Annotated in this window: 40 protein-coding genes, 1 tRNA gene, 1 other RNA gene and 1 pseudogene; 27 read left to right on the top strand and 16 right to left on the bottom strand. The window is 44.5% G+C overall.

Features of this window, described 5'->3' with window-relative positions:
• Positions 1 to 182: 182 nt before the first annotated feature.
• Both rpsU and galE read left to right on the top strand, forming a co-directional pair.
• A complete protein-coding gene (gene rpsU / locus ACHBIF_RS10140; protein ID WP_000048054.1) occupies positions 183 to 359 on the top strand; it encodes a 30S ribosomal protein S21 in 177 nt (58 codons plus the stop codon).
• A 97-nt stretch (positions 360 to 456) separates the two neighbouring features.
• Positions 457 to 1,470 carry a UDP-glucose 4-epimerase GalE gene (galE, locus tag ACHBIF_RS10135; protein WP_394720307.1) on the top strand — a complete coding sequence of 338 codons (1,014 nt, stop codon included), beginning with the start codon at positions 457 to 459 and terminating at the stop codon, positions 1,468 to 1,470.
• Between the two features lie 84 nt (positions 1,471 to 1,554).
• Here the strand turns inward: galE and mscL are convergent, their stop codons facing one another.
• On the bottom strand, positions 1,555 to 1,914 hold the full coding sequence (mscL, locus tag ACHBIF_RS10130; protein WP_105111874.1) for a large conductance mechanosensitive channel protein MscL: 360 nt from the start codon (positions 1,912 to 1,914) through the stop codon (positions 1,555 to 1,557).
• Positions 1,915 to 2,076: 162 nt separating this feature from the next.
• On the opposite strand from mscL, the gene dnaG reads away from it, so the two are divergent.
• The 10 genes from dnaG (at position 2,077) to ACHBIF_RS10080 (ending at position 13,817) form a co-directional block, all read left to right on the top strand.
• Positions 2,077 to 3,867 (top strand): DNA primase, encoded by a 1,791-nt coding sequence (dnaG, locus tag ACHBIF_RS10125; RefSeq protein ID WP_394720304.1) that lies wholly within the window; start codon positions 2,077 to 2,079, stop codon positions 3,865 to 3,867.
• A 2-nt stretch (positions 3,868 to 3,869) separates the two neighbouring features.
• Entirely contained in the window at positions 3,870 to 4,988 is a 1,119-nt protein-coding gene (gene rpoD, locus ACHBIF_RS10120) for an RNA polymerase sigma factor RpoD (RefSeq protein ID WP_105111872.1), read from the top strand.
• 600 nt (positions 4,989 to 5,588) lie between these two features.
• Positions 5,589 to 5,912, top strand: a complete 324-nt coding sequence (locus ACHBIF_RS10115; RefSeq protein ID WP_172059461.1) for an iron-sulfur cluster assembly protein — start codon at positions 5,589 to 5,591, stop codon at positions 5,910 to 5,912.
• A gap of 520 nt (positions 5,913 to 6,432) precedes the next feature.
• Complete coding sequence (locus ACHBIF_RS10110; protein ID WP_394720301.1) at positions 6,433 to 7,881, top strand: aminotransferase class I/II-fold pyridoxal phosphate-dependent enzyme; 1,449 nt, start codon at positions 6,433 to 6,435, stop codon at positions 7,879 to 7,881.
• Positions 7,882 to 7,883: 2 nt separating this feature from the next.
• On the top strand, positions 7,884 to 8,741 hold the full coding sequence (gene speE / locus ACHBIF_RS10105) for a polyamine aminopropyltransferase (RefSeq protein WP_105122315.1): 858 nt from the start codon (positions 7,884 to 7,886) through the stop codon (positions 8,739 to 8,741).
• On the top strand, positions 8,741 to 10,000 hold the full coding sequence (locus tag ACHBIF_RS10100) for a saccharopine dehydrogenase family protein (RefSeq protein WP_394720299.1): 1,260 nt from the start codon (positions 8,741 to 8,743) through the stop codon (positions 9,998 to 10,000). Before speE ends, ACHBIF_RS10100 begins: the two co-directional genes overlap by 1 nt.
• Positions 10,001 to 11,128 carry a carboxynorspermidine decarboxylase gene (gene nspC, locus ACHBIF_RS10095; RefSeq protein WP_172059459.1) on the top strand — a complete coding sequence of 376 codons (1,128 nt, stop codon included), beginning with the start codon at positions 10,001 to 10,003 and terminating at the stop codon, positions 11,126 to 11,128. It begins immediately after the preceding gene.
• Positions 11,125 to 12,228 (top strand): agmatine deiminase, encoded by a 1,104-nt coding sequence (aguA, locus tag ACHBIF_RS10090; RefSeq protein ID WP_394720297.1) that lies wholly within the window; start codon positions 11,125 to 11,127, stop codon positions 12,226 to 12,228. Before nspC ends, aguA begins: the two co-directional genes overlap by 4 nt.
• Complete coding sequence (gene aguB, locus ACHBIF_RS10085; RefSeq protein WP_394720295.1) at positions 12,225 to 13,100, top strand: N-carbamoylputrescine amidase; 876 nt, start codon at positions 12,225 to 12,227, stop codon at positions 13,098 to 13,100. Before aguA ends, aguB begins: the two co-directional genes overlap by 4 nt.
• A gap of 90 nt (positions 13,101 to 13,190) precedes the next feature.
• On the top strand, positions 13,191 to 13,817 hold the full coding sequence (locus ACHBIF_RS10080; protein ID WP_394720293.1) for a hypothetical protein: 627 nt from the start codon (positions 13,191 to 13,193) through the stop codon (positions 13,815 to 13,817).
• A gap of 47 nt (positions 13,818 to 13,864) precedes the next feature.
• On the opposite strand, the gene ACHBIF_RS10075 is transcribed toward ACHBIF_RS10080, so the two are convergent.
• Positions 13,865 to 14,458 (bottom strand): TVP38/TMEM64 family protein, encoded by a 594-nt coding sequence (locus tag ACHBIF_RS10075; protein ID WP_394720291.1) that lies wholly within the window; start codon positions 14,456 to 14,458, stop codon positions 13,865 to 13,867.
• A gap of 105 nt (positions 14,459 to 14,563) precedes the next feature.
• On the opposite strand from ACHBIF_RS10075, the gene ssrA reads away from it, so the two are divergent.
• Together ssrA and ACHBIF_RS10065 are read left to right on the top strand one after the other, a co-directional pair.
• Positions 14,564 to 14,913: a transfer-messenger RNA gene (gene ssrA, locus ACHBIF_RS10070) on the top strand.
• Between the two features lie 2 nt (positions 14,914 to 14,915).
• Positions 14,916 to 15,003, top strand: a tRNA-Ser gene (locus tag ACHBIF_RS10065).
• A 96-nt stretch (positions 15,004 to 15,099) separates the two neighbouring features.
• Here the strand turns inward: ACHBIF_RS10065 and ACHBIF_RS10060 are convergent.
• Genes ACHBIF_RS10060 through ACHBIF_RS10050 form a run of 3 tightly spaced genes read right to left on the bottom strand, consistent with a single transcriptional unit; the run spans position 15,100 to position 16,959 of the window.
• Positions 15,100 to 15,867, bottom strand: a complete 768-nt coding sequence (locus ACHBIF_RS10060) for an ABC transporter permease (protein WP_394720289.1) — start codon at positions 15,865 to 15,867, stop codon at positions 15,100 to 15,102.
• A 17-nt stretch (positions 15,868 to 15,884) separates the two neighbouring features.
• The gene (locus tag ACHBIF_RS10055; protein WP_105111858.1) at positions 15,885 to 16,592 is read right to left on the bottom strand and encodes an ABC transporter ATP-binding protein; all 708 of its coding nucleotides are present in this window, start codon (positions 16,590 to 16,592) and stop codon (positions 15,885 to 15,887) included.
• Complete coding sequence (locus ACHBIF_RS10050) at positions 16,585 to 16,959, bottom strand: GntR family transcriptional regulator (RefSeq protein ID WP_105122307.1); 375 nt, start codon at positions 16,957 to 16,959, stop codon at positions 16,585 to 16,587. Before ACHBIF_RS10050 ends, ACHBIF_RS10055 begins: the two co-directional genes overlap by 8 nt.
• Positions 16,960 to 17,108: 149 nt before the next feature.
• Between ACHBIF_RS10050 and ACHBIF_RS10045 the strand changes: the two genes are divergently transcribed.
• The 3 genes from ACHBIF_RS10045 to pyk all read left to right on the top strand — a co-directional run bounded on the left by ACHBIF_RS10045 (position 17,109) and on the right by pyk (position 22,879).
• Positions 17,109 to 20,219 (top strand): DNA polymerase III subunit alpha, encoded by a 3,111-nt coding sequence (locus ACHBIF_RS10045; RefSeq protein WP_394720286.1) that lies wholly within the window; start codon positions 17,109 to 17,111, stop codon positions 20,217 to 20,219.
• Between the two features lie 79 nt (positions 20,220 to 20,298).
• The gene (pfkA, locus tag ACHBIF_RS10040) at positions 20,299 to 21,309 is read left to right on the top strand and encodes a 6-phosphofructokinase (RefSeq protein WP_172073595.1); all 1,011 of its coding nucleotides are present in this window, start codon (positions 20,299 to 20,301) and stop codon (positions 21,307 to 21,309) included.
• Between the two features lie 64 nt (positions 21,310 to 21,373).
• Complete coding sequence (pyk, locus tag ACHBIF_RS10035) at positions 21,374 to 22,879, top strand: pyruvate kinase (protein WP_105111854.1); 1,506 nt, start codon at positions 21,374 to 21,376, stop codon at positions 22,877 to 22,879.
• An 87-nt stretch (positions 22,880 to 22,966) separates the two neighbouring features.
• Here pyk and ACHBIF_RS10030 read toward each other — a convergent pair whose 3' ends face one another.
• Positions 22,967 to 24,073, bottom strand: coding sequence for an NAD(P)/FAD-dependent oxidoreductase (locus ACHBIF_RS10030; protein WP_394720312.1), 1,107 nt, complete (start codon positions 24,071 to 24,073; stop codon positions 22,967 to 22,969).
• A gap of 84 nt (positions 24,074 to 24,157) precedes the next feature.
• On the opposite strand from ACHBIF_RS10030, the gene ACHBIF_RS10025 reads away from it, so the two are divergent.
• The 6 genes from ACHBIF_RS10025 (at position 24,158) to ACHBIF_RS10000 (ending at position 29,652) form a co-directional block, all read left to right on the top strand.
• Positions 24,158 to 24,775 carry a GDSL-type esterase/lipase family protein gene (locus tag ACHBIF_RS10025; RefSeq protein WP_125266336.1) on the top strand — a complete coding sequence of 206 codons (618 nt, stop codon included), beginning with the start codon at positions 24,158 to 24,160 and terminating at the stop codon, positions 24,773 to 24,775.
• 52 nt (positions 24,776 to 24,827) lie between these two features.
• Positions 24,828 to 25,370 carry a signal peptidase I gene (gene lepB, locus ACHBIF_RS10020; RefSeq protein WP_170242993.1) on the top strand — a complete coding sequence of 181 codons (543 nt, stop codon included), beginning with the start codon at positions 24,828 to 24,830 and terminating at the stop codon, positions 25,368 to 25,370.
• Positions 25,371 to 25,557: 187 nt separating this feature from the next.
• Positions 25,558 to 27,369, top strand: coding sequence for a glutamine--fructose-6-phosphate transaminase (isomerizing) (gene glmS, locus ACHBIF_RS10015; RefSeq protein WP_394720282.1), 1,812 nt, complete (start codon positions 25,558 to 25,560; stop codon positions 27,367 to 27,369).
• A 148-nt stretch (positions 27,370 to 27,517) separates the two neighbouring features.
• Entirely contained in the window at positions 27,518 to 28,159 is a 642-nt protein-coding gene (locus ACHBIF_RS10010) for an amino acid ABC transporter permease (RefSeq protein WP_394720280.1), read from the top strand.
• Between the two features lie 9 nt (positions 28,160 to 28,168).
• Positions 28,169 to 28,801, top strand: a complete 633-nt coding sequence (locus tag ACHBIF_RS10005; RefSeq protein WP_105111848.1) for an amino acid ABC transporter ATP-binding protein — start codon at positions 28,169 to 28,171, stop codon at positions 28,799 to 28,801.
• A 14-nt stretch (positions 28,802 to 28,815) separates the two neighbouring features.
• Positions 28,816 to 29,652 carry an amino acid ABC transporter substrate-binding protein gene (locus ACHBIF_RS10000; RefSeq protein WP_394720310.1) on the top strand — a complete coding sequence of 279 codons (837 nt, stop codon included), beginning with the start codon at positions 28,816 to 28,818 and terminating at the stop codon, positions 29,650 to 29,652.
• 44 nt (positions 29,653 to 29,696) lie between these two features.
• On the opposite strand, the gene ACHBIF_RS09995 is transcribed toward ACHBIF_RS10000, so the two are convergent.
• From ACHBIF_RS09995 to ACHBIF_RS09985, 3 genes are read right to left on the bottom strand one after another with little or no spacing between them, the layout of a single operon-like run.
• Entirely contained in the window at positions 29,697 to 30,890 is a 1,194-nt protein-coding gene (locus tag ACHBIF_RS09995) for a cation diffusion facilitator family transporter (protein WP_394720277.1), read from the bottom strand.
• Positions 30,891 to 30,942: 52 nt separating this feature from the next.
• Positions 30,943 to 31,395, bottom strand: a complete 453-nt coding sequence (locus ACHBIF_RS09990; protein WP_105160123.1) for a threonine/serine exporter family protein — start codon at positions 31,393 to 31,395, stop codon at positions 30,943 to 30,945.
• Positions 31,396 to 31,398: 3 nt separating this feature from the next.
• Complete coding sequence (locus tag ACHBIF_RS09985) at positions 31,399 to 32,154, bottom strand: threonine/serine exporter family protein (RefSeq protein WP_394720275.1); 756 nt, start codon at positions 32,152 to 32,154, stop codon at positions 31,399 to 31,401.
• A 159-nt stretch (positions 32,155 to 32,313) separates the two neighbouring features.
• Here ACHBIF_RS09985 and ACHBIF_RS09980 point away from each other — a divergent pair, with 159 nt between their 5' ends.
• Together ACHBIF_RS09980 and ACHBIF_RS09975 are read left to right on the top strand one after the other, a co-directional pair.
• A complete protein-coding gene (locus tag ACHBIF_RS09980; protein WP_105111901.1) occupies positions 32,314 to 32,739 on the top strand; it encodes a MarR family winged helix-turn-helix transcriptional regulator in 426 nt (141 codons plus the stop codon).
• 21 nt (positions 32,740 to 32,760) lie between these two features.
• Positions 32,761 to 33,120 (top strand): DUF1304 domain-containing protein, encoded by a 360-nt coding sequence (locus tag ACHBIF_RS09975; protein ID WP_105111845.1) that lies wholly within the window; start codon positions 32,761 to 32,763, stop codon positions 33,118 to 33,120.
• Between the two features lie 38 nt (positions 33,121 to 33,158).
• Here the strand turns inward: ACHBIF_RS09975 and ACHBIF_RS09970 are convergent, their stop codons facing one another.
• The 7 genes from ACHBIF_RS09970 to ACHBIF_RS09940 all read right to left on the bottom strand — a co-directional run bounded on the left by ACHBIF_RS09970 (position 33,159) and on the right by ACHBIF_RS09940 (position 38,691).
• Positions 33,159 to 34,013 (bottom strand): DUF4097 family beta strand repeat-containing protein, encoded by an 855-nt coding sequence (locus ACHBIF_RS09970; protein WP_394720273.1) that lies wholly within the window; start codon positions 34,011 to 34,013, stop codon positions 33,159 to 33,161.
• On the bottom strand, positions 34,000 to 34,584 hold the full coding sequence (locus tag ACHBIF_RS09965) for a DUF1700 domain-containing protein (RefSeq protein WP_125266346.1): 585 nt from the start codon (positions 34,582 to 34,584) through the stop codon (positions 34,000 to 34,002). Before ACHBIF_RS09965 ends, ACHBIF_RS09970 begins: the two co-directional genes overlap by 14 nt.
• Positions 34,585 to 34,594: 10 nt before the next feature.
• On the bottom strand, positions 34,595 to 35,662 hold the full coding sequence (locus ACHBIF_RS09960; RefSeq protein WP_394720271.1) for a DUF1700 domain-containing protein: 1,068 nt from the start codon (positions 35,660 to 35,662) through the stop codon (positions 34,595 to 34,597).
• Positions 35,659 to 35,976 (bottom strand): PadR family transcriptional regulator, encoded by a 318-nt coding sequence (locus ACHBIF_RS09955; RefSeq protein WP_105111841.1) that lies wholly within the window; start codon positions 35,974 to 35,976, stop codon positions 35,659 to 35,661. The genes ACHBIF_RS09960 and ACHBIF_RS09955 overlap by 4 nt, the downstream gene beginning before the upstream one ends.
• 151 nt (positions 35,977 to 36,127) lie before the next feature.
• Positions 36,128 to 36,526 carry a DUF5684 domain-containing protein gene (locus tag ACHBIF_RS09950; protein ID WP_172067089.1) on the bottom strand — a complete coding sequence of 133 codons (399 nt, stop codon included), beginning with the start codon at positions 36,524 to 36,526 and terminating at the stop codon, positions 36,128 to 36,130.
• A gap of 119 nt (positions 36,527 to 36,645) precedes the next feature.
• Entirely contained in the window at positions 36,646 to 37,866 is a 1,221-nt protein-coding gene (gene pepT, locus ACHBIF_RS09945; protein ID WP_105111839.1) for a peptidase T, read from the bottom strand.
• Positions 37,867 to 37,875: 9 nt separating this feature from the next.
• The gene (locus tag ACHBIF_RS09940) at positions 37,876 to 38,691 is read right to left on the bottom strand and encodes a Cof-type HAD-IIB family hydrolase (protein ID WP_125266343.1); all 816 of its coding nucleotides are present in this window, start codon (positions 38,689 to 38,691) and stop codon (positions 37,876 to 37,878) included.
• Between the two features lie 338 nt (positions 38,692 to 39,029).
• Here ACHBIF_RS09940 and ACHBIF_RS09935 point away from each other — a divergent pair, with 338 nt between their 5' ends.
• Positions 39,030 to 41,711, top strand: a complete 2,682-nt coding sequence (locus ACHBIF_RS09935) for an SEC10/PgrA surface exclusion domain-containing protein (protein ID WP_394720268.1) — start codon at positions 39,030 to 39,032, stop codon at positions 41,709 to 41,711.
• A gap of 152 nt (positions 41,712 to 41,863) precedes the next feature.
• Positions 41,864 to 42,147 (top strand): annotated as a pseudogene (locus ACHBIF_RS09930) (YbaK/EbsC family protein); the annotation flags it as partial.
• Between the last annotated feature and the right edge of the window lie 192 nt (positions 42,148 to 42,339).

Genomic DNA, 42,339 nt, shown 5'->3' with positions numbered 1-42,339 from the left:
TTCTGTTTGGGCTAGCCCAGACAGCTTAACCTCTGGATCTCTAGTTATCAATGAACTTGTTGCACTTGACTTGACAATGTGCGACTAGGATAATTTTTCAGATTTATCATGAAAAATCATTGACAAAGATAGTTTTTAGTAGTAAAATAGTTAGGACTTTGAAATTGAGGGGAGTGAAAAAAATGTCAAAAACAGTAGTACGCAAGAACGAATCACTTGATGATGCTCTTCGTCGTTTCAAACGTGCGGTTACTAAAGCTGGTACTCTTCAAGAAACACGTAAACGTGAATTCTACGAAAAACCATCTGTAAAACGTAAACGTAAATCAGAAGCAGCTCGCAAGCGTAAAAAATTCTAATTGAATTTCAGACAGCCTTCGGGCTGTTTTTTGTTTACATTTTAGGCGAAGTTTCATATAATGGATATACATTATTTGGACATTCAAAGGAGTACCTATGAGTATTTTAGTAACAGGTGGAGCAGGCTATATTGGTAGCCACACAGTGGTTGAATTGCAGAAATTGGGCAAAGATGTTGTCATTGTCGACAACCTGTCTAATTCAAGCATTTTGGTCTTGGATCGCATTGAGGAAATCACAGGCAAACGTCCGACTTTTTATGAATTAGACGTAGCGGATAAGGACGCCCTCCGTGCGGTTTTTGAGAAAGAAACGATTGAGTCTGCTATTCATTTTGCAGGCTACAAGGCGGTCGGTGAGTCGGTTGAAAAACCAATCATGTACTATGAAAATAACATCATGTCAACGCTTGCCTTGGTCGAAGTCATGGCAGAATTTGGTGTCAAGAAGATTGTCTTCTCATCCAGCGCAACTGTCTATGGACTCAACAATCCATCACCGCTTGTGGAAACCATGCCAACCAGCGCAACCAATCCTTACGGTTACACCAAGGTCATGTTGGAACAAATCCTTCGTGATGTGGCGGTAGCAGATAGCGACTGGTCAGTGGCCCTTCTCCGTTATTTCAACCCAATTGGTGCTCATGAATCAGGTTTGATTGGTGAAGATCCTGCTGGTATTCCAAACAACCTTATGCCCTTTATCGCACAAGTTGCCGTTGGTAAACGTGCAGAGCTCAGCGTCTTTGGTAATGATTACGATACAGTGGACGGTACCGGTGTCCGTGACTATATCCACGTGATTGATTTGGCACTTGGTCATATCAAGGCTCTTGAGAAAATTTCTGGTGAGACTGGTGTTCATACCTATAATCTCGGCTCTGGTCAGGGAACCAGCGTACTAGAGTTGGTACAAGCCTTTGAAAAAGTCAATGGTGTTCCGATGCCTTACAAGATTGTAGACCGCCGTCCTGGCGATGTTGCCACTTGTTATGCTAATGCGGACAAGGCTCTGGCAGAGCTCAACTGGAAAACAGAAAAAACAATCGAAGACATGTGCCGTGATACCTGGAACTGGCAGTCTAAGAACCCGAATGGCTATCAGGCATAAAAAAAATACGCTGTGACTTGGTTCGCAGCGTTTTCTGATAGATATAAAAAAACAGGCGGAAAGCCTGTTTCACTATCTTATTGATTATTTTTTCAACAAGTCACGGATTTCTGCAAGCAATTCTTCTTGAGTTGGTCCTGCAGGAGCAGCTTCTTTCTTAGGCATTGCTTTTTCTGCAGCTTTAACGATGAAGAACAAAACTGTACCGATGATCAAGAAGTTGATAATAGCGCTCAAGAAGTTACCGTAAGTAACACCGTTCCAGCTCAAATCAGCAATCTTTTCTGCACCAGCAGCTTTCAAAGCTGGGTTCAACAAGAGGGGAGTAATCAAATCAGCAACGAATGAATCGATGATGGCTTTGAAGGCAGCACCGAAGATAACTGCGACAGCAAGGTCAATAACGTTACCTTGGAACAAAAATGCTTTTAAATCTTTCAACATATCCTAAATATGTCCTTTCATAAATTTTTACTCTATCTATTATATACACTTACATTTATTTTTCAAGTAATATGTCTCGAACATTTTACATTTCTAGAAATTTGTTATACAATATAGAATGTTAAAATGTGCGTATTCTCTGTATTTGTGAGGAGGTGACCGATGGTATCAAAAGAAAAAATCAATGACATTAAACAGGCTGTCAATATTGTTGATATTATCGGTGAGTCGGTTGCCCTGACCAAGGCTGGACGCAATTTTCTGGGACTTTGTCCCTTCCACGGTGAGAAAACTCCTTCCTTCAATGTGGTGGAGGACAAGCAATTCTATCATTGTTTCGGCTGTGGGAAGTCGGGGGATGTCTTCAAGTTTATCGAGGAAATCCAGGGCGTGACCTTTGGGGATGCGGTACAGATTGTCGCTCAAAAGGCGGGAATTGTCCTAGAAACCAATCTGCAATTTCAGCGGGCTGAGAAAGTTGCCAATCCCAACCAGGTTCTCTACGATATTCACACTGAGGCGGCTAAGTTTTATCATGCCTTGCTCATGACGACCAAGATGGGAGAGGAAGCGAGAGACTATCTCCACCAGCGCGGCCTGACAGATGAAGTCATCAAAACCTTTCAAATAGGCCTGGCCCCTGACCAGCAAAATATCCTCTATCAAAAATTGTCCAGCCAGTTTGAGGAAGGCGCTCTCTTGCAATCGGGTCTTTTCCATCCTGGTGACCATAATAGAATCTATGATTCCTTCCACGGTAGAATTATTTTCCCCTTGACCGACGAATACGGTCGGGTTATTGCCTTTTCTGGTCGTATCTGGACAGAGACGGACCGGGAGAATAAGCAGCTGGCCAAGTACAAAAATTCGCGAAGCACTGCAATTTTCAATAAAAGTTACGAACTATATCATTTGGATAGGGCAAAAGCTGTCATCAAGAAACAGCACGAGGTCTATCTGATGGAGGGCTTTCTGGATGTTATTGCGGCCCATCGTGCAGGAATTGAGAATGCGGTAGCCTCTATGGGAACGGCTTTGACCCGTGAGCACGTGACCCACCTATCCAAGTATTGTAAGAAGGTTGTCCTGACCTATGATGGTGATAAGGCGGGACAGGCTGCTACCATTAAGGCTTTGGACGAATTGCAGGATTTCCAAGTGGAGATTGTCAGTCTACCAGATAATATGGACCCCGATGAGTTTTTGCAGAAGAACTCTGAGGTGGCTCTTGAGCAGGTTTTGACCAAATCGCGCATTAGTGCGGTTGAGTTTTTAATCAATTATCTCAAGCCGGAAAATCCTGATAATTTGCAGATGCAGATTGATTTTGTGGAAAAAATTGCCCCTATCATTGCCAAGGTTCAGTCTATTACGGCCCAGAATTCCTATATCTACAAGGTAGCAGACCTCTTGTCTGATTTTGACTATGGTCAGGTGGAGCAGGCGGTCAACAACGTTCGCCTCACGCACCGCCAGCAACGCAGTCAGCAGGCCCAACAGTCCTTTTCTGAGGTAAAAAAATTGCCGGATCTGCAGGTTGTTCCGCGAGTGACTAGCCTGGTTCGGACAGAAAATCACCTGCTCTATCGGATGGCTGAACATCCCTATATTCTCAACGAATTTCGGCTGAGAGAGGATTTTGCCTTTGCGACGCCTGAATTGGAGGAACTCTTTCAGCTCTTGAAGAAGAATGGTGAGATTTCCAGCTTTGAATTATCCCAAGTCAGTGATAGTGCCCAACAGGCCTGGTACCGGGTCCTGGAAGAACGCTTGCCAGAGGAGGTTGCTACTCATGAAGTAGAGGAATTACTGGTCAGTCGGGATCGAGAATTGCTAAAAAAAGAAAACCAGCATGCTGCACGAGCCATTCGTGAGCATTCCCATGTGGGAAATACAGACATTGCCCTTGATGAGTTGCAAGAACTCCTCAATCGAAGAAAACAAATGGAGTAAAGATGACAAATAAAAAAGACAAGAAAAATGAAGTGACCACTTTTGATGTCCAAGTTGCAGAATTTATCCGCAACCATAAAAAGCAGGGTTCTGCGACAGATGACGAAATCAATGACCAGCTTGTCATTCCTTTCACCTTGGATGCGGACGGCATTGATGACCTTCTTCAGCGTATCCAAGATGCAGGGATTTCTATTGTGGACAAGGAAGGAAATCCTTCTGCGCGTGCTATGCAGGTAGAGGAAGAGCCAGAACTTTCTGATGAGGAATTACTTGGCAGCAACTCTGCCAAGGTCAATGACCCAGTTCGCATGTACCTCAAGGAAATCGGTGTTGTTCCCCTCTTGACCAACGAAGAAGAGCAGGAATTGGCGCTTGCTGTTGAAGCGGGCGATCCTGAGGCCAAGCAACGTTTGGCTGAGGCCAACCTGCGTTTGGTGGTATCTATTGCCAAGCGTTATGTTGGTCGTGGTATGCAGTTCCTTGATTTGATTCAAGAAGGCAATATGGGCTTGATGAAGGCCGTTGATAAATTTGATTACTCGAAAGGGTTCAAATTCTCGACCTATGCGACTTGGTGGATTCGTCAGGCCATTACCCGCGCCATTGCGGACCAGGCTCGTACCATCCGTATTCCTGTGCACATGGTGGAAACTATTAACAAGTTGGTCCGTGAGCAACGCAACCTCTTGCAGGAACTTGGTCAAGACCCAACGCCAGAACAAATTGCTGAGCGTATGGATATGACGCCTGAAAAAGTGCGTGAAATTTTGAAAATTGCTCAAGAGCCTGTGTCTCTGGAAACGCCAATTGGTGAGGAAGATGACAGCCATTTGGGGGATTTCATCGAGGACGAAGTAATTGAAAATCCAGTTGATTACACAACCCGCGTCGTTCTCCGTGAACAATTGGACGAGGTTCTGGATACCTTGACTGACCGCGAGGAAAATGTTCTCCGCCTGCGCTTTGGACTGGATGATGGAAAAATGCGCACCTTGGAAGATGTGGGCAAGGTCTTTAACGTAACCCGCGAACGCATCCGCCAAATCGAAGCTAAAGCCCTCCGCAAACTCCGCCACCCATCTCGCAGCAAACCACTCAGAGACTTTATTGAGGATTAAAACACCACTAACGTGGTGTTTTAACCCGAGCCTAGAAATAGGAAAGCGAGGCTAACCTCCGGGGGAGGTTTTGACACAAACTTCGTTTGTTTCATCTCCAACCTTCAACAGTCTCCCAGACTGTTGAAGCCTGCTTGAAAATAAGAGAGCAGGCTGTCTGGGAGACAAAATCAACCGCTCCCCTTGAAATTGGAAAGGGAGCGTATGCCATTGGTACTTATCAGGTCGCTCGCTGAAAACTCTAAAGCGAGATAAGTCTAATGGACGTTTAGCGCGAGGATGCTGACTTTCGTCAGTTTTATTTCCCACTTTCAACAGTCTCTCCCCAGACTGTTGAAACCCGCCCGAAAATAAGATAGTGTGCTAATGTCCGGTGAATTACAAGGATACTGATTTCCGTTAGTCTTAGAACGTAGACAAAATATGTTCTGGGTAAATAAAGTAAGTAGCTCTGCTAAGAAAAAATAAAAATTTAGTTTATTTTGTGAGCGGAGCCCAAAAGAGACCTTGTCTACAAACTCAGACTGACTTCCGTTAGTCTTATTTCCCCGGGCTGTTGATACCAGTTATATTTTTAGCAAAGAAAGAGAGTGATTGAAAATGGCTTATACAGAAGATCAGATTAAAGACATTCAGGAGCGTATTTTTCAAGCTCTTGAAGATGTGATTGATCCAGAACTTGGGATTGATATTATCAATCTTGGTTTGGTCTACGAAATTCGTTTTATTGAGGGCAAGGCTGAAATTGACATGACCTTGACCACAATGGGCTGCCCTTTGGCAGATTTGATTACAGACCAAATTCATGATGTTCTGAAAACAGTTCCTGAGGTGACCGAAGTCGATGTTCGTTTGGTTTGGTCGCCTGCTTGGACTGTTCAAAAAATGAGTCGTTATGCTCGAATTGCACTTGGGATTAAATAATTAAACAGTCTCGAATATTGAGACTGTTTTTTCTGTTTTTGTACGGATTTTTTTGATAATTTTGTTGAAACTATCAAAAAGTTCTTGCTAAATAGTAGGAATGATGGTACACTTATCATGCCTAGGAAAAGTTATTAAACCTATTCTAGCAAATATCAGACCTATATGGGATGAGTAGCTCCGCTATTGATCATAACCGAAGCCTACGGACAGGCGGGTCGAATGCCGAAGCGTGGCGTAAGCCACATTATTGATAGGGTTAAAAGCCTACATTTTATAAGTTGATGTTGGGAAGTTTTTCCTAATTTCTAATTTTGTCAGTGTGGTGAAAGCACACGTCATCTTGTGAAACGGTCAATAAAGTACGTATATATTTGCACTGGAGAGTAGGAAACGGTAGGCACATAAACTCAAGCGAAGAATAAAAAACGTCAATTTGGATTGTAGAGCAGGATGAACCCTGCTCTTTTTGCTTTTTTAAAAAAGTGTAGGAGTCCATCAAGCAAAGGAGTTTTTCAATATGAAAAATCAACACCAAGCCCCTATTTATCAGGGATTGGTACAGTTACGCCGAAAACGGATTGTCCCTTTTGATGTCCCAGGACACAAACGGGGCCGTGGAAATCCAGAGTTGGTCGAACTGTTAGGAGAGAAATGTGTTGGTATTGATGTTAATTCTATGAAACCTTTGGACAATCTGGGACATCCAGTCTCCATTATCCGAGAGGCCGAGGAATTGGCTGCGGAAGCCTTTGGTGCCAGCCATGCCTTTCTCATGGTTGGAGGGACAACCTCTTCCGTCCAGACCATGATTCTGGCGACCTGTAAGGCGGGCGATAAAATCATCCTCCCTCGAAATGTCCACAAGTCCGCCCTCAATGCTTTGGTCCTATGCGGAGCTATACCAGTCTATGTGGATATGAGTGTGGAGCCACGGATTGGTATTGCTCTTGCCTTGGAAAATGATGCCTTTGAACGGGCTATTTCTGAGCATCCTGATGCGGTTGCTGTCTTGATCAACAATCCGACCTACTATGGTATCTGCTCAGACCTGCGTACATTGACTGAGAAAGCTCACGCAGCGGGCATGAAAGTATTAGTCGATGAGGCTCATGGTGCGCATTTGCATTTTTCGGACCAATTGCCAGCGGCGGCTATGGATGTGGGGGCTGATATGGCAGCTGTTTCTATGCACAAATCAGGTGGCAGTCTGACCCAAAGTTCGCTCCTATTGGTCGGTCCTGATATGAATGTGGAGTATGTCCGCCAGATTATCAACCTGACCCAGTCAACGTCTGCCTCCTATCTCTTGCTGGCTAGTTTGGATATTTCACGGAGAAATCTGGCCCTTCGTGGCAAAGAATCTTTTGAAAAGGTCATTGAAATGTCTGAGTATGCTCGTCGTGAAATCAATGCCATCGGTGGTTACTATGCCTATTCTAAGGAATTGATTGATGGTAAAACGGTGCATGATTTTGATGTAACCAAGCTCTCCATCTATACGCAGGGCATTGGTCTGACAGGGATTGAGGTCTATGATTTGTTGCGGGATGAGTATGACATCCAGATTGAATTTGGCGACATTGGCAATATCTTGGCCTATATTTCCATCGGTGACCGCCTGCAGGATATCGAGCGGCTGGTGGGTGCTTTGGCTGACATCAAGCGTCTTTACTCACGAGATGGTTCGGATTTGATTTCAGGGGAGTACATCCAGCCGCAGCTGGTTTTGTCACCGCAGGAAGCCTTTTATGCAGAGCGGGAAAGCCGTTCCCTGCAAGAAGCAGTTGGTCAGGTCTGCGGGGAATTTGTCATGTGCTACCCTCCTGGTATTCCGCTTTTAGCTCCAGGTGAACGAGTGACTCAGGAAATTGTTGACTACATCATCTTTGCCAAGGAGCGCGGTTGCTCCGTCCAAGGTACAGAAGATCCAGATGTTAATTTTATCAATGTCATTAAGGAGGGTTAAAGATGGAAATGTGGTTTTCAGAAGTCCAAACACCAGATGTCAAGTTATCCATTCGGACCAGTCAGCAGCTCTATGCTGGCAAGAGTGAATTTCAGGACATTGCTGTATTGGACTCACCAGCTTTTGGAAAGATTTTGACACTTAACGGTCGGGTTCTCTTTTCAGATGCAGATGATTTTGTTTACAACGAAATGGCTGTCCATGTGCCCATGGCCGTCCATCCCAATCCCAAGAAAATCTTGATTCTGGGTGGGGGAGATGGTGGTGTTGCCCAAGTTCTCAGTCTGTATCCTGAAATCGAACGTATTGACGTTGTAGAGCCAGATGAACTCTTGGTGGAGGTCTGTCGGGAATATTTCCCAGACTATGCAACTGGCTTAGAAGATGAGCGGGTTGAGGTCTATTTACAGGATGGTTTGCGTTTCTTGCGCAACTGTGAGAACGAATATGACATCATCATCAACGATGCGACAGATCCATTTGGACACACGGAAGGTTTGTTTACCAAGGAATTTTACGGTAACGCCTACCGAGCTTTGAAGGAAGATGGCATCATGGTTTACCAACATGGTTCGCCATTTTATGACGAAGATGAGTCGGCTTTTCGTTCCATGCATCGGAAGGCGACCCAATCCTTCCCTATTAGCCGTGTTTATCAGGCCCATATTCCGACATCTGCGGCGGGTTATTGGTTATTTGGCTTTGCCTCTAAAAAATACCATCCCATTGAAGATTTTGACAAGGAAAAATGGAAAGCGCGCGAGCTTTTCACAGAATATTATACAGCTAACCTCCATATCGGAGCATTTCTCTTGCCCCGCTATGTAGAAGACATTTTAGAAGAAGAGGAGAAAAAATAATGAGTCGTTTGTTAGTGATTGGTTGTGGCGGAGTTGCCCAAGTTGCCATCAGCAAGGTTTGCCAGGCAGAAGATACCTTCAAGGAAGTCATGATTGCCAGCCGTACCAAGTCCAAATGTGATGATGTGAAGGCTGCCTTAGAAGGAAAAACTTCCGTAAAAATTGAAACTGCCCAAGTGGATGCGGACAAGGTAGAAGAAGTGATTGCCTTGATTGAAAGCTACCAGCCAAAAGCTGTCTTGAACGTTGCCCTGCCTTACCAAGATTTGACCATTATGGACGCTTGCTTGGCGACTGGCGTGGACTATATTGACACGGCCAACTACGAGTGCGAGGATACAGAAGACCCTGAATGGAGGGCTATTTACGAAAAACGCTGTGCAGAAGAAGGATTTACGGCTTACTTTGACTACTCTTGGCAGTGGGCTTACAAGGAGCGTTTTGAAAAAGCAGGGCTGACAGCACTTTTGGGATCCGGATTTGATCCAGGGGTGACCAGCGTATTTTCAGCCTACGCACTCAAGCATTATTTCGATGAAATTCATTACATCGACATCCTAGACTGTAACGGTGGAGACCACGGCTATCCATTTGCGACCAACTTTAACCCTGAAATCAACTTGCGTGAAGTTTCTGCACCAGGTTCCTACTGGGAAAATGGCAAATGGGTGGAAGTTGAAGCCATGTCGATCAAGCGAGAGTACGATTTCCCAGAAGTGGGTCAAAAAGACATGTACCTCCTCCATCACGAAGAAATCGAATCCCTGGCTAAGAATATTCCAGGTGTCAAACGCATTCGTTTCTTCATGACTTTTGGTCAATCCTACTTGACTCACATGAAATGCTTGGAAAATGTTGGTCTCTTGCGGACTGACCCAATCAACTTTAACGGACAAGAAGTAGTACCAATCCAATTCCTCAAAGCATTATTGCCAGACCCTGCCAGCCTTGGTCCACGTACTGTTGGGAAAACCAATATCGGCTGTATTTTCACAGGTATCAAGGACGGTGTGGAAAAGACCATCTATATCTACAACGTTTGTGACCATCAAGAGTGCTACAAAGAGGTCGGTTCCCAGGCTATTTCCTACACAACTGGCGTGCCAGCTATGATTGGAACCAAGCTTGTCATGGACGGAACTTGGAAAAAACCAGGCGTTTACAACTTGGAAGAATTGGATCCAGATCCATTTATGGACCTGCTTAACCAATATGGATTGCCTTGGCAAGTAGTAGAAAATCCAGTATTGGTGGACTAGATGAGAATTGATCAAGTCCCAACGCCAGCCTATGTCATTGACGAAGCAAAGCTGGTCAACAATTTAGAAATTCTCAAGTCTGTCCAAGACCGCACAGGCTGTAAGGTACTTTTGGCCCAAAAAGCCTTTTCCATGTATGCCACCTATCCGCTGATTAGCCAATACCTAGCTGGAACCACCGCATCAGGACTCTACGAAGCCAAGCTGGGTCGTGAGGAGTTTGGGGGCGAAGTCCATGTCTTTGCTCCAGCCTTCAAGGATGCGGATTTGGAGGAGATTTTGGAAATTGCAGACCACATTGTCTTCAATTCAGAGCGCCAACTCCGCAAGCACGTGGACAAATGCCGAGCAGCTGGAGTTAGTGTCGGCCTGCGGATCAATCCAGAATGCTCCACTCAAGACGAGCATGCCCTTTACGACCCCTGTGCAACAGGCTCTCGTTTTGGTGTCCGTATCAGTCAGTTTTCAGAAGACCTGCTAGACTTGGTGGATGGCCTGCATTTCCATACTCTCTGCGAACAAAATTCAGATGATTTGAAAACCACCTTGGAGGCTGTTGAGGACAAATTCGGCCCCTATCTACACCGTATTAAATGGCTCAATATGGGCGGAGGCCATCATGTGACCAGAGAAGATTATGATCTGGACTTGCTGATTTCCTCTATCCAGTACATGCAGGAAAAATATGGGCTGGAAGTCTATATCGAGCCAGGAGAAGCCATTGCTCTCAATGCAGGCTATTTGGTGACAGAAGTTTTAGACATTGTCGAAAATGGTATTGAAACGCTAGTATTAGACGCATCAGCTACCTGTCACATGCCAGATGTCTTGGAAATGCCCTATCGCCCACCGCTTCGCCATGGCTTTGAGGCTGGTGAAAAGGCCTATACTTACCGACTGTCTTCCAATACCTGTCTGACGGGCGACATCATCGGCGATTATTCCTTTGAAAAGCCTGTGGAGATTGGTGACAAACTCTATTTTGAGGACATGGCAATCTATTCTTTTGTTAAAAATAATACCTTCAACGGCATCGGTCTGCCAAGTCTGGCCCTCATGGACAAGTCTGGTGACTGCCGTATTATCAAGGAATTTGGATATGAAGATTTCAAGGGGAGGTTGTCATGATAGAAAGTCCAAAAGCTGCTGGCTACCGCATGCCTGCTGAGTATGAGCCCCATCATGGTACCCTCATGGTGTGGCCGACTCGCCCAGGATCCTGGCCCTTTGATGGTCAGGGGGCAAAAAAAGCCTTTAGCCAGGTCATTAAAACCATTGCTGAAAGCGAGCAGGTCTATCTCTTGGTCGATGAAGTACATCGTCAAGAAGCCCAGTCTATGCTGGGGGATGGCATCACTTACCTAGATATTCCAACAAATGATGCTTGGGCGCGTGACACAGGTCCGACGGTTTTGGTTCATGAAAATGGCAGAGCTTTGTCTGTCGATTGGGCCTTTAACGCTTGGGGCGGAAGCTACGATGGTCTTTATCAGGACTATGTGGCAGATGATCAGGTGGCTAGTCGATTTAGTCAGTCCATCGGTCTGCCAGTCCATGATGCCCATCCCTTTGTCCTAGAAGGAGGAGCCATCCATAGCGACGGTGAGGGAACCATCTTGGTGACGGAATCTTGTTTACTCAGTCCAGGTCGAAATCCTCATCTGACCAAGGACCAGATTGAACAGGTCCTCCTAGACTGCCTAGGTGCTGAAAAGGTCATCTGGTTGCCTTATGGTATCTACAATGATGAAACCAATGAACACGTGGACAATGTTGCGGCCTTCGTCGGTCCAGCCGAGATAGTTTTAGCCTGGACGGATGATGAGGCAGATCCCCAATATGCCATGTCCAAGGCTGATTTGGACTATTTGGAAAAACAGGTTGATGCCAAGGGCAGAAAGTTGATCGTCCATAAACTGCCAATTCCAAAAAATCCCATTTTGGTGACAGAAGAGGATTTGCCAGGCTATGTTTATGAAGCGGGGGAAGAAGTACGGACAGCTGGCGAACGCTTGGCGGCCTCCTATGTGAATTTCTACGTCAGCAACGGTGCGGTTCTGGTGCCCCAGTTTGATGATAAGCATGATGCGCAGGCACTTGAGCTTCTAGCGCAGCTTTTTCCGACAAGGAAAGTCGTCGGCATACCAGCCCGCGACATCCTGCTTGGGGGTGGGAATATTCACTGTATCACCCAGCAGATTCCCCGATTTAGAAAGGAAAGCGAATGAGAAATGTTACTGTTGCTGCTGTCCAGATGCAGTGTAGTCAGGACCTTTGGGAAAATCTGGCGACCGCAGAGCGTTTGGTCAGACAGGCTGCTAATCAGGGAGCGCAGATTATCCTCCTACCCGAACTTTTTGAGCGTCCTTATTTTTGTCAAGAACGCCAGTATGACTATTACAACTTTGCCAAGTCTGTAGAGGAAAACGATGCTGTTCAGCACTTTATACCTATCGCCAAAGAATTACAGGTCGTTTTGCCTATTTCCTTCTATGAAAAAGATGGTAATAGCTTGTATAATTCAATTGCTGTTATTGATGCAGATGGTAGTGTATTGGGAGTTTACCGCAAAACCCATATTCCTGACGACCATTATTACCAGGAGAAATTTTACTTCACACCTGGAAATACTGGGTTTAAGGTCTGGGAAACTCGTTATGCGAAAATTGGCATTGGCATCTGTTGGGACCAATGGTTCCCAGAAACTGCCCGCTGTCTAGCTTTGAATGGGGCGGAATTACTCTTTTACCCAACAGCTATTGGTTCGGAGCCCATTTTGGATACGGATAGCCAAGGTCATTGGCAGCGGACTATGCAGGGTCATGCTGCGGCCAACATCACGCCAGTCATTGCGGCCAATCGGATTGGCTTGGAAGTAGTACAACCTTCCGTTGAAAATGGCCGCCAATCTTCTAGCCTGCGTTTTTATGGTTCGTCCTTTATGACTGATGAAACAGGTGAATTGATTGAACAAGCGGGACGAGAGGAAGAAGTTGTCTTGCTTGCTACCTATGATTTGGACAAGGGAGCGCGTGAGCGCTTGGACTGGGGACTTTTCAGAGATCGTAGACCGCACATGTACAGGTCTATTTGTCAATAGTGTTCAACCTATTCTCCAAGTTCTGTGAGTACGGATCGGCAGTTTTCGTCAGCGGTCAGTCCAACTTGGACAGAAGCTAGTGACACAGGCGTGACAGACTTTACGCGCGGATTGACTGCTTCACAAGAAGAATTTAGTTTTAATTGGACACTGAAAGACTATGATAGTTTGGTAACTGGGATGAAAGAGGATGCTACAGGGGATAGTTTGTCGGATATCATTGAGAAATATGGAAAACCTTCATCGGCTAGATTCGGCGAATATTCAGAAGAAAACTTATTTTTAACTTACGCTGCTATGGAGTATGGGATCAATGAAGACCAGCGAAACCTTAAATTGGTCTTTTATAAAAATGGTTCAGAATACTATTTAATGAATAAGGAAGTCTTTTATTTACCAGATGACCAGTTCCCGACCAAGGAAGCAGATCCAAATACGAATTTGTGGACCAAAGAAGTGTTTCAGCAAGTTATCGTGGGAGATAGCAATACAGGACAAGGCGGGATGAGCTATGAAGAGGTGATTGCATTGGGAGGTCTTCCATATGAAGCTACTCTGTTTGCTTTTGGAGGAGGAATTTTCGAAGAAAGGAAAGAACTGCAAATTTTTTACAAAAATGGATCTGGTTCAAAGCAAACATTCGTAGATTTTCGCTTTGTTCGACAAAAAGATGGAATTTACAGAGTATACGCAAAAAATGGAACCTTTTATAACTAAGGTCGTCACTAAAAAATCCTCATCTAAACGCATAGATGAGGATATTTTTATTGTAAGAATTGTTGTAAAAATTGGCTACCGTAAATCCAAAAATAACTATAGGCAACGATGGAAACCGGACGGCAGAGGAAGGTGATGAGAATGAATTTTCGGTAGCTCATACTGGTCAATCCTGTAATCATGACAACGATATCCGCAGGCGAAATGGGCGATAGCATACAGAGGATAAAGAATATCTCGTAACCGCGCTTGTTATCAATCTTGCTTTCATATTTGTAGAAGGTTTCTTCAGACATAAAGAGCAGGCAGAATTTTTTGCCGTAGCGTCTGGCCAACCAGAAGAGGATAATACCGCCGACAAAAATACCAATGTAATTGAGCGAAAATCCCCACCAAAAATCAAATACTAAAAAGCCAACAATAGTAGTAACGCCCCCGGGAATAATAGGGAAAACAACCTGAATGATTTGTAGCAATAAAAAGGACAGACTACCCAGTGCCCCTTGACTCTTGATGAAGTGACTGAGGACATTTTGGTCATTTAGAATCCCGATTTTATAGAGCCAAAAGAGGAAAGCAGCCGTTCCAATCAAGGTTAGAATGCTTAGGACCTGGATGGCTTTTTGAGAGAATTTGTACATGATATTACTTTACCATATTTCTAGAAAATTTGAAAATGAAATTAAGCGATTGCAGTCTTGCAATTTTTACTAAAATCTGTTATACTAACCAAGTATCAAACCTACGGGGTTGTTACGGATTCGACAGGCATTATGAGGCTTGTTCTGCAACTCATCGGCAGATGTAAAAATGCCAGTTAAATATAACTGCAAAAAATACAAACACTTACGCATTAGCAGCTTAATAACCTGCCTGCGTGACCAATCGCAGAGTGCTTGCCTTTGCTGATTGGTCTTAAAATAGCAAGCTACGTTGATTTATTGCCTAGCTAAATCAAAAGAGTTTCATAGGCTCGTCAGCTGAAGAGTTGAGTTATGTCTCGTCAGTCTGATTAAAGCAAATGCATAACCTATGGTTGTAGACGAATAAGTTAGCAGGTGTTTGGACGTGGGTTCGACTCCCACCAGCTCCATATATGGAAGATTACTCAAGAGGCTCAAGAGGCCGTGTTGGAAACGCGGTAGGCGTGTAACAGCGTGCGTGGGTTCGAATCCCATGTCTTCCGTATAGAATGAAGGAACAGCATTGACTGTTCTTTTTCTTTTGCAAAATAAGGCTCTCTACTAGCTACAAAAGTAACTGGCAGAGAGCGTTTTTCTTTTTATTGTAGGTTCAATTTCTTGGTCATGATGTAATGGGTACCAAAGTAGTAGGCGAAGGCCAATATAATGTTGATTAGGACCATTACTGGGTTTGGATAGAGTGATAAGGGTGAACCGAACATTCCTTCCAGATTATTTAAATACAGCAGATTCGTCAAAATGCCGACCACGACTGTGATACCGATATAGGTGATAATCGCGAACAGGAGACGGTGGTCCTTGAAGAGTTGACCGACAGAAACTGAAAAATAGATAAGCAGAATCCAAGTAATGGCACCGATAAAACTGTCAATCAAGTAGGTAGCTAGTGATGCCACATTTATCTGTTCCAGAACAACTTGTAGCTCTGGAAGAACCTCGCCGGTGTTTATCAGGAGGACTGTCATGACGATACCAATGGAAAGAACGGCTGTAACACCAGACAAGAGATACCAAACCAGAGAGGCGAAGAGCTTGCTGAGGATGATTTGGTGCTCATTGACAGGTAAAGTCATGGTCAGATAGCCCTGTCTACCATAGACATTTTTCCGGAAACGATTGATAATCATAAGGAAGGTTGAGAGGAAGAGGGCTGCTACTAGGATACCGAAAATCATGAAGGCGGATCCCACGAAAATCCCTTCAGCTATTTCAGGCTGATCAGAACGGCTGGATATGGCTTGTACCCAAAAAGCAAGCACAGTGGCTAAAGCTAGGGTTCCGGCATAGATGCCGAAGTACCACTTGCCCACAGATTGGAATTCGTATTTTACCAATTTCTTAAACATAATTATCTCCTATTTGACTAAGCTTTGAAATCCTGACGGAAGAGTTGATCGATAGACTCACCCGTTTCAATCCGCAAATCGTCGACATTTCCTTGACGAATAACACTTCCATAATGAAGAAAGATGACCTCATCCAAAATTTGCTCTACATCTGAAATCAAGTGGGTAGAGATGATGACAGAAGAAGTAGGCGAATAGTTGTTGACAATAGTTGTGAGGATGTAGTCGCGGGCTGCAGGGTCTACACCACCGATTGGCTCATCCAAGACATAGAGCTGGGCCTGGCGGCTCATGACCAAAATCAACTGCACCTTTTCCTTGTTTCCTTTTGACAGGTGTTTCATGCGGGCGTTGAGGTCAATTCCTAGGTCCTGCAAGAGATGGATGGCCCGTTCCTTGTCAAAATCTGCGTAAAAATCCGTGAAGAATGTGAGGGCATCTGAAACCTTCATATGTTCGTTCAGATAGGTCGTATCTGGCAGATAGGACACGATAGCCTTGGTCTCTGGTGAAGGAGTGCGGCCGTTGATAAGGATTTGGCCATATTCAGGTTGGAGCAAACCGTTTAAGAGCTTGATGAGAGTGGTCTTACCAGAACCGTTTGGACCCAAGAGACCGATGATTTTTCCAGCGCCTAATTTCAGGTTGACATTGTTGAGGGCAACAGCTCCGCCATAAGATTTTGAAACTTGTTGCAGTTCGACTAAAGTATATGGGTTATTCATAGCTAATTCCTTTCAAATAATCATCCAATCGTTCGGTCAATTCGTCCTGGCTAAAACCGAGGTCCAGCATATTGTTGACAAAGTTTTCCAATTCCTTTTGCGCCAGGTGGAGGCGGGTCTGAGTAATCAGTTCCTGGTTGTCTGTCACATAGCGGCCTGTTGTGCGGACGGAGTAGACAAAACCTTCTGCCTCCAAGTCGGACAGGGCCCGCTGGACCGTGTTTGGGTTGACACCGGCAATTTCAGCCAGGTCCCGCACGGTTGGCAACTTATCTCCAGGTTTTAATTGATTGGTTACAATTTGTAATTTAATTGTATTGGTGATTTGGATATAGATGGGCATATTGTTATCAAATTTCCAAGCCATAAGAGAATCCTTTCTGGGAGACAGACTCCCTGTGTTCTTGTTCTGATTACATAATACAATAATGTTTTTAAGAATGCAAGCGAAAAGAGACGATATTTTGAAAAAAATTAGAAGGAATTTTTGATATAATATAGAAAAAGGAGGTAGCCATGCTAGCACAATTAGATACCAAAACCGTCTATACCTTTATGGATAGCATGGTCACCATTGACCGCTATGTCCAGCAGGCCAAAGAGCTGGGCTATCGGACCATTGGGATGATGGATAGGGATAATCTCTATGCAGCCTACAGTTTTATGGAAAGCTGTCAATTAGTTGGTCTACAGCCTGTCATTGGTTGTGAGTGCGATTGGGATTTGGCTGGCTATGAGCATCCAATTGCCACGAAATTAGTAGCCCTGTCTACGACTGGCTATCGCAATCTCCTTAAGATATCAACGGCCAAGATGCTGGGACAGGATGATTTTGAGAGCATTCGTCAGTATCTGCAAGATGTGGCCCTTATCCTGCCTTATTTTCCAGGAATTGACCAGTTAGACCTGGGGCTGGAATTTTATATTGGTGTGAGTCTGGAAACACCTGTCCAAGAGTTTACACAACCTATCTTGCCTCTCTATCCCGTTCGTTTGTTTGACCGAGAGCAGGTTCAGGCCCTCCAGGTGCTGAGGGCAATTCGGGATAATGTCCAGCTCAACCAAGTCCCTGACTTGGAGCCAGGTCAGGTCCTTTTATCGGCAGATAGTCTGAAAGACTTGTTTAGCAGCCGCTTTCCACAGGCAGTGGTCAATCTGGAAAAACTGGTTCAAGGTATTTCCTATGATTTGGACAAAAGTCTCAAATTACCACGTTTCAACAGACAACGGTCGGCAGTAGAAGAACTTCGCGAGCAGGCTGAGGCAGGCTTGCGAGAAAAAGGCTTATTTGAGCCGGCTTATCAAGAGCGATTGGATAGGGAATTGGCTGTCATTCACAAGATGGGCTTTGATGACTATTTCCTTATCGTCTGGGACCTCTTGCGCTTTGGACGTAGCCAGGGCTACTATATGGGAATGGGACGGGGGTCTGCAGTAGGGAGCTTGGTGGCCTATGCTCTCAATATCACAGGCATTGACCCGGTCAAGCACAATCTGCTCTTCGAACGGTTCCTAAATGAAGAACGCTATTCCATGCCGGATATTGATATCGATATTCCGGATATTCATCGACCAGACTTTATCCACTATGTTCGTGACCGTTATGGCTCGACCCATGCTGCCCAAATTGTGACCTATTCGACCTTTGGGGCCAAGCAGGCTATAAGGGATGTTTTCAAACGCTTTGGCACGCCCGAATACGAGTTGACCAACATTACCCGCAAGATTTCTTTTAAAGACAGTCTTGCATCAGCCTATCAGCGCAATGCTTCCTTCCGCCAGCTCATCAACAGTAAAATAGAGTACCAGAAGGCCTTTGCTATTGCCCAGCAGATTGAAGGGCAGCCTCGCCAGACCTCTATCCACGCAGCCGGTGTCGTTATGAGTGATGAAGAGCTGACGGATACAATTCCCCTAAAAATGGGTGAGGACATGCTGATTACCCAGTATGATGCCCATGCTGTCGAGGCCAATGGTCTGTTGAAAATGGACTTCTTGGGCCTGCGTAACCTGACCTTTGTCCAAAAAATGGCCCAAGCTGTGGCTGATAAATATGGGAAAACTATTGATATTGCCGGTATTGACCTGGAAGATTCGCCTACCTTGGCGCTCTTTGCTGCTGGCAAAACCAAGGGGATCTTCCAGTTTGAACAACCGGGAGCTATCAATCTCCTCCAGAGGGTCAAGCCCAACCGATTTGAAGATGTGGTAGCGACAACCAGTCTCAATCGACCAGGTGCCAGCGACTATATCGATAATTTTGTCAAACGCAAGCAAGGTCAGGAAGAGATTGATTTGCTGGATTCGTCCATTGCAAACATTCTCCGACCAACCTATGGCATTATGCTCTACCAGGAGCAGGTCATGCAGATAGCCCAGGTTTATGCTGGGTTTACTCTGGGGAAGGCCGATTTGCTCCGCAGGGCCATGTCCAAGAAAAAGGCAGAGGAGATGCAGGCCATGGAGGCGGCTTTTCTGGCAGGAGCGCTAGCCAATGGACATGAGGAAACCAAGGCCAAGAAGATTTTTGCCATGATGGCCAAGTTTGCAGGTTATGGATTTAACCGCAGTCATGCCTACGCCTATTCGGCCCTGGCCTTCCAAATGGCCTATTTCAAGACCCACTATCCGGACATCTTCTTTGATGTCATGCTGAATTTCTCTAGCAGTACATATATCACGGATGCCCTGCAATTTGACTTTCAGGTGGCTAGGTTGTCGATGAACACCATTCCCTACTATGACAAGTTCGACAAGTCCAAGATTTATCTAGGCTTGAAAAATATCAAGGGTCTGCCCAAGGATTTCTCCCTCTGGTTGATTGAAAACCGTCCCTACAAGTCGGTCGAAGATTTTATCTTGAAACTGCCTGCCCAGTATAAAAAGAAGGATTTGCTAACTCCGCTCATTCACATCGGTTTATTTGATGAATTTGAGTCCAATCGCAAGAAGATAGTAGAAAATTTGGACAATCTCTTTGTCTTTGCAGATGCTTTTGGTAGCTTTTTTGCGGAGGAGACCTATAGCTGGCTCCAGTCGGACGACTTTAATGATAGTGAAAAATACCAGCTGGAACAGGCCGTGCTAGGTATCGGTATCAGTCCTCATCCTCTGATTAAGCTCCGACAGGAGACCCAGCGACCTGTGACCGATTTAGGCGATTTGGTGGCTGGAAATCGGGTGACCATCCTGATACAAGTTCAGTCTATCCGCCGGATTCGGACCAAGAAATCGGGTCAGCCCATGGCCTTTCTACAAGTGACCGATATGAAAGATAAATCGGAAGTCACGGTCTTTCCGGAACTCTACCAACAGACAGGGCAGTTCTTGAAGGAAGGGGATATCCTCTACGTAACTGGCAAGGTCCAGGAAAGGGAGGGACAGTTACAACTGGTGGCTGACAAGTTAGAAATAGTCAGTCTGGAAAAGCTGTGGATTTTACTGGAAAACCGGGAGCATGACCATGCAGTTGCTCGAATTTTAGCCAAATATAAGGGATCAATTCCTGTCGTTCTGCATTACCAAGACAGCAATCAGACCATTCAGGTAAACCAGTTTCAAGTGATGAAAACGCCTCAATTAGAGCAAGAGTTGGCTGAATTTGCTATGAAAACGGTTTTTCGTTGAAAAAGCGTAAAAAGACGAGCAAGATCTAGTCAAGTGTGTTATAATAAGGCAGTTAAATTGAAAATTGAAGGAGCATATAATGAAGCGTATTGGTGTTTTGACCAGTGGCGGTGACGCACCTGGTATGAATGCTGCCATTCGTGCAGTTGTTCGCCAAGCAATCTCAGAAGGAATGGAAGTATACGGTATCAATGAAGGCTATGCTGGAATGGTTGCCGGAGATATCCATGAATTGTCTGCACGCTCAGTAGGAGATATCATTTCTCGTGGTGGTACCTTCCTCGGTTCAGCTCGTTATCCTGAATTTGCCCAATTGGAAGGTCAATTAAAAGGGATTGAACAGCTGAAAAAACATGGTATTGAAGGCGTTGTTGTTATCGGTGGTGACGGTTCTTACCACGGTGCGATGCGCCTGACAGAGCATGGTTTCCCAGCAATTGGTTTGCCAGGAACAATCGATAATGATATCGTAGGAACAGACTTTACCATCGGTTTTGATACAGCTGTGACTACAGCTATGGATGCCATTGATAAGATTCGTGACACATCTTCTAGTCACCGTCGTACCTTTGTTATCGAAGTAATGGGTCGCCATGCAGGTGACATTGCCCTTTGGTCAGGTATCGCATCAGGTGCGGACGTTATCGTTGTGCCGGAAGAAGAGTTTGATATCAAGGATATTGTTGCTCGCATCAAGGCAGGTTATGACAATGGCAAGAAACATAGCATTATTGTCTTGGCAGAAGGTGTTATGCCAGCAGCTCAATTTGCTGAAGAATTGAAAGCAGCTGGTGACACAAGTGACCTTCGTGTGACGGAACTTGGTCACATCCAACGTGGTGGTTCACCAACAGCTCGTGACCGCGTTCTTGCGTCACGTATGGGTGCTCACGCTGTTAAATTGCTCAAAGAAGGCCGTGGTGGACTTGCTGTCGGTATCCGCAATGAGCAAATGGTGGAAAACCCAATCCTTGGTACTGCCGAAGAAGGTGCCTTGTTTAGCCTCACTGATGAAGGTAAGATTGTCGTTAACAATCCGCACAAAGCAGACCTTGACATGGCTGAGTTGAACCGTAACTTGTCTATCTAATAGATAGTCTAGAAAATTAGTTATTAAGGTCATAAGACCAGAAATAAGAAGGAGTTTAGTTAAGATGAACAAACGTGTTAAAATCGTTGCAACCCTTGGACCTGCGGTAGAATTCCGCGGTGGTAAGAAATTCGGTGAGTCAGGTTACTGGGGTGAGCAGTTGGATGTTGAAGCATCAGCTGAAAAAATCGCTCAATTGATTACTGAAGGTGCTAACGTTTTCCGTTTCAACTTCTCACATGGTGACCATGCTGAGCAAGGTGCACGTATGGCAACTGTACGTCGCGCAGAAGAAATCGCTGGCAAAAAAGTAGGTTTCTTGCTTGATACAAAAGGTCCTGAAATCCGTACTGAATTGTTCGAATCAGGCGAAGGTGAGTACGCTTATAAGACTGGTGACCAATTGCGTGTTGCTACAAAACAAGGTATCAAGTCAACTCAAGAAGTGATTGCCTTGAACGTTGCTGGTGGCCTAGACATCTTCGACGACGTTGAAGTTGGTAAGCAAATTCTTGTTGACGATGGTAAACTAGGTTTGACTGTTATTGCCAAAGATGAAGAAAAACGTGAATTTATCGTTGGTGTTGAGAACGATGGCGTTATTGCTAAGCAAAAAGGTGTAAACATTCCTTACACTAAGATTCCTTTCCCAGCGCTTGCTGAGCGTGACGATGCGGATATCCGTTTCGGTCTTGAACAAGGTCTTAACTTCATCGCTATCTCATTCGTTCGTACTGCACAAGACGTTGAGTCAGTTCGTGCTATCTTGAAAGAGACTGGTAACGAACACGTACAACTCTTCTCTAAAATCGAAAACCAACAAGGTATCGACAATATTGATGAAATCATCGAAGCTTCAGATGGTATCATGATTGCGCGTGGTGACATGGGTATCGAAGTACCATTTGAAATGGTTCCAGTTTACCAAAAAATGATCATCAAGAAAGTCAATGCAGCTGGTAAAGCAGTTATCACAGCTACAAACATGTTGGAAACAATGACTGACAAGCCACGTGCAACTCGTTCAGAAATCTCTGACGTCTTCAACGCTGTTATCGATGGTACAGATGCTACTATGCTTTCAGGTGAGTCAGCTAACGGTAAATACCCAGTTGAATCAGTTCGCACTATGGCAACTGTTAACAAAAACGCACAAACTCTTCTTAACGAGTACGGTCGTTTGAACTCTGACACTTTCAACCGTTCATCTAAAACTGAGGTTGTGGCATCTGCGGTTAAAGATGCTTGCCACTCAATGGATATCAAGTTGGTCGTAACAGTTTCAGAAACTGGTTACACTGCGCGTGCTATCTCTAAATACCGTCCAGATGCAGACATCTTGGCAATTACTTTCACTGAGAAAGTTCAGAAATCATTGATGCTTAACTGGGGTGTCATCCCAGTTGTGACAGACCGTCCAAATTCAACAGACGATATGTTCGACTTGGCTGAGCGTATTGCTAAGGAAGAAGGACTTGTTGTTGCAGGTGATAACATTGTAATCGTTGCTGGTGTACCAGTAGGTGTAGCAGGTTCTACAAACACAATGCGTGTGCGCACCGTACAATAATAATTAAATTGAGAAGTCTATTGCGAAAGCGATAGACTTTTTGCATGAGACAAATCAAAAATCCTACCATTTGGCAGGATTGTCGTATTATCTTTTAATATAATTGGCAGGCTCATAAGGACTTCTGTCAAAATTCGTATCCTTGCCCAGAATTTCTTTGGCAATTTGCCAGCCGATAAAGGGTCCATTAGTCAGGCCAGAAGAGCCCAGACCACTGGCCACCCAGATATTGTCCATTTCAGGAACAGTTCCGTAAAATGGTGCGTAGTTGGAGGTATAGGCCCTGGTACCAATACGAGTGCGGACCACAGGGTAGTTGGCCAAATCAGGCATAAATTCCGCAGATTTTTCATGCATGGTTTGGATTTTTTCAGGGTCAAGGGTCAAATCATAGCCCATATTATCCTCATGGGTGGCCCCGACAATGATTTTTCCATTCTCAAACGGCAGGATGTCAATTTGACCATAGGGCATGCAGACTGGCCAGTCGCTGGTATCAAAATCTGTATCCAATTCCAGAAGCTGACCTTTTTGTGGACGGACATCTACCTGATAGCCGAGAGGTTCCAGTATATCTGGCAACCAGGATCCGGTCGCTAGGATAATGTGGTCGGCAGTTAGTTCTCGCCCATCCAGCTGAACAGTTCCTTCATCTATCAGTCTAGCCTGTCCCTGCAATAGAGCTCCGCCATTTTCCAAAAACTTTTCCTGTAACAAGTCAATCAGTTTTCCACCGTCGATACGGCCGCCGCCTTCCAGGTGGATACCGTAGAAATCAGGCTTGAGTGGTGGTAGATAGTTGCTGACTTCTTGTCCTTCAAGAGTAGTGATGTCTCCAATGGTAGGGGTGTCTATCCTGCGGTCTTCTGCGATTTTCTTGATTTTTTCCAGGAGTTCGGGCTTGCTTTTGAGGCCAATGGTTCCAGTTTGCTTGAAGGGGATGTCCTTGGCTCCTGCACTTTCCAAATCAGCTACCAACTGGCGATAGAAGACAGCACCTTGCGAGGTCAGGCGGTACCAGTCCTTGTTTTTCTTCTGGGCCATCCAGGGGCAGATAATGCCAGCAGCAGCACGGGTAGCTGTACCAACACCGTGGTCAATCAGGGTCAGGTCAATATTGCTATCTTGAGAAAGGTAGAAGGCAGCGGTTGAACCAACAATGCCTCCACCAATAATGATGACATGTTTCTTCATAATGTTCATTATATCACAAATTCAGGAGTTTATTTATTTTTTCCCCCATGTTACAATAGAATCTAGAAATCAAGGAGAGAGATTGTGTCTGATATTATGTATCCAGAGGTTCTGACGCTTGGGAGCGGAGCCGTCAAAGTAGCAACAGTGGGAGACAGTCTGACCTATGGTTATGGGCTGGACAATCGTGAAAAGGATGCTTATCCGTCTATTTTGGCTGAAAAATTGGGTCACCACTACCAGGTGTCCAACTTCGGTCTTAGCGGCCGTTCCCTCCAATCGACAGCAGATTTTCCCTATTTCAAGGAAGAAAATGCCCAACTGTCCTTGGAGAGCGAGGCTGACATCGTCATCATCATGATTGGTAGCAATGATAGCCGGGGACCTTACTGGAACAAGGAAGGCTTTCGGCGAGAGTATAAGGAAATGGCAGAGCGTTATATGAATTTGCCCAGCCAGCCAGACGTCTACCTGGTTATCCCGCCTTTCGTGCCAACCAGCCGCTTCGGCCTCAATAACCAGATTATCGAGGAAGAGTTGCAGGCTATCATTCCTAAAATCGGTCAGGAGCTGGGCCTGCCTGTCATCAATCTCTATCCCATAACCAAGGGGAAATTGGAGTACTATAGCGACGGCCTTCATCTCAGTCCGCTGGGCAATCAGGTCATTGCCCAGGAAATTTATCGTCACCTCCAAGGGTAAATGTCAAGTATTTTCATGAAAATATGCTATACTAATAGAGATTGGAGAGATTATGGTAAAGAGAGACCTTTTTCGCCAACTCTTATTGTTGGTATTGCTGATTTTAGGAATTATTGGGCTGAGGGTATGGTTGTTTGAACCAGTGCGTATTACTTCAACCATGGCCAATGACTACATTAAGCGAAATGATGTCATTATCGCCCTAAAGAATACAGAACTCAAGCATGGGGAATTTGTCCTATACGAACACGAGGGCAAGGAATATGTTAGCAGGATTATCGCCCTCGAAGAGGAAACAGCGACCTACCTAGATAATGTTCTCTACCGCAACCAAAAGATTGTGCGTGAGGATTATTTGGAGCTTATCCCGGAGCAGGAGTATTATACGGAAGACTTGACGATTGAAACCCTAACAGGCGGGGAGTTTCAGGTTATTCCCAAAGGTAAGATTCTGGTCTTAAATGATAATCGAATGGACCGGAATGATAGCCGCAGCTTTGGTTTGATTGATCAGAGTGACATTATAGGGCGCTTGAGCTTTAGAATCAGCCCCTTGTCAGAATTTGGCTTTATTGAAACAGGACTAACCCAATAGAGGTTGGTTCTTTTATTTTCAAGAATTTTCATCGAAAATTAAAAATTGACTATACCAATTTAATGATTGACAAGTTTATAAGTCTGTTATATACTGTTTTTACCGGTCTTTTTAGTAGAAAATCTGACTATACCAATTTATTAAAAATGAATGAAAGTCGGTGGAGCAAACACCGAGGTGATAGGATATGTGTGGAATTGTTGGTGTTGTAGGGAATACAAACGCAACTGATATTTTAATTCAAGGACTTGAAAAATTAGAATACCGTGGTTATGATTCAGCAGGTATTTTCGTAACAGGTGGGGAGCAGGCTCACTTGGTAAAAGCAGTAGGTCGCATTGCTGAATTATCAGCAAAAGTTGGTGATAAGACAGATGGCACAGCTGGTATCGGCCATACACGCTGGGCTACCCATGGCAAGCCAACTGAAAACAATGCCCACCCTCATACATCCCAAACAGCTGGCCATATTCTGGTCCACAATGGTGTGATTGAGAACTATGCTGAAATCAAGGCAGACTACCTGGCAGGCCATGATTTTAAAGGGCAAACGGATACTGAAATTGCTGTTCATTTGATTGGACAATTTGCCTCAGAAGGCTTGTCAACTTTGGAGGCTTTCAAAAAGGCACTTCATATCATCCAAGGTTCGTATGCCTTTGCTTTGATTGATGTGACAGATGCGGATACGATTTATGTTGCTAAGAATAAATCACCACTCTTGATTGGTCTGGGTGATGGCTACAACATGGTCTGCTCCGATGCCATGGCTATGATTCGTGAAACCAGTGAATATATGGAAATTCACGACAAAGAATTGGTTATCGTGAAAAAAGACAGTGTTCAAGTTATGGACTACGACGGCAATGCTATCGAACGTGGAAGCTATACTGCTGAGCTTGATCTGTCTGATATCGGTAAGGGAACATATCCTTACTACATGCTCAAGGAAATTGATGAGCAACCAGCTGTCATGCGTAAATTGATTGGCGCATACACAAATACTGATGAACAAGTAACAGTTGATGCGGAGATTGTCAAGGCAGTACAAGATGCTGACCGTATCTATATCCTAGCAGCTGGTACTTCCTACCACGCAGGATTTGCCGCAAAAGACTTCATGGAGAAGTTGACGGATACACCAGTTGAGCTGGGGATTTCTTCTGAATGGGGTTATAATATGCCGCTCTTGAGCCAAAAGCCCCTCTTTATCTTCATCAGCCAGTCTGGTGAGACAGCGGATAGCCGTCAGGTTTTGGTTAAGGCCAATGAAATGGGCATTCCAAGTTTGACGGTGACAAACGTTCCAGGCTCTACCCTGTCTCGTGAGGCCAACTACACCATGTTGCTCCATGCTGGTCCAGAAATCTCTGTTGCTTCGACCAAGGCCTATACTGCTCAGATTGCAACTCTAGCTTTCTTGGCCAAGGCTGTTGGGGATGCCAATGGAAATACCTATGCCAAGGAATTTGATTTGGTACACGAATTGTCCATTGTTGCCCAGTCTATCGAGGCTACTTTATCAGAAAAAGATATTATTGCTGAGAAAGTGGAGAAACTACTTGGTACAACTCGAAATGCCTTCTATATCGGACGTGGCAGCGACTATTACGTTTCTATGGAAGCGGCTCTCAAGCTCAAGGAAATTTCCTATATCCAGTGTGAGGGTTTTGCTGCTGGAGAGCTCAAGCATGGTACCATTTCCCTGATTGAAGACGGTGTGCCGGTTTTGGCCTTGATTTCAAATAATCCTCATCTGGCCAGCCACACCCGTGGAAATATCCAGGAAGTGGTGGCGCGTGGTGCCCATGTCATGACCATCGTTGATGAGGCCATTGCCAAGGAAGAAGATGACTTCACAGTGACTAGTGTTCACCCATTCTTGTCTACCATTGCCATGGTTGTCCCAACCCAGTTGATTGCCTACTATGCGACGCTCCAACGTGGTCTGGATGTGGACAAACCGCGTAACCTGGCGAAATCAGTAACAGTTGAATAAGCTTGCAAATCCACCTGTAAATTTGGTGGATTTTTGCATGAATATTCGATTTTTATGTGAAATTTATGAAAAATTCTGACAAATTTCTTTCAAATCGCCCAATTTTCTGCTATACTAGATAAGATAATAACTCTTTTGGGAGATGTTTATGGATTATATTTTGGAAGTCTTGCCCCCCTTGGTGGATGGTGCTTTAGTCTCCTTACAAGTATTTGTTTTAGTATTAGTCTTGTCCTTGCCTTTGGGAGCTGTCTTTGCCTTCCTCATGCAAATCAAATTCAAGCCCTTGCAGTGGCTCTTGCATTTTTATGTACTTATTATGCGAGGGACTCCCTTGCTCCTGCAATTGATTTTTGTCTACTACGTCTTGCCGAGTGTGGGGATTACATTTGACAGGATGCCAGCGGTGATTACTGCCTTTACCTTCAACTATGCGGCTTATTTCTCTGAGATTTTCCGTGGAGGAATTGAGGCTATCCCAGCTGGTCAGTATGAGGCGGCTAAGGTCTTGAAATTTACACCTCTTCAGACTATTCGCCACATCGTCTTGCCCCAGGTTGTCAAGATTGTCCTACCAAGTGTCTTCAATGAAGTCATGACCCTGGTCAAGGATACCTCTCTGGTCTACGCCCTGGGAGTCAGTGACTTGCTCTTGGCCAGTCGAACTGCTGCCAACCGTGATGCTAGTCTAGCACCTATGTTTATTGCAGGGGCCATTTATCTGCTCATGATTGGAGCGGTTACGCTGGTTTCTAAACAGGTTGAAAAGAAATTTGATTACTACAAATAGGAGGAAGTCATGTTAGAATTACGCAATCTATCCAAACGATTTGGCAACAAGCAGATTTTCTCCAACTATGATTTGGTCATCCCGGAGGGGAAAATTGTCGCCATTGTTGGTCAATCCGGTGGCGGTAAGACTACGCTTCTCCGTATGCTGGCAGGTTTGGAGACTATTGATGAAGGTACTCTGATTTACAATGGTCAAGAACTGCCAGTCGAGGAATTGGAGAAACGACATTTGCTAGGCTTTGTTTTCCAAGATTTCCAGCTTTTCCCCCACCTTTCAGTATTGGAAAACTTGGTCCTCTCCCCTATTAAGACACAAAATATGTCGGCTATAGAAGCGGAAGACAAGGCCCGTAAACTTCTGGAAACACTAGGCCTGGCCAACCACGCAGCAGCCTATCCTTATTCTCTATCAGGAGGGCAGAAGCAGCGTGTGGCCCTGGCTCGCGCCATGATGATTGATCCTGAGATTATTGGCTACGATGAGCCGACTTCGGCATTGGATCCTGAACTACGAAAAGAAGTTGAAAAGCTGATTTTGGAAAACCGTGCGACAGGAATCACGCAGATTGTGGTAACCCACGATATGCAGTTTGCTGAAAATATCGCAGATGAAATTATCAAGATTGAACCGAAACATTAAAGAGGTAAGACATGATGAAGATGAAAAACATAATTCTTGGAACAACAGCTCTTGTGACAAGTTTGGCCCTTGCAGCCTGTGGCTCAGGCAGTTCTAGTACAGAGTCAGACAATTGGTCTACTTATGAAAAAGACAAGTCAGTGACCATTGGTTTTGATAAGACCTTTGTCCCAATGGGATTTGAAGAAAAAGACGGTCAATACACTGGTTTTGACATCGAATTAGCAACAGCTGTTTTTGAAAAATACGGTATTACGATTGATTGGCAACCGATTGACTGGGACTTGAAAGAGACAGAGCTCAATAACGGCAATATTGATATGATTTGGAATGGCTATTCCATTACAGATGAACGCAAGGAAAAAGTTCTTTTCTCTGATGAATACATGGACAACCAGCAAGTTTTGGTGACCAAGAAATCATCTTCTATTGCTGATCCAGCTGGCATGAAGGACAAGGTTCTCGGTGCTCAAGCAGGTTCTGCAGGTTATTATGCATTTACATCTCAGCCTGAAATTCTTAAGGATCTGGTAAAAGACGGTGACGCCAGTCAGTATGCGACCTTCAACGAGGCCCTTATCGACTTGAAAAATGATCGTATCGACGGGCTCTTGATTGACCGTGTGTATGCCAATTACTATCTGCAAAAAGAAGGTATCATTGATGACTACAATATCATTGATGCTGGCTATGCTAACGAGGCCTTTGGTGTTGGTGTTCGTAAGTCAGACAAGACCTTGGTAGACAATATCAACAAAGCTTTTACAGAGCTTTATAAAGAAGGTAAGTTCCAGGAAATCTCTGAAAAATGGTTTGGAGAAGATGTGGCAACTGATGCTGTGAAAAACTAAGCAAATAAAAATTCTCAACCGTCATTTGGCTGAGAATTTTTTCTTTACAGTTTTTTAGAAATCTGATGGAAGACGACAGTCCATTCTTCGTGGCGGCGCCAGAGAGAGGTGTGGACATAGCCACCGATTTCAAAGGTGACCAGTTTTGATTTTTGACTGACAGATGTCATCTGATAGTTGGACAAGTAGGTGGACTGGACCTGGTGCTGTTCCAGCATACCATCCTTGTCATGATAACGTCCTTTGGCATCAATCAGGAGATAGGCTGGGTCAATCAAGTCCTCATAGCCTGGTGCATGGGCCTGAATTTCAGTTTCATAACGGAAGAGTTTGTCGTAGACATGCTCGTAGATTTCATCGTGGGGGATTTCAGAGGGTTCGACATGGATGTCTACATCGAAGACCCCATGTTTGAGAATCAGGAGCTGCTCGACCTGCTCGGTGATTTCATGGCTTTCGTAAACAGAAAGGTCAGGATTCATTTCCAAGACAATATCCAGATAAATATTGGCGCCGTAGGTTCGGCCTCGCTGGGACTTGACGGAGACTATCTTGGGGAGCTTGTGGATATCCTCTTCGTACTTGTGGAGCAATTCTTCATCGAAACCGTCAGATAGGCTGAAGAAACTTTGCATGAAGATGTCGTAGGCCGTTTTCAGGATGAAGAAGGTGATGACGATGGCTGCAACCTTGTCGACAATACTGAGGTTGAAGGCGGCAGCAAAGACAGCAACGGAAGTTCCAATTGACGTAACTGCGTCGGATAAATTGTCCTTGGCAGCTGCTTCAAGTCCTTTGGAATGGACTTTTTTAGCCAGTCTGCTGTTATAGATATAGACCCCAATCATGACCAGGGCTGAGAAAATTCCCACCAGGGCACCCAGCATATCGACTTGAACCCCTTCCTTGCTCAGGAGTTTTTCAATGGTTGAATAGAGGACCTGAAAACCAACCATAAACATGATGAAAGAGGTAATCAGGCTAGCAAGGTCTTCCATTTTCCAATGGCCAAACTTATGGTCTCTATCAGCCGGTTTTTGAGCCATTTTCAAGCCGATCAGCACGGCCACATTTCCGATGATATCAGAGAGGTTATTGAAGGCGTCGGCTCGAAGTGCATCGGAATGAAAGAGCTCGCCAGCAGCTAGTTTGAGCCCGGATAGGAGGATGTAGGCTGAAATGGAAATCTGTGCGCCACGTTCGGCTAGTTTGAGATTGCTTGTCGGTTGATTGTTCATCTGGTCTCCTTTTTAAGCTAATATTGTACCAAAAAAACCACCTAGTTTCAATCTAGGTGGTCGGTGTCTGGTACCAGCGTTTTTGAATGGCTCTGTACACTTGCAAGAGTACGGTACCGCTGGCCATGCCGATAGGAATGATGAGACAGAGGGTCAGGACACTGGTGATATTGGCAAGGGCTTGGGCATAATCTCCAGAAACAAAATAGGTCGTTGTCATATAGGACCGATAGCCAGGGACTAGGGGAGCCAGGATAGCCAGAGAAAAAATGATAGAGGGTGTCTTGAGTAGGATGCTCATGACCTGGCTAATCATGGAGCCGATGACCGCTGCCAAAAAAGTGGCAATGAGCGGATTGGTTGGTCCCTGCAGTAGGAGATAGAGGAGCCAGACAAACATTCCTAGAAGTCCTCCGGGAACCAGAAGTTTCCTAGGAACATTGAGGATGACCATGAAGGCAATCATGGCTAGAAAAGAAGCTACAGCTTGTAGTAAAAAATTCATAAGTTACCCCACGAGTAAGAGTGCAACAGTGGTCCCTGCACCCAGGGACAGGATAATCAGAGCCGTTTGAAAGAGCTTGGTCATGCCGGTATTGATATGGTTGGTCATCAGATCTCGGACCGCATTGGTCAGGGTGATACCAGGCACAAAGGGCATGACAGCGCCAGCATTGATAAGGTTGGGATTGATAGCCAGGCTGGTGTATTTCTCTAGTAGGTAGGCGGTTAGGGAAAATAGCAGAGCTCCACAGAAGGTAGTCACAAAATCAATGCCGATAAATTTCTCAATCTGCAGCGAGAGGGGAAAGGCCAGAGCGGTCGCAGCAGCAGAGCAAAAAGCATCCCAGGCGGAGCCGCCGAACATAAGTGTAAAGAAAGGAACGGCAACAATAGCCGCCAAAATCAGCTGGCCAGTCGTGTAAGGTGCTTTTTCCAGTTTGATAGCAGACAGAATTTCCCAGGCCTCTTCAAGGTTAATCTGGCCTTCAACCAGCGAACGAGAGACCTGATTGACATCGCAGACCTTCTGCATATTGTAGCTGGAGGAGACAATTCTCTTCATCCGTGAAATGTTGGTGTGGTCAATGGAAAAGAAAATGGCCGCTGGAATGGCCAGCACATTGGCATCCATTATCCCTTGAGAATGGGCGATGCGAATCATGGTATCCTCCACCCGATGAATTTCCGCCCCGCTTTGGAGTAAGATGCTACCGGCCAGCATAAGCACGTCAATGACCAGGTCTTGCTCTTTTTGTTTCATTTCATCCCTAGCTCTTTCCTTGGTGTTTTAGTTTATTATATCAAAATCAGCTCTGGGAAGAAGGATTTTTATAAATAATGAGCAAAATAGTTGAAAAATATTCGGATTGCAGTACAATTGATTGGTCAACGATTGACAAATCAACAAATGGGAGAAGTCATGTCAAGCATGGAAGAGGTACTTTACCAACTGAAAATTACCGAAGAGGTCATTACCAATCTATTTGAAAAGCGGTTGGGGATTTCCCTGACCCGTTATCGGATTCTTCAGATTTTGCTAGAGGAGACACCACTTCACCAAACAGCCTTGCAGGAGAGGCTTGGAATTGACCGCGCAGCCATTAGCCGGCATCTGAAAATTTTGGAAGAGGCGGCTTACATCCGTCGTGAGCGAAACCCTGACAATCAGAGGGAAATTTTGGTTTACCCGACCAAGAAAGCGCAGAAGGATTTGATTGATAGCCCGCCCAGCCAGCATGTGGTGGTCAAACGGGCTATGGAGCATATCCTAACAGCTGACCAAGTGGAGCAATTTCAGCAGATTCTGACCAAGCTAAGTGCAGGCTTGAAAGACCTCCCTCTATAACTATTCTTAAGGAGATATAGCATGTCTATTTTTACAACTATTTTAGCTACCATCGTAGCATTGGAACACTTGTACATTATGTATTTGGAAACTTTTGCTACTCATTCGGACTCGACCAGCCGTGTCTTTAATATGGCCAAGGACGAGCTGCAACGCAAGTCTGTAACCACCCTGTTCAAAAATCAGGGAATCTACAATGGCTTACTGGCCCTTTTCCTACTTTACGGAATTGTGACTGGCAATCTTGAAATTGTGACCATATTTGTCCTCTATGTTATCGGTGCAGCTGCTTATGGTGCGATTACTTCAAGCCCTAAAATTATCCTGAGCCAAGGAGGTCCAGCCATTTTGACCCTCTTGTCACTTTTGATATTTAAGTAGTCAAAAAGCCCCCGAACTGGAGGGCTTTTCGTGTACTCTTACTGAACATAAATGTCGCCATTTTGGCTATGCAGGGTCAACTTGTTTTTTGCATTTGGATTGCCATGAGTGGTTTGTTCGCTATCTTCATCAGCAGAAAGTTCTTCGATTGTGAGATCCTTCAGGCTTTCCTTATGAATGGTCAGGTCAATGTCACCGTCGTAGGCCAAGACATCATAGTTGCCGATGACTTGCAGCCCAGTGGCGCGAATGTTGCCATTTTCTATGGTCAAATGGTTGAGCTGGTCACTACTTGAGTCTTCCACATCTTCTAGTTTTACTTCCTGCAAATCAATATCTCCATCCCAGACTACGATGTTAGTTGAGTGAATGGTGGTTTTCTTGGCCAAGAAGTTACCGTTGTTGATAGAAATATCCAGTTTGTCAACGGTCATATCTTCAAGATTGGCATTTCCATCAAAGAGTCCGCCGGTCAATTCATCCAAGTGACTACCGGATGGCAAGAGCAGGGTCGGTGTGGTGTAGGTTTGGGTTTGGTTCTCTTGGAGCATTTTTATACCTTCTAGGAAACCGTCATAGCGAAACCCCTGGTCGTTATTATCTTCAATGGTCAGACTGCCATTTATCAGCTCGTAGACAATAGGACTGCCGTGTTTCTTGCTGACTTGAAAATAGAGGGTCGGTTTTTCGACATCACTTGTAGAGATTGTGAGATTGGTGGAGCTATTGATTTTTTGCAAGTTGTCAAATTCAACCTGCTGGACCTGGTAGGAATTTTCTAGATGATTTCCGATTTCATGCCAGCCACCTAGTAGGAGACCCAGCAAGGACAGAAGGAGGCCAGTTGCTAGGGTAATGAGAGTGTAGCGTGTGCTGGATTTAAGCTGTTTCATAGCGGTCTCCTTTCGGCAATAACTGTTGAATAAAGTGAAGGCTGGCCTGCAGGAGCTTATGGCCGATAAAAATGGTCGCCTTGATGCCCAAAATTCCCAGAGCTATTCCAATCAAGGATAGGCCGGTGACCAGGATGCCTGAGCTGATAGCAGTGGTAAAGAGTTCAAAGGCTGATAGAAAGCCGGAAATTCCTAGGCTAATCAGGGCGATGCAGATGCTGGCCATGGCTAGAACCAGGGCTAGGACGAGGAGGATGAGGCTCACAAAGAGAGCCAAGACCACCAGACCCAGAATCAAGCCCATGGGAGCAGCCAAGATAGACAGGGTTACCAGAAGTAGACGGTTGCTGGTGCTAGGCTTTTCTCCACTGACTTCTTTATCATAGAGAATGGCTAAAATATCACTAGCAGCATGCTTGGGACTGCCCAATTCTGCGATGACCTGGTCTTCGTTCTCAGGTCCAGCCTCGTCAAAGTATTCATTAAAATGTTCCATAGCATCATGGAAATCTTCTTGTGGCAGGCGTTTGAGATAGCCAGCCAATTGGTTCATATAGTCTGCGCGTGTCATCATTTTCTCCTTATTTGACAGTAATACTGGAATCGCTTGCGTCCAAAATCAGAGTAGGGGTGATGCCCTCCAGCAGGTATTCCAGGTGGAGCCAATCATCGTCACGTTCTAGGTGAGCAGCAATTTCCTGAGGCAAATGGAGCAGGCTATCGTCTGTTTCCGCTAGAAGATTGCTCTTTTGGGACATGCCCAAGGTGACCACAGAATCTTCGATTTCAAGGGCAAGTTCTCCCTGCCAGGTGGATTGGTTCATTGAAAGGTGACAATCCGCAATCTCCACATGCCCCTTGCCGAGGTTCAGACCTGTCAACATGAGGTTGCAATCTGCTGTCTGCCAGTCAAGGGTTGAACAACTAGAATCCTTGCACGTAAGGTTGATATCTTTTGCCTCCATGGTCCAGTTTTGGGCAGTGATGTGCTTGAAGGAGAGATTGCTGTCGCTGGTTTCTGTTACCGTTAAGCGGTCCACAGTCAGGTTGTTGATAACCAGATTGGCATCGGTCAAACGAACATCTGCTGTGTGCAGGGCAGGTTTCTGGGGAACTTTGAGGACAGTTTTTTGTCTGCTGTCTGAGTAAGCTATCCTAAAGCCCTTTGGTATCTCCATAGAAGAAAGGAGGAGTGTGTCGCCATCCAGGCAGAAGGTAAAGGGCTGGTAGTTGCCGTCAAGAGAGGCGGGGGAGAGGAGGCTGGCGGAGTCCTTGTCCCAGCTCTCAATTATCAAGGTTTGGTCCTCCAGCTGGAGGTTAAGGCGTTGGAAGTTTGGCAAAGGGGTCTCCACAGTCTCAAAGTCGAGGGGCTTGGTGTCCTTGAAGCTGAAATTCTTGAAAAAATTCTTCCAGTCCCAGGTCAAATCAACACGTAATGGCTCCTGGTTCTCTATCAGGGCATCTTCAGGCAGGTTAGCTATTATTTCCTGAGCAGCAGAGATCGGATCGCCTAGCTCTGAGATAGTCGCCTGGTCATCATTTCGGTCGTCGAAGTATTCTTGGAAATAGTCCATGGCCTCTTGTTTGGCGGTTGGATTGAGTTTGTTGAGTGCTTGTTCAAGCTGTTTTAAATAATCTACACGTATCATTTTCGTAGGCTCCCTTCTATAATTCCGTCGATATTGTCCTTGTAGGCTGTCCATTCTCCCTTGAGGAAGGGGATGTGGTTCCGGCCGGCAGGAGTAATGGTGTAATATTTGCGTTTGCGTCCTTGAAATTCCTGGCTGTAAGTGGTTACATAGCCGGCCTTTTCCAGTTTTTTCAGAATGGGATAGAGCGTGGACTCTTTTATATCGGCCACTATCTTGATGGTTTGACTGATTTCATATCCGTAGGAATCCTGCTTTTCCAGCATGGCCAAAATTAGAAATTCTATCAAGATAGAGGAAACGGGGTAGTACATGAAATCACCTCTTTATCTTTATGTAATTATTTTATATATAAATTATATACCCATCATTTACTAAAATCAAGTAATTATATAAATTTTATATATATTTTTTTAAAAAAGTAAAAGCAACCCTTCCAGCTAGAAAAAGTTGCTTCATTTGATATTAGTCGATAAAGAAAGTTTGTGGACCTTGGTAATGGCTTCCGTCATTGAAGGCGATGTAGACATTGAAAAGTGGTGTAAACAAGACATAGAAGATGGCTTGAATATCAGACAAACCAAATGCTTTACCATAGCAGTAAGTCAAATAAATGCCATAAAGTGGTCCAGCAAGTGGGATGAGTAGGAATAGGATAAACCAGCCCTTGTCTTCGCCGAATGTGATACATTGTTGGATATAAAGGTTGTAGAAAGGAATGAGGGATTTCCAACCAGCATAGCCAGCTTTTTTAAAGAGGATGAAGTTGGAAATGGCAAGGAGGACATACCAAATGAGTGAAAAAATCATACCGGCTCCCCAAAGCCCAACTAAAATACCTTGTGCAAATGTTTCTTCTGTCATAATAAAACTCCATTTCTTTTTGATGGTTCTATTATAACGGTATTATTTAAATAATACAATAGTTATATCGAACAATTTTCAAAAAAAGTAGATTTTTTCAGAAAACCTACTTTTCCTTCTTATTTGTAAGCTACAATACCTAAAATCACATCAACAGCTTTTTCCATGGTTTGCAGGCTAACGAACTCGAAGCGGCCGTGCATATTTTCACCACCTGCGAAGATATTTGGCGTTGGAATGCCCATGAAGGAAATCTTAGAGCCGTCTGTTCCTCCACGAACAGGCTCAATCAGTGGCTTGATACCCAGATTTTCCATGATATCCTTAGCGATGTTGATTGGAGTCATGTCTTTTTCGATGATTTTCTTCATGTTGTAGTATTGGTCATGTAAGTTGACAATGACACGTGGCGTATCAAAGTTGTCATTCATTTTATCAGCAATGTCCAGCATGAGCTGTTTGCGGGCAAGGAAATCCTCTTCCTCAAAGTCACGGATGATATAGGTGGTAGAAGCAGTATCGACACTGCCTACCATGTTCATCAAGTGGAAGAAACCTTCGTAACCTTCAGTTTTTTCAGGGCGGTCTGCTTCTGGAAGAGCATTGTGGAAGTCAATGGCTAGCTGGAAGGCGTTGATCATCTGGTCCTTGGCAGATCCTGGGTGGACATTGCGTCCAAGGAAGTCAATCTTGGCAGCAGCAGCTGAGAAAGTTTCGTACTGGAGTTCCCCCAGCGGTCCACCGTCCATGGTGTAGGCAAAGTCCACATCAAAATCTTCCACATCAAACTTGTCAGCACCGACACCGATTTCCTCGTCAGGACCAAAACCGACACGGATTTCGCAGTGCTTGATATCAGGATTTTGGACTAGGTATTCGATAGCCGTCATGATTTCTGCAATTCCTGACTTGTCATCAGAGCCTAGCAAGGTGGTACCATCTGTGGTAATCAGGGTTTGACCCTGGTAGTTGGCAAGTTGAGGGAAGTCTTTTGGATGCAATTCATAGCCAGAAGTTCCTAAAGCGATTGGGTTACCGTCGTAGTTTTCGATGATTTGTGGGTTGACACCATCTGCGTTGAAGTCAGCCGTATCCATGTGGGCAATGAAACCAATCTTACGTGTCAAACTTGGGTCGTTGGCAGGGAGTGTTCCCACAGCAAAGCCATTTGGCAGGTAGTGGACATTCTGTAAGCCAATCCGTTCCATTTCAGGCAGAAGGATATTCTGTGCGAACTCAACCTGGTTTTGAGTAGATGGAGTGGTGGTTGAGTTCTCGTCAGAGCGGGTATTTTCTTTGACGTAGACTAAAAATCGTTCGAGTAGTGTTGGGTATTTCATGTGGTCTCCTTACTTGTTCAAAATGTGTTTTTCAATGGCCTTGGCCACACCGTTGTTTTCATTGCTGTCGGTGATATCTTGGGCAATGGCCTTGACTTGCTCATTCGCATTTCCCATGGCAATGCCCAGTCCTGCAAAGGCAATCATTTCCAAGTCATTATTGGCATCGCCAACAGCCATGATTTCCTCAGGCAATATTCCTAGACGGTCAGCCAATTTTTTCAGCCCAGAGGCCTTGCTGGCACCGTTTGGTAGGATTTCCAGCAGGTATTCTTGACTGCGAACGGTCGAATATTTCTGGCTGAGGACAGGATTGTGGGTATTTTCAAAAGCATCAATGGCCTCTTTTTCACCGACAAACATGGCTTCAAAGAAGCGGTGTTTGCCAGATTTTGCTTCTTCTAGGTCGATGGAAATAGGTGTCATCCCGACCAGGCTGGCATCATGAACAACGGTTTCATTTGCTTTTTGTGCAACGACAAAGAAATGGTCTTCGTCGAAGAGTGTGAGTTGAACCTCATCAGTATTTGTAAATGTGTCAAGGTAGTCCAAGTCTGTCTGAGTCAGCTCCTCCCAGTCGATTAGACTCCAATCCTTGGTCAAATGGGTCGAGCAACCGTTGTTGACGATGATGTACTCGTCTTCTTGGTCAAAGCCCAGCTGTTCCACAAAAGGCTTGACACCGACCAGGGGACGACCTGTGCAGAGTACGACGGTCACACCAGCAGCAACAGCCTGGTGGATGGTATCAATCTGTGGCTGGGTCAATTCCTTCTTCTCATTAAGCAGGGTTCCGTCCATATCAAGGGCGATTAGTTTAATCATAGGCACCTCCGTATAGTTCTGATATTAGTATAGCATAAATTGAAAAAAGTCGGAATCAATAGTGGAAGAATCCAAAAAATAATCAGGAAAATTTCTCTATTTTTGCTAGAAATATTTTTGACAAATCTGTAACAAAAACTTAATGTTTTGAAGAAATCCAAGCGGGTAAAGGACTTGATGAAGTTAGCTTAAAAAAGTAAATAAAAATAAGGGGAAACATACCTGTCGGAGCTTGCAAATGCTATCAAATAAGGTTAGAATAAAGAAGCGAGTATAATAATGACTCAACTGTAATATGTTTTTATATTAAACTCATGCTAAGAATGTAGGAGAAACGAATGACGAAGAAGATTGCAAAAACAGCAGGTTTTGCTGCTGCAACAACATTGGCTGTCCTAGGACAACAAGCAGTAGAAGCTAGTGAAGTAGTCGTGCCGGCAGAGCCAGTAGCTGATCAGGTATTAACTACAGAAGCAACAGATGCAACAACCACTACCGATTCTACAAGTAGTGAAACAGCTTCACCAGTAACAGAGGAAGAGGTTATCGCTGCTGAAGACGTTTATAAGGCAGCTGAAGCTGAGCAAGTAGCCCAAGAAGAAGTTGTGGCAACTGCAACTGCGGAAATGGACAGCACTCAGGCACAATTGGACCAGATTGATAGTGAGATTGCTGCAATTGACAGTGCTCAAACGATTATTGAGAATGCTCCTCAGATTATCGAGCAAACTGAATCAAAAATTGCTAGCGAGGAAGCAACGATTGCTCCTGCTGAAACAGCTATTGCAACCGCAGAATCACTTGTGGCGACTGAGGCAACTGATTTGGCAACAGCTAAAGCTGGCGAAGTAGCAGCTAATCAAGTAGTGGCAGATGCTGAAAAAGCTCTTGCTGACGTTAAAGCAGACTTAGCGGAAGTTGGTCTTGAAAGTGCTCAAACAGCAGTAGACAATCTCAAAACAACTGAAGCAAAGCAGATTCAGCAAGTTTCAAGCCTTGATAACGCTGTTAAAGTAAATGAAACTGCTGTTACAAATGCTGAAAAGGCGCTGACTTCAGCACAAACAACTGCTAAGCAAGACTTAGATAAAGAAATTAGTCAAGTCAATGCAGAATTGTCAGCTAAGAAGACGGAGTTGGCAAATACACCAGCAACAACTACGAAGACAACAAATACGGTTAAATCTGTAGTTGGTAGCAATAAGATTACCTTGCCAAGCTCTTACATCAACACAGCCTACCCTGCTCTTAAACAAATTGAGAATGCTGGTCATACAGGCTCTACAGCTTTCACTAGTCTTGCAAATCAAAATAAATCAAAAATTGTAGTTGCCAGTCAACAAGGAACTTATGGTATTCAATGGGGCGGAAGCGGTGTGAACACCTACCAATCAATTGCAGCAGATAAAACTCGTACAATTGACCCTGCTAACCTTACCAAGGAAGTTCAAAATGAGATTGCACAGTTTACAGCAGAGATATTGAATGGGGTTCGTACACAACTGGGTTTAGCATCAGTTGCTGTGACAAGTTCAGCCCAAGATTTTGCTAAGCGTGTTGCAAGTGCTTACAATAGCAAAGGTTTAAGTACACTTAACCATGATTTCATAGCTATTGGTTCCGCAGCAACAGCAAGTGGTCTTAAATCTTCCGATAATCGTGGCTACGAGTCCTTGGGGGACTTTGGACATGCTACAACAGTCGATCAGTTAAAAGGGCTCTTCTACAACTCATTGGTTTATATGCTCTTTAACGATGAAGGTTCTAGCTTCGGTCATACGATTTCGCTCCTGCAAAATTCAGGCAATGATACTTATTATCTTGGTGCCACATCACGAGTTGCCTCAAGTCAATTCCGCAGTACCAAGGCTACGCAGACTCAAATTTACATGATTCCTTCGTCGAATATTGTAAGTTCAAACTTTAGTCAGACGCCAATTACAGGTACTACTAGCACAACAGTTGACAACACAAATGCGATTAACAAGCTCAAGGAAGAAATTAAAACTCTCGAGACAAAATTGTCTAACTTGAAAAGTACTAACTTGGCATCTGCACCTATTGTTGTTGCAGCGAATCAAACACTTCGTACGGCTAAAAATCGTTTGCAAACAACTAAGGATAACTTGGCAACAGCGAAGGCTACACTTGAACAGACTCAGTATCAGTTGACAGTTGCTCAGAAGAATTTAGCTTCGCTTACTGCACAGAACCAACAACTCCTAACGAAACAAGGACAAGCTCAAACAGCACTTGCTAAAGCGCTTGTGGCTCAAAAAGCAGAGGTGGCAAAAGTTGCTCAAGCTAAAGAAGACTATAAAAAGGCAGTAGAAGCTGAAACGGCTGCCAAAGACAAATTAGTTGAAATTCATGGTAGAATTGCTGGCTTGAAAGAGAAAATTGCTGAGACAGAGAAATTGGTTGCAAATGCAACAACTTTGATTGCAGATAAAGAGCGACTAGAGACACAGAAATCTATTTTGGCTGGTCTCTTGTTGAAGCAAAAAGCAGACTTGGTTGAACAATATGATATTCTTAAGGATAAAACTGCTCTGACTGTTGAAGCAAAAGAAGAGTATCTTCGTCTGCTCAACTTGTACCGCTTGGCAACTGGGAACAATGTCTTCCAGCTTCCTGATGGAACAATTGTTGCTGTACCAGCGGTAGCTCCCACAGCTGATGCATTGCCAGAAGGTGAACTTCCTATTCTCACTACTCTAGTATCTCCTACAAATCTAGGAAACACACCAACGGAAGGCTCAAATATTCCTCAAGATTCAGGAGTTGCAGCTGCTGGTGGTGCCGGTGCAAATGGTTCAGCTGGAACTGTTAACTTTACTTCTTTGAGTGCGAATGTTGCTCCTGCTCAAGGCACAAGCCAATCAAATTCTGCTAAGTCAGAATCTGAAAAAACATTGCCAAAAACATCATCAGTAAATTCAGATATCATGGCAGTTGTTGGTATGATGTCAATGGGACTTACTTTTGGACTCGCAAAAAAGAAACGCGATGAAATCTAATATTCATGATTAAGGGAATCAATTTGATTCTCTTTTTCGTATTACTGAATTAACATATACTCTCTAATAAAATATCAACATAGAGAAAAAGAGGTGTCCTTATGTATGAAGAACTGGTTTAAAAATTAAAGCAGTTGGGAATTTCTTATGGTATGGTTGAGCATCCTGCTGCCCTGACAACCCAGGAGGCTGATTATTATATTGAGGGAATGGAAGGTGTGCGGACCAAGTCCATGTTTTTGACCAATAAGAAAAAGACGGCCTTTTATCTCTTGATTATGGACGACCAGAAACAGCTGGACATGGAGGCTTTAAGGAAATGGTTGGTGCCAACCGCATTTGCATGGATTCAAGCGACAGTCTCTGGGAAAAGATGCGATTGCCTGCGGGGACAGTTTCCATTTTTTGTTTGCTCAATAATCCCCATAAAGATATTTAAGTCTATTTTGATAGGGAAATCTTGACAGAAAAGATTCCCCGCGTTGTAAAATGAAGTGCAACAAAAAAGACATGTTCGTCTGATATACTAGAATTCCCCAACTCAGTATAGAAAGCAGATGAACATGTCCAACACTCATTCTACCAGAAACTCATCCTATTCTCATCTCTCAGCCACAGAACGTGGTGA

The sequence above is a fragment of the Streptococcus sp. A11 genome, from assembly GCF_043674225.1.
Lineage (GTDB): Bacteria > Bacillota > Bacilli > Lactobacillales > Streptococcaceae > Streptococcus > Streptococcus suis_V.
The sequence above is the reverse complement of the archived record's forward strand: the minus strand, read 5'-3'. Positions and strand labels throughout refer to the sequence as shown.

Excerpts from the sequence above, each read along its gene's own strand:
- ACHBIF_RS09975 (WP_105111845.1), top strand. The coding sequence starts at position 32,761 with ATGTCTATTTTTACAACTATTTTAGCTACCATCGTAGCATTGGAACAC.
- ACHBIF_RS10115 (WP_172059461.1), top strand. The coding sequence starts at position 5,589 with ATGGCTTATACAGAAGATCAGATTAAAGACATTCAGGAGCGTATTTTT.
- rpoD (WP_105111872.1), top strand. The coding sequence starts at position 3,870 with ATGACAAATAAAAAAGACAAGAAAAATGAAGTGACCACTTTTGATGTC.
- lepB (WP_170242993.1), top strand. The coding sequence starts at position 24,828 with ATGGTAAAGAGAGACCTTTTTCGCCAACTCTTATTGTTGGTATTGCTG.
- pyk (WP_105111854.1), top strand. The coding sequence starts at position 21,374 with ATGAACAAACGTGTTAAAATCGTTGCAACCCTTGGACCTGCGGTAGAA.
- ACHBIF_RS10110 (WP_394720301.1), top strand. The coding sequence starts at position 6,433 with ATGAAAAATCAACACCAAGCCCCTATTTATCAGGGATTGGTACAGTTA.
- ACHBIF_RS10055 (WP_105111858.1), bottom strand. The coding sequence starts at position 16,592 with ATGAATAACCCATATACTTTAGTCGAACTGCAACAAGTTTCAAAATCT.
- ACHBIF_RS09940 (WP_125266343.1), bottom strand. The coding sequence starts at position 38,691 with ATGATTAAACTAATCGCCCTTGATATGGACGGAACCCTGCTTAATGAG.
- ACHBIF_RS10060 (WP_394720289.1), bottom strand. The coding sequence starts at position 15,867 with ATGTTTAAGAAATTGGTAAAATACGAATTCCAATCTGTGGGCAAGTGG.
- glmS (WP_394720282.1), top strand. The coding sequence starts at position 25,558 with ATGTGTGGAATTGTTGGTGTTGTAGGGAATACAAACGCAACTGATATT.
- ACHBIF_RS09985 (WP_394720275.1), bottom strand. The coding sequence starts at position 32,154 with ATGAAACAAAAAGAGCAAGACCTGGTCATTGACGTGCTTATGCTGGCC.
- aguB (WP_394720295.1), top strand. The coding sequence starts at position 12,225 with ATGAGAAATGTTACTGTTGCTGCTGTCCAGATGCAGTGTAGTCAGGAC.
- ACHBIF_RS10050 (WP_105122307.1), bottom strand. The coding sequence starts at position 16,959 with ATGGCTTGGAAATTTGATAACAATATGCCCATCTATATCCAAATCACC.
- ACHBIF_RS09950 (WP_172067089.1), bottom strand. The coding sequence starts at position 36,526 with ATGACAGAAGAAACATTTGCACAAGGTATTTTAGTTGGGCTTTGGGGA.
- ACHBIF_RS10010 (WP_394720280.1), top strand. The coding sequence starts at position 27,518 with ATGGATTATATTTTGGAAGTCTTGCCCCCCTTGGTGGATGGTGCTTTA.
- ACHBIF_RS09980 (WP_105111901.1), top strand. The coding sequence starts at position 32,314 with ATGTCAAGCATGGAAGAGGTACTTTACCAACTGAAAATTACCGAAGAG.
- galE (WP_394720307.1), top strand. The coding sequence starts at position 457 with ATGAGTATTTTAGTAACAGGTGGAGCAGGCTATATTGGTAGCCACACA.
- ACHBIF_RS09955 (WP_105111841.1), bottom strand. The coding sequence starts at position 35,976 with ATGTACTACCCCGTTTCCTCTATCTTGATAGAATTTCTAATTTTGGCC.
- ACHBIF_RS09965 (WP_125266346.1), bottom strand. The coding sequence starts at position 34,584 with ATGACACGCGCAGACTATATGAACCAATTGGCTGGCTATCTCAAACGC.
- pepT (WP_105111839.1), bottom strand. The coding sequence starts at position 37,866 with ATGAAATACCCAACACTACTCGAACGATTTTTAGTCTACGTCAAAGAA.
- ACHBIF_RS09960 (WP_394720271.1), bottom strand. The coding sequence starts at position 35,662 with ATGATACGTGTAGATTATTTAAAACAGCTTGAACAAGCACTCAACAAA.
- ACHBIF_RS09970 (WP_394720273.1), bottom strand. The coding sequence starts at position 34,013 with ATGAAACAGCTTAAATCCAGCACACGCTACACTCTCATTACCCTAGCA.
- ACHBIF_RS09990 (WP_105160123.1), bottom strand. The coding sequence starts at position 31,395 with ATGAATTTTTTACTACAAGCTGTAGCTTCTTTTCTAGCCATGATTGCC.
- mscL (WP_105111874.1), bottom strand. The coding sequence starts at position 1,914 with ATGTTGAAAGATTTAAAAGCATTTTTGTTCCAAGGTAACGTTATTGAC.
- ACHBIF_RS10030 (WP_394720312.1), bottom strand. The coding sequence starts at position 24,073 with ATGAAGAAACATGTCATCATTATTGGTGGAGGCATTGTTGGTTCAACC.
- ACHBIF_RS10100 (WP_394720299.1), top strand. The coding sequence starts at position 8,741 with ATGAGTCGTTTGTTAGTGATTGGTTGTGGCGGAGTTGCCCAAGTTGCC.
- rpsU (WP_000048054.1), top strand. The coding sequence starts at position 183 with ATGTCAAAAACAGTAGTACGCAAGAACGAATCACTTGATGATGCTCTT.
- ACHBIF_RS10045 (WP_394720286.1), top strand. The coding sequence starts at position 17,109 with ATGCTAGCACAATTAGATACCAAAACCGTCTATACCTTTATGGATAGC.
- speE (WP_105122315.1), top strand. The coding sequence starts at position 7,884 with ATGGAAATGTGGTTTTCAGAAGTCCAAACACCAGATGTCAAGTTATCC.
- ACHBIF_RS09995 (WP_394720277.1), bottom strand. The coding sequence starts at position 30,890 with ATGAACAATCAACCGACAAGCAATCTCAAACTAGCCGAACGTGGCGCA.
- aguA (WP_394720297.1), top strand. The coding sequence starts at position 11,125 with ATGATAGAAAGTCCAAAAGCTGCTGGCTACCGCATGCCTGCTGAGTAT.
- ACHBIF_RS10005 (WP_105111848.1), top strand. The coding sequence starts at position 28,169 with ATGTTAGAATTACGCAATCTATCCAAACGATTTGGCAACAAGCAGATT.
- nspC (WP_172059459.1), top strand. The coding sequence starts at position 10,001 with ATGAGAATTGATCAAGTCCCAACGCCAGCCTATGTCATTGACGAAGCA.
- pfkA (WP_172073595.1), top strand. The coding sequence starts at position 20,299 with ATGAAGCGTATTGGTGTTTTGACCAGTGGCGGTGACGCACCTGGTATG.
- ACHBIF_RS10000 (WP_394720310.1), top strand. The coding sequence starts at position 28,816 with ATGAAGATGAAAAACATAATTCTTGGAACAACAGCTCTTGTGACAAGT.
- ACHBIF_RS10075 (WP_394720291.1), bottom strand. The coding sequence starts at position 14,458 with ATGTACAAATTCTCTCAAAAAGCCATCCAGGTCCTAAGCATTCTAACC.
- ACHBIF_RS09935 (WP_394720268.1), top strand. The coding sequence starts at position 39,030 with ATGACGAAGAAGATTGCAAAAACAGCAGGTTTTGCTGCTGCAACAACA.
- dnaG (WP_394720304.1), top strand. The coding sequence starts at position 2,077 with ATGGTATCAAAAGAAAAAATCAATGACATTAAACAGGCTGTCAATATT.